General features: G+C 64.5%; 52 protein-coding genes and 5 pseudogenes (1 of these 57 only partly in view). 34 read left to right on the forward strand and 23 right to left on the reverse strand.

All coding sequences use genetic code 11. From position 1 onward, the window contains the following. Window positions 1-164: 164 nt before the first annotated feature. Both NF681_00290 and NF681_00295 read right to left on the reverse strand, forming a co-directional pair. A pseudogene (locus tag NF681_00290) lies at window positions 165-269 on the reverse strand (pirin family protein). A gap of 196 nt (window positions 270-465) precedes the next feature. Continuing rightward, on the reverse strand, window positions 466-1266 hold the full coding sequence (locus NF681_00295) for a GntR family transcriptional regulator (protein ID UST52457.1): 801 nt from the start codon (window positions 1264-1266) through the stop codon (window positions 466-468). A gap of 160 nt (window positions 1267-1426) precedes the next feature. Here NF681_00295 and NF681_00300 point away from each other — a divergent pair, with 160 nt between their 5' ends. From NF681_00300 to NF681_00365, 14 genes are all read left to right on the forward strand, one after another. Further along, window positions 1427-2383 carry a 3-hydroxyacyl-CoA dehydrogenase gene (locus NF681_00300; protein UST52458.1) on the forward strand — a complete coding sequence of 319 codons (957 nt, stop codon included), beginning with the start codon at window positions 1427-1429 and terminating at the stop codon, window positions 2381-2383. A gap of 58 nt (window positions 2384-2441) precedes the next feature. Next, window positions 2442-3368: a 3-keto-5-aminohexanoate cleavage protein gene (locus tag NF681_00305; GenBank protein UST52459.1), complete on the forward strand. Its 927-nt coding sequence runs from the start codon at window positions 2442-2444 to the stop codon at window positions 3366-3368. Between the two features lie 35 nt (window positions 3369-3403). Then, the gene (locus tag NF681_00310) at window positions 3404-4396 is read left to right on the forward strand and encodes a tripartite tricarboxylate transporter substrate binding protein (protein UST52460.1); all 993 of its coding nucleotides are present in this window, start codon (window positions 3404-3406) and stop codon (window positions 4394-4396) included. Window positions 4397-4662: 266 nt separating this feature from the next. Then, complete coding sequence (locus tag NF681_00315) at window positions 4663-5880, forward strand: ABC transporter substrate-binding protein (GenBank protein ID UST52461.1); 1218 nt, start codon at window positions 4663-4665, stop codon at window positions 5878-5880. 61 nt (window positions 5881-5941) lie between these two features. Then, window positions 5942-6814, forward strand: a complete 873-nt coding sequence (locus NF681_00320) for a branched-chain amino acid ABC transporter permease (GenBank protein UST52462.1) — start codon at window positions 5942-5944, stop codon at window positions 6812-6814. 34 nt (window positions 6815-6848) lie between these two features. Continuing rightward, window positions 6849-8633, forward strand: a complete 1785-nt coding sequence (locus NF681_00325; protein UST52463.1) for a branched-chain amino acid ABC transporter ATP-binding protein/permease — start codon at window positions 6849-6851, stop codon at window positions 8631-8633. Then, entirely contained in the window at window positions 8617-9321 is a 705-nt protein-coding gene (locus NF681_00330; protein ID UST52464.1) for an ABC transporter ATP-binding protein, read from the forward strand. The genes NF681_00325 and NF681_00330 overlap by 17 nt, the downstream gene beginning before the upstream one ends. A 1-nt stretch (window position 9322) precedes the next feature. Next, window positions 9323-10108 carry an SDR family oxidoreductase gene (locus NF681_00335; protein ID UST52465.1) on the forward strand — a complete coding sequence of 262 codons (786 nt, stop codon included), beginning with the start codon at window positions 9323-9325 and terminating at the stop codon, window positions 10106-10108. Between the two features lie 23 nt (window positions 10109-10131). Beyond that, complete coding sequence (locus NF681_00340; GenBank protein UST52466.1) at window positions 10132-11577, forward strand: aldehyde dehydrogenase family protein; 1446 nt, start codon at window positions 10132-10134, stop codon at window positions 11575-11577. 1 nt (window position 11578) lies between these two features. Then, window positions 11579-12394 carry a shikimate dehydrogenase gene (locus NF681_00345; protein UST52467.1) on the forward strand — a complete coding sequence of 272 codons (816 nt, stop codon included), beginning with the start codon at window positions 11579-11581 and terminating at the stop codon, window positions 12392-12394. Beyond that, entirely contained in the window at window positions 12391-13776 is a 1386-nt protein-coding gene (locus tag NF681_00350) for an FAD-binding oxidoreductase (protein UST52468.1), read from the forward strand. The genes NF681_00345 and NF681_00350 overlap by 4 nt, the downstream gene beginning before the upstream one ends. Continuing rightward, window positions 13773-15395, forward strand: a complete 1623-nt coding sequence (locus tag NF681_00355) for a GMC family oxidoreductase N-terminal domain-containing protein (GenBank protein UST52469.1) — start codon at window positions 13773-13775, stop codon at window positions 15393-15395. Before NF681_00350 ends, NF681_00355 begins: the two co-directional genes overlap by 4 nt. A gap of 59 nt (window positions 15396-15454) precedes the next feature. Beyond that, window positions 15455-16447, forward strand: a complete 993-nt coding sequence (locus NF681_00360; protein UST52470.1) for a substrate-binding domain-containing protein — start codon at window positions 15455-15457, stop codon at window positions 16445-16447. A 39-nt stretch (window positions 16448-16486) separates the two neighbouring features. Further along, window positions 16487-16966, forward strand: coding sequence for an acyl-CoA thioesterase (locus tag NF681_00365; protein UST52471.1), 480 nt, complete (start codon window positions 16487-16489; stop codon window positions 16964-16966). On the opposite strand, the gene NF681_00370 is transcribed toward NF681_00365, so the two are convergent. From NF681_00370 to NF681_00380, 3 genes are all read right to left on the reverse strand, one after another. Further along, window positions 16967-17365 (reverse strand): nuclear transport factor 2 family protein, encoded by a 399-nt coding sequence (locus NF681_00370; protein ID UST52472.1) that lies wholly within the window; start codon window positions 17363-17365, stop codon window positions 16967-16969. It lies immediately after the preceding gene. 3 nt (window positions 17366-17368) lie between these two features. Next, window positions 17369-18268 (reverse strand): MBL fold metallo-hydrolase, encoded by a 900-nt coding sequence (locus NF681_00375; GenBank protein ID UST52473.1) that lies wholly within the window; start codon window positions 18266-18268, stop codon window positions 17369-17371. A gap of 79 nt (window positions 18269-18347) precedes the next feature. Then, on the reverse strand, window positions 18348-18986 hold the full coding sequence (locus tag NF681_00380; protein ID UST52474.1) for a DsbA family protein: 639 nt from the start codon (window positions 18984-18986) through the stop codon (window positions 18348-18350). A gap of 157 nt (window positions 18987-19143) precedes the next feature. Here NF681_00380 and NF681_00385 point away from each other — a divergent pair, with 157 nt between their 5' ends. Continuing rightward, window positions 19144-20013: a LysR family transcriptional regulator gene (locus tag NF681_00385; GenBank protein ID UST52475.1), complete on the forward strand. Its 870-nt coding sequence runs from the start codon at window positions 19144-19146 to the stop codon at window positions 20011-20013. 81 nt (window positions 20014-20094) lie between these two features. Here the strand turns inward: NF681_00385 and NF681_00390 are convergent. Further along, window positions 20095-20364: pseudogene (locus NF681_00390) on the reverse strand (hypothetical protein). 307 nt (window positions 20365-20671) lie between these two features. Here NF681_00390 and NF681_00395 point away from each other — a divergent pair. The 6 genes from NF681_00395 to arsH all read left to right on the forward strand — a co-directional run bounded on the left by NF681_00395 (window position 20672) and on the right by arsH (window position 24334). Further along, window positions 20672-20902, forward strand: a complete 231-nt coding sequence (locus tag NF681_00395; GenBank protein ID UST52476.1) for a hypothetical protein — start codon at window positions 20672-20674, stop codon at window positions 20900-20902. Next, on the forward strand, window positions 20899-21426 hold the full coding sequence (locus NF681_00400; GenBank protein ID UST52477.1) for a hypothetical protein: 528 nt from the start codon (window positions 20899-20901) through the stop codon (window positions 21424-21426). The genes NF681_00395 and NF681_00400 overlap by 4 nt, the downstream gene beginning before the upstream one ends. A gap of 82 nt (window positions 21427-21508) precedes the next feature. Further along, window positions 21509-21835, forward strand: a complete 327-nt coding sequence (locus tag NF681_00405; GenBank protein UST52478.1) for a helix-turn-helix domain-containing protein — start codon at window positions 21509-21511, stop codon at window positions 21833-21835. A 45-nt stretch (window positions 21836-21880) separates the two neighbouring features. Next, window positions 21881-23167 (forward strand): arsenic transporter, encoded by a 1287-nt coding sequence (locus tag NF681_00410; GenBank protein ID UST52479.1) that lies wholly within the window; start codon window positions 21881-21883, stop codon window positions 23165-23167. 32 nt (window positions 23168-23199) lie between these two features. Further along, complete coding sequence (gene arsC / locus NF681_00415; protein ID UST52480.1) at window positions 23200-23631, forward strand: arsenate reductase (glutaredoxin); 432 nt, start codon at window positions 23200-23202, stop codon at window positions 23629-23631. Continuing rightward, entirely contained in the window at window positions 23600-24334 is a 735-nt protein-coding gene (arsH, locus tag NF681_00420) for an arsenical resistance protein ArsH (protein ID UST52481.1), read from the forward strand. Before arsC ends, arsH begins: the two co-directional genes overlap by 32 nt. A 69-nt stretch (window positions 24335-24403) precedes the next feature. Here arsH and cueR read toward each other — a convergent pair whose 3' ends face one another. Then, window positions 24404-24859 carry a Cu(I)-responsive transcriptional regulator gene (gene cueR, locus NF681_00425; GenBank protein ID UST52612.1) on the reverse strand — a complete coding sequence of 152 codons (456 nt, stop codon included), beginning with the start codon at window positions 24857-24859 and terminating at the stop codon, window positions 24404-24406. A gap of 20 nt (window positions 24860-24879) precedes the next feature. Beyond that, window positions 24880-27300 carry a heavy metal translocating P-type ATPase gene (locus NF681_00430; protein ID UST52613.1) on the reverse strand — a complete coding sequence of 807 codons (2421 nt, stop codon included), beginning with the start codon at window positions 27298-27300 and terminating at the stop codon, window positions 24880-24882. A gap of 281 nt (window positions 27301-27581) precedes the next feature. Here NF681_00430 and NF681_00435 point away from each other — a divergent pair, with 281 nt between their 5' ends. Beyond that, the gene (locus NF681_00435) at window positions 27582-27806 is read left to right on the forward strand and encodes a heavy-metal-associated domain-containing protein (protein ID UST52614.1); all 225 of its coding nucleotides are present in this window, start codon (window positions 27582-27584) and stop codon (window positions 27804-27806) included. A 49-nt stretch (window positions 27807-27855) separates the two neighbouring features. Then, window positions 27856-28074, forward strand: a complete 219-nt coding sequence (locus tag NF681_00440; GenBank protein ID UST52482.1) for a hypothetical protein — start codon at window positions 27856-27858, stop codon at window positions 28072-28074. Window positions 28075-28113: 39 nt separating this feature from the next. Here NF681_00440 and NF681_00445 read toward each other — a convergent pair whose 3' ends face one another. The 6 genes from NF681_00445 to NF681_00470 all read right to left on the reverse strand — a co-directional run bounded on the left by NF681_00445 (window position 28114) and on the right by NF681_00470 (window position 32930). Continuing rightward, the gene (locus NF681_00445) at window positions 28114-28485 is read right to left on the reverse strand and encodes a copper-binding protein (protein ID UST52483.1); all 372 of its coding nucleotides are present in this window, start codon (window positions 28483-28485) and stop codon (window positions 28114-28116) included. An 84-nt stretch (window positions 28486-28569) separates the two neighbouring features. After that, a complete protein-coding gene (locus NF681_00450; GenBank protein UST52484.1) occupies window positions 28570-29058 on the reverse strand; it encodes a cupredoxin family protein in 489 nt (162 codons plus the stop codon). Between the two features lie 62 nt (window positions 29059-29120). After that, complete coding sequence (locus NF681_00455) at window positions 29121-30536, reverse strand: copper oxidase (protein UST52485.1); 1416 nt, start codon at window positions 30534-30536, stop codon at window positions 29121-29123. Window positions 30537-30583: 47 nt separating this feature from the next. Beyond that, on the reverse strand, window positions 30584-32017 hold the full coding sequence (locus tag NF681_00460) for a TolC family protein (GenBank protein UST52486.1): 1434 nt from the start codon (window positions 32015-32017) through the stop codon (window positions 30584-30586). Then, on the reverse strand, window positions 32014-32409 hold the full coding sequence (locus NF681_00465) for a hypothetical protein (protein ID UST52487.1): 396 nt from the start codon (window positions 32407-32409) through the stop codon (window positions 32014-32016). The genes NF681_00460 and NF681_00465 overlap by 4 nt, the downstream gene beginning before the upstream one ends. A 122-nt stretch (window positions 32410-32531) precedes the next feature. After that, window positions 32532-32930: a hypothetical protein gene (locus NF681_00470; GenBank protein UST52488.1), complete on the reverse strand. Its 399-nt coding sequence runs from the start codon at window positions 32928-32930 to the stop codon at window positions 32532-32534. A gap of 211 nt (window positions 32931-33141) precedes the next feature. On the opposite strand from NF681_00470, the gene NF681_00475 reads away from it, so the two are divergent. Beyond that, window positions 33142-33582: a DUF305 domain-containing protein gene (locus NF681_00475; GenBank protein UST52489.1), complete on the forward strand. Its 441-nt coding sequence runs from the start codon at window positions 33142-33144 to the stop codon at window positions 33580-33582. A gap of 279 nt (window positions 33583-33861) precedes the next feature. On the opposite strand, the gene NF681_00480 is transcribed toward NF681_00475, so the two are convergent. Further along, window positions 33862-34851 (reverse strand): helix-turn-helix domain-containing protein, encoded by a 990-nt coding sequence (locus NF681_00480; protein UST52490.1) that lies wholly within the window; start codon window positions 34849-34851, stop codon window positions 33862-33864. A gap of 161 nt (window positions 34852-35012) precedes the next feature. Between NF681_00480 and NF681_00485 the strand changes: the two genes are divergently transcribed. From NF681_00485 to NF681_00500, 4 genes are all read left to right on the forward strand, one after another. Continuing rightward, the gene (locus NF681_00485; GenBank protein UST52491.1) at window positions 35013-35924 is read left to right on the forward strand and encodes an MBL fold metallo-hydrolase; all 912 of its coding nucleotides are present in this window, start codon (window positions 35013-35015) and stop codon (window positions 35922-35924) included. A 59-nt stretch (window positions 35925-35983) separates the two neighbouring features. Next, a complete protein-coding gene (locus NF681_00490) occupies window positions 35984-36472 on the forward strand; it encodes an isochorismatase family protein (GenBank protein UST52492.1) in 489 nt (162 codons plus the stop codon). Window positions 36473-37006: 534 nt separating this feature from the next. After that, window positions 37007-37507 carry a DUF305 domain-containing protein gene (locus NF681_00495; GenBank protein UST52493.1) on the forward strand — a complete coding sequence of 167 codons (501 nt, stop codon included), beginning with the start codon at window positions 37007-37009 and terminating at the stop codon, window positions 37505-37507. A 54-nt stretch (window positions 37508-37561) separates the two neighbouring features. Beyond that, complete coding sequence (locus NF681_00500) at window positions 37562-38956, forward strand: hypothetical protein (GenBank protein ID UST52494.1); 1395 nt, start codon at window positions 37562-37564, stop codon at window positions 38954-38956. Window positions 38957-39238: 282 nt separating this feature from the next. Here NF681_00500 and NF681_00505 read toward each other — a convergent pair whose 3' ends face one another. The 3 genes from NF681_00505 to NF681_00515 are packed head-to-tail and all read right to left on the reverse strand — an operon-like array spanning window position 39239 to window position 41014. Beyond that, entirely contained in the window at window positions 39239-40075 is an 837-nt protein-coding gene (locus NF681_00505; protein ID UST52495.1) for an anti-sigma factor, read from the reverse strand. Window position 40076: 1 nt separating this feature from the next. Further along, entirely contained in the window at window positions 40077-40601 is a 525-nt protein-coding gene (locus tag NF681_00510) for a sigma-70 family RNA polymerase sigma factor (protein UST52496.1), read from the reverse strand. Window positions 40602-40636: 35 nt separating this feature from the next. Continuing rightward, window positions 40637-41014: a hypothetical protein gene (locus NF681_00515; GenBank protein ID UST52497.1), complete on the reverse strand. Its 378-nt coding sequence runs from the start codon at window positions 41012-41014 to the stop codon at window positions 40637-40639. A gap of 429 nt (window positions 41015-41443) precedes the next feature. On the opposite strand from NF681_00515, the gene NF681_00520 reads away from it, so the two are divergent. Together NF681_00520 and NF681_00525 are read left to right on the forward strand one after the other, a co-directional pair. Then, a complete protein-coding gene (locus tag NF681_00520; GenBank protein ID UST52498.1) occupies window positions 41444-42400 on the forward strand; it encodes a mechanosensitive ion channel family protein in 957 nt (318 codons plus the stop codon). Then, on the forward strand, window positions 42393-43712 hold the full coding sequence (locus NF681_00525) for a DUF2254 domain-containing protein (GenBank protein ID UST52499.1): 1320 nt from the start codon (window positions 42393-42395) through the stop codon (window positions 43710-43712). The genes NF681_00520 and NF681_00525 overlap by 8 nt, the downstream gene beginning before the upstream one ends. A gap of 42 nt (window positions 43713-43754) precedes the next feature. On the opposite strand, the pseudogene NF681_00530 reads toward NF681_00525, so the two are convergent. The 3 genes and pseudogenes from NF681_00530 to NF681_00540 form a co-directional block, all read right to left on the reverse strand. Further along, window positions 43755-44120: pseudogene (locus NF681_00530) on the reverse strand (GAF domain-containing protein). 258 nt (window positions 44121-44378) lie between these two features. Beyond that, a pseudogene (locus NF681_00535) lies at window positions 44379-46766 on the reverse strand (PAS domain-containing protein). A gap of 121 nt (window positions 46767-46887) precedes the next feature. Then, complete coding sequence (locus NF681_00540) at window positions 46888-48531, reverse strand: histidine kinase famiy protein (protein ID UST52500.1); 1644 nt, start codon at window positions 48529-48531, stop codon at window positions 46888-46890. A 470-nt stretch (window positions 48532-49001) separates the two neighbouring features. Here NF681_00540 and NF681_00545 point away from each other — a divergent pair, with 470 nt between their 5' ends. Then, entirely contained in the window at window positions 49002-50279 is a 1278-nt protein-coding gene (locus NF681_00545) for a sensor histidine kinase (protein ID UST52501.1), read from the forward strand. A 45-nt stretch (window positions 50280-50324) separates the two neighbouring features. Then, window positions 50325-51578: pseudogene (locus NF681_00550) on the forward strand (aldehyde dehydrogenase family protein). 219 nt (window positions 51579-51797) lie between these two features. Here the strand turns inward: NF681_00550 and NF681_00555 are convergent. Beyond that, window positions 51798-52694 carry a GntR family transcriptional regulator gene (locus NF681_00555; protein ID UST52502.1) on the reverse strand — a complete coding sequence of 299 codons (897 nt, stop codon included), beginning with the start codon at window positions 52692-52694 and terminating at the stop codon, window positions 51798-51800. A gap of 70 nt (window positions 52695-52764) precedes the next feature. Then, entirely contained in the window at window positions 52765-55407 is a 2643-nt protein-coding gene (locus NF681_00560) for an aconitate hydratase AcnA (protein ID UST52503.1), read from the reverse strand. Between the two features lie 114 nt (window positions 55408-55521). Here NF681_00560 and NF681_00565 point away from each other — a divergent pair, with 114 nt between their 5' ends. Together NF681_00565 and NF681_00570 are read left to right on the forward strand one after the other, a co-directional pair. Continuing rightward, window positions 55522-56574 (forward strand): lactonase family protein, encoded by a 1053-nt coding sequence (locus NF681_00565; GenBank protein UST52504.1) that lies wholly within the window; start codon window positions 55522-55524, stop codon window positions 56572-56574. Window positions 56575-56674: 100 nt separating this feature from the next. Further along, window positions 56675-57065, forward strand: the 5' portion of a protein-coding gene (locus tag NF681_00570; protein UST52505.1) for a tripartite tricarboxylate transporter substrate binding protein. It continues 605 nt past the right edge of the window; only the first 391 of its 996 coding nucleotides appear in the window; it begins with the start codon at window positions 56675-56677; its stop codon lies off the right edge, out of view.

The raw sequence follows: 57065 nt of genomic DNA on the forward strand, positions 1-57065 counted from the left end.
CGTATGTCGGATATGTGATCACAACTGAGAAAAATAGGGATTACCCTTAGAAATCCACACGTTCCGCGCGCTTTCGGTTGGTATTCCTATGCCGCTTTTCTGGCGTCCGGCAAGCGTCCGGCTTTCCTCGGCGCGTCGCCGATGTGTCAGATTTCCGCTTCGCCCTACGCAAGCGCGGCTGCACTGGTATTGACCGAGTAGTTGCCCATGACCAGATCGTGGGAATGCTTTACCGCCGAACCCAGCACGAACGACGTGTCCCCGTGCGCACCGATGCCGATGTACTGCGACGATGCCTCGAACCAGGCTGGTGCAAGTGCAACCCGATCACCGCAGCACCGAGTCCGGTCTCAGCGTGCTCTGGCCGAGCCGGCGTCATCTGCCATTCGCGGTGGCGGCCTTCATCGATCTAGTGATCGAAAAACTGGCCTCGCTCAAAACACAAGCGCCGCTACCGTCATCGTGTCAGGCCGCGAGATTGCGACGTTTCGGTGCCGGTTTGCCGAGAGCGGCGATGGTGGAGGGTGAGTGCTTCTTCACGCTGCGCACCGTCGCGGCCGGCGTTGCCGCCGGACCGTCCGCCAGAAGCACGCCGGCCGACACGATGAAATCCGCTGCGCCTTGCAGATCGCCCGCCAGCGCCTGACCCGCGCCCTGCGCATCGCCTTTTTCGAGTGCGCTGACGATGCGCTCATGATGTGCGACCGAAACGTGCTCCGTGACGCGCGACGAGTTTGAGCGAAAGTCGTAGTTGAGGATCGGCCCGATGCGCAGCCAGAGCGATTCGATCATCTCCAGCAGCATCGGCATCTGCGCCTGCTCGTAGATGGCGAAGTGCAGTTCCTTGTTGAGCGAGATCAGGTTGGATTCGTTCGGCTTTTTCGCGATGATTTCTTTGGCGAAACGCTCGTGCACCGACCGGATGTTCGCCAGCGCCGGCTTGTCGATCCGCAGGGCGGCTTGGCCTGCCGCCAGACTTTCGAGGTGGATGCGGATGCTGGTGATTTCCGCGAACTGGCTGACTGTCATGGTCGGCACCTTCAGCACGCGGTTCGGCAGCAGGACCAGCGCTTTCTCGGACAGCAGACGGTGTACCGCCTCGCGCACGGGCATCACGCTGACGCCCAGACCCTCCGCGATGGTGCGAAGCGAAAGCTGTTCGCCCGGCATCACGCGACCGCTCATGAGCAGTTCGCTCAGCTGCTTGTAGACATCGCCGCTCAGCGTCTGGCGCGTCAGCGGCGTAACGAGTTGGGATAGATCCATGGTGGCTTCCTGTACTTGCGTAGGTGTGATCTTGTAGCACAACGAATTTGATCCGGTGGTGCTGCTCGCGATCCGGCGACGTTCACATAGGGCAATCCCTAGCGATAAGCTGTGATCACAGTAGATAAGATCACGTATTCAAATAAACCAGGAGCGTGACGTGAATCCAGCATCCCATCCACAGCGACCACCGGTGGCGGTCGTCGGCGCCGGCCTCATCGGCCGGGCCTGGGCCATCGTCTTCGCCCGGGGCGGCCATCCCGTGCGGCTTCACGACGCCGACGCGCGCACCATGGAAGACAGCCTGGCCTACATCGCAGAACGCCTGGAGGAACTCGCCGGGTTCGGGCTGCTGGACGATGCGCCGGCCGATGTGCTGGCCCGCATCCGTTGCGAGTCCGATCTCGCCGCCGCCCTTCAGGACGTGGTGATGGTGCAGGAGAACATCCGCGAGACCGTTGAGGCGAAGACCGCGATCTTCAGGCAGCTCGACGCGCTCGCGCCGCCCGACGCGGTGCTGGCCAGTTCGACGTCATGGCTGCCCGCATCCACCTTCACCGAAGGCCTGCCGGGCCGGTCGCGCTGTCTGGTTGGCCATCCGACCAACCCGCCGTACCTGGTGCCGCTGGTCGAGCTTTGCCCCGCGCCCTGGACCGACCCGGACGTCATGGCGCGAGCCCACGCCATCTACGAGGCGGCGGGGCAGACGCCGGTATCGCTGACCCGCGAGATCAATGGTTTCTTACTCAACCGCGTGCAGGCAGCCGTGCTCAACGAATGCTTCTCGCTGTTCGAGCAGGGCTTGGCCAGCGCCGCCGACATCGACAAGGTCCTCAAGGACGGGCTTGCGCTGCGCTGGTCGTTCATGGGCCCGTTCGAGACCATCGACCTCAATGCGCCGGCCGGCGTGAAGGACTATGCCAATCGCTACGGCCAGTCGAACCGCGAGACCATGACCGGCGTCAAGGCCTTCGCATGGTCCGGCGAGTCGATCGACCGCGTCGACCAGGAGCGCCGCGCGCAGCTGGCCGTCGAGGACATCGGCGCTCGCTCGGCTTGGCGCGACCGCCGGCTGATGGCGCTCGCCGCGCACAAGCGCCAGGCACCCGCGTCCTGAACTGGCGCTCTCCGAACCTTCCACGCACCTTAGTCAACCGACACCCCTGGAGTCGAACATGTCCCGCAAAGTCATCATCACCTGCGCCGTCACCGGCGCTATCCACACGCCGTCGATGTCGCCCTACCTGCCGGTGACGCCGCAGCAGATCATCGATGCCGCCCTTGGCGCGGCCGAAGCCGGCGCCGCGATGGTCCACCTGCACGCACGCGATCCGGTGGACGGCAGTCCGTCGCAGGACCCGGCCCTGTTCAAGCAGTTCCTGCCGCAGATCAAGGCCGCCAGCGACGTCGTGATCAACCTCACCACCGGCGGTGCGCCGACGATGTCCATCGAGGATCGGCTGCGGCCGGCGCACGAGTTCGCGCCGGAAGTCGCTTCGCTGAACATGGGGTCGATGAACATGGGCCTGTATCCCATGCTCGGCCGCTTCAAGGAGTTCAAGCACGACTGGGAGCGCCCGTACCTCGAAGGCAGCCACGACCGGATCTTCAAGAACACCTTCACCGACATCGCGCACATCCTGCAGTCGTGCAGCGACAAGGGCACCCGCTTCGAGATCGAGTGCTACGACATCGGCCACCTCTACACCGCGGCGCACTTCATCGATCGCGGTCTGATCAAGCCGCCGTTTCTGATCCAGTCGGTGTTTGGCATCCTGGGCGGCATCGGTGCCCACCCGGAGGACGTGCTGCACATGCGCCGCACGGCCGATCGCCTGTTCGGCGATGCCTACCAGTGGTCGGTGCTGCCGGCCGGCAAGAACCAGATGCCGATCGGCGCGCAGTCGGCGGCGATGGGCGGCCACGTCCGCGTGGGCCTGGAGGACTCCCTGTGGGACGGTCCGGGTGAACTGGCGAAGACCAATGCCGATCAGGTGCGACGCATGCGCGGAATCATCGAAGGCCTGTCCCTCGCGGTCGCAACGCCCGAAGACGCACGCGAAATCCTGCAGCTCAAGGGCGGCGACAACGTCGCCTTCTGAGCTTTCCACGCACAACAACCACGGAGACGAGAACCATGAAATCCACGTCGAGGCGCGAGCTTCTCAAGATGACCGCAGCCGGCTCCCTCATGTCGGCCTTCGCGTCGAACGCCGTGTTCGCACAGGGTCCGCAATGGCCCGACAAGCCGGTCTCGCTCCTGGTCGGCTACCCGCCGGGCGGCCTTACCGACGCCGGTGCGCGCTTCGTCAGCCGAGGCATGGCGACGGCGCTGGGCCAGCCGGTCCTGGTGGAGAACAAGCCGGGCGCGTCGGGCAACATCGCCGCCGGTGAGGTGCAGCGCTCGGGCAGCCCCTACCGTCTGCTGGTGGCGAACACCAGCTTCACGATCAATCCGCACACCTATTCGACGCCGTCGCCCGTTCCGACCGAGTTCACGCCGATCGGCCTGATCCTGGAGTCGCAACTGGTCCTGTGCGTCAATCCGCAGGCGCCGGCCAGGAACTTCCAGGAGTTCGTGACCTGGGTCAAGGCCGAGAGCGGCAAGGGTTTCAGCTACGCGTCGTCGGGCAGCGGCGGCAACACCCACTTGGCGATGGAGTATTTCCGCGAGCGCACCGGCCTGCCGAAGATGAGCCAAGTGCCCTACAAGGGCAGCGCACCGGCGATCCAGGACGTGGTCGGCAACCAGCTGCCCTGCATGATGGACGCCGCGTCGCTGCTGATTCCCTTCATCGCCAGCGGCCGTCTGCGACCGATCCTGGTCACCGGCAGCGCACGCCTGCCTGCGCTGCCAGACGTGCCGACGGCCACCGAACTGGGCATCAAGGACTTCGTCGTGACAGTCTTCGTTGGCTTGTGGGGCCCGCCGAAGATGCCGGCAGACGTCGTAGCCAAGGCCAACGCTGCCATGAACGCCGCGCTGGCCGACCCGGCCGTCGGTTCGCAGATCGTCAAGAACGGCGACATGGCGGGCGGTGGCGGCGCCGAGCGACTGGCCACCCTGACCAACGACAACTACAAGCTCTGGGGCGAGGTGGCGCGCAGGAACGGCGTGAAGGCGGAATAGCTATTCCTTTGCCATCAAAACGGGTTGATGCTTGACAAATGTCAGACATGGCGCCCGCTCGCTGCTTGTCTGGCATGCCTGACCTGCAGGAACGAATCGACCCATTGCACTTCATGCGTTGGGGCAAACCCCAAGCAATCAAAATTTGCTTTTTGCTAAAATATGAAGCGCTTCAAATGATGAGCTAGGGAAGATGGTAAGCATCATAGCAATCGACTCTCTCAAGAAATGAAGCGCTTTCAATCAATGAACTCATCGGAGACACCATGCGGCCATTCAAGAAACTTGTCGCCTCGCTGGCATGCCTGGCCGCCGTGGCGGCCTTAACCGCGCCAGCCGCTCACGCGGCGGACCTTAAGCTGGGCGCGCTGTATCCGTTCAGCGGTGGCTTGGCGCTATTGGGCGACGAGAGTTTTCGCGGCGTGCAGTTGGCGGTCGACGAGCGCAACGCCGCCGGCGGTGTTAACGGCAACAAGATCGTGCTGGTCAAGGCCGATGCGGTCGATGCCAACCAGGCCGTGGGCGAGGCGCGTCGCCTGACCTCAGTCGAGAACGTGACCGCCGTCTTCGGCAGCTACGCATCGGGCGTCTCGGCCGCGGCAACCCAGGTAACCGAACTGGCCGGTGTGCCGTACTTCGAACTCGGCGCGGTGGCAGACACGATCACCGGGCGCGGTATGAAGTACGTCTTCCGCAGCAACTCGACAGCCAAGAACTTCGCCGAACGCAGCATCGAGGCGGTCGTGAAAGTGGTCGCTGCGCAATTGAAGGTGGACCCGAAGTCGCTCAAGATCGCGATCATCTTCGAAGACGGTTCCTACGGCACGCTGGTGAGCACCTTCCAGAAGGACGAAGCCAAGCGGCTGGGCCTGAACGTGGTCGAGAGTCAGTCGTACTCGGCCAAGAGCGTCGATCTCTCCTCGCTCATCCTCCGTTTGAAGGGCGCCGGCGCCGACGTGGTGCTGCAGACCTCCTACCAGAACGACACCGCCTTGTTTTTCAAGCAGGCGGCTAACGCCGGCTACAAGCCCAAGGCGATGATCGGCGCGGGGGGCGGCTATTCGCTCACAGACACGGCCAAGCAGCTCGGCACCGCCATCGACGGCGCCTACGACGTCGACTTCCCGCAGGACACCATGGCCGAGAACGGCGCACCGGGTCTGCGTGCCTTCTCGGCGGCCTACCTGAAGCAGTTCGGCACGGCGCCGCGCTCGGGCCACAGCTTGGTGAATTACGTCGGCGCCAAGGCCTTCCTCGAAGTGCTGGCCAATGCCAAGTCGACCGACAAGGACAAGATCCGCGAAGCCGTCCTGGCCTACAAGAAGGCGCCCGGCAGCAGTGCCGCAGGCTGGGGATTCGACTTCGGCGACAACGGCCAGAACAAGTTGGCCACCACGAACCTGATGCAGTGGCAGAAGGGCAAGTTGGAAACCGTCTACCCCGAAGGCGTCGCCACGGCCAAGCCGATCGTCCGCGCCGACTGAGCGTCGCTCACCCGTCCAACGCTTCAGCCGTGCGCCGACCGCGCGCGGCAGGGGAGACCTCATGTCCATTTTTCTCCAGCTGCTCGCGAACGGCCTGCTGCTCGGTGGCGCATACGCCATCATCAGCATCAGCCTGACGCTCATCTTTGGTGTCGTGCGCGTCGTCAACTTCGCCCACGGCGAGCTCCTGATGGTCGGCCTGTACGCCACCTGGTTCATCGCCTCACACACCGGCATGCATCCGTATGCGACGGTTGTTCCGGTCGCGTTGCTGCTGCTGGTGATCGGCGCGGCGATGCAGCGCTTCATCATCCAGCCGCTGCTGTCGGCCGAACCCCACATCCAGATCTTCGCGACGGTCGGCGTGTCGACCGCGCTGTTAAACCTGGCGCTGATGATTTTCGGTGCCGACGTCCGCAGCGTCCAGCCCAGCTTCGGCGCCGACGCCTTCCAGCTCGGGCCGATCAGCATCGTCACCGGCCAGCTGATCACCTTCGTCGTCGCGCTGCTCGTGGCGCTGGGCGTGTACCTCTTCCTTCAGCACACCTTCACAGGTCGCGGTTTCCGTGCGCTGGCGCAGAACCGCGCGGCTGCCGCACTGATGGGCGTGAACGTCAACAAGGCCTACATCCTGGTCTTCGCGCTCGGCACGTCGCTGCTCGGACTGGCGTCGGGACTGCTGGCGGTTCAGTACCCGGTGTTCCCGACCGTGGGCCAGTACTTCGTGCTAACGGCCTTCGTCGTCGTCGTGCTCGGCGGGCTGGGCAGCTTGCCCGGCGCGGTGGTCGGCTCGCTGTTCATCGGGCTCATCGACAGCTTCGCGGGCTTCTACGTCGGCTCGGATCTGAAGGAGGTCGTGTACTTCGTGATCTTCCTGGTGATCCTGACCGTGCGCCCGACCGGGCTCTTCGGTCTCGGCCGCGGTTCCGAATAGCCGAAACAGGGCTCAAGCCATGATCTTTCCAAGAATGACCCATCCGCGCGCCTATGTCGGCGCCGCGGCGCTGCTGACGCTCCTGGTCGCACCGCTCCTCATCAACTCGCCCTTCGTCTATCACCTCGCCGTCCAGGTCTGCATCTTCGGTGCGCTGGCGACGGCATGGAACATCGTCGGCGGCTATGCCGGGCAGCTCTCGCTCGGTCATGCGGTTTTCTACGCCATCGGCGGCTACGTCACGACCATGCTGGTGATCCACTTCGGCCTCTCGCCGTGGATCGGCATGTTCGGCGGGGCGGCCGTCGCGGTCGTCGCGGCGCTGGTCATCGCCTACCCGACGCTGCGGCTGCGGGGACCGTTCTTCGCGCTGGCGACCATCGCCTTCCTCGAAGTCTGCAAGCTTCTCGTCATCCACTTCGAGGGCTTCACCGGCGGCTCCGCCGGCCTGAACGTGCCGCTCAACATCGGTCTGAAGTGGATGATCTTCCGGGAAAAGTGGGCCTACCTGGCGATCGCCTTCGGCTTCCTCGCGGTCACGCTGTGGATCAGCTGGGTCATCCGCTACTCGCGTTTCGGCTTCTACCTGATCGCCGTGCGCGAGCGCGAGGACGCAGCTCGCGCCGTGGGGGTGAATGCCGTCCGCGTGAAGATCGCCGCGGCGGTCATTTCCGCCGCGCTCACCAGCTTTCTCGGCGCCTTCCATGCGATGTACCTGACCTTCCTGGAGCCGTCCGCCGCGTTCTCGCTCGAACTCTCGATCCAGATCGCGATGTTCGCGCTGATCGGCGGCCTGGGCACCGTGGCCGGCCCGCTGCTCGGCACGGTGCTGGTGCTGCCGGCCGCGGAGCTGTCGCGCGGCTGGCTCAGCGCGCTGGGCAACGGCACGCACGGCTTCGTGTACGGCGTGGTGCTGGTGCTGGTGGTGCTGTTCTTCCCTCGCGGTCTCGTCGGCCACCTGGGCGGACGGGCGCTGGCGCTGATCGACCGGCTGCCGGGCGCACGCAAGGTCGCGGCCGCATCGGCGCCGGTGTCCACCGCGGTGCGGTCCGAGCCGACTGCCGCTCGACTGGGTCAGCCGCTTCTCATCGCCGAAGGTCTGCAGAAGCGTTTCGGTGGATTGCAGGCGACGGACAACGTCTCGCTGACGCTGCACGAAGGCGAGATCCTCGGCGTGATCGGGCCGAACGGCGCCGGCAAGACGACCGTCTTCAACCAGCTGTCGGGTTTCATCGCGCCGGATGCCGGTACGGTCAAGGTGCGGCTGGCCAGTGGCGAATGGGCGCAACCCACGTCGCCGGAAGCGTTCGCGCAGAACGGCGTCGGGCGCACCTTCCAGATCGTGCAGCCGTTCTCCGGTCTGTCGGTGCGCGAGAACATCATGCTGGGCGCCTTCATGCGCACGCAGAACACCGCCGAAGCCGAAGCCATCGCCCGCCGGGTCGCCGAATTGACGGACCTGACAAGCCTGCTCGACCATGAAGCGCGTGGCCTCACGGTCGGCGGCATGAAGCGGCTCGAAGTGGCGCGCGCGCTGGCCACCGGACCGAAGGTGCTGCTGCTCGACGAAGTGCTCGCCGGGCTGAACCCGACCGACGTGACGCGGGCCATCCAGATGATCCGCAACATCCGCGATTCGGGCGTGTCGGTGCTCATGATCGAGCACCTGATGCAGGCCACCATGGCGCTGTCCGATCGCATCATCGTCATCAACGCCGGCAAGCTGTTGCGCGAAGGCAAACCCGCCGACGTGGTCAACGATCCGGCCGTCATTGAAGCCTATCTGGGCAAGGGGTACCTCGATGCTCAAACTGCGTGATATCAGCGCCGGCTACGGCAAGAGCGAAGTGCTGCGAGGCGTTTCGCTGGACGTGCAGCAGGGCGAGGTCGTGACGCTCGTCGGCGCCAACGGTGCCGGCAAGACGACCACGCTCAAGACCCTGTGCGGCCTGCTCCATTCCACCGGGGGAAGCATCGAGTTCGAGGGCCGGACGCTTTCGGGTAAGGCGCCGCACGAGATCGTCGAACTCGGCATCAGCATGGTGCCCGAGGGGCGCCAGCTGTTCCCATTCCTGACGGTGCAGGAAAACCTGCTGATGGGCGCCTACAAGCGCTCGGCCCGCAGCGTGCGCGACCAGAGCTTGGCGGAGGTGCTGAAGATATTTCCCCGCGTCCGGGAGCGGCTGCCGCAGCTGGCTGGATCGCTTTCTGGCGGCGAGCAGCAGATGGTGGCAATAGCGCGCGGCATGATGGCTGGACCGAAGCTGCTGATCATGGACGAGCCATCGCTGGGCCTGTCGCCGCTGCTCGTGGAACAGATGTTCGACGTGGTCCGTCTGGTCGCCTCGCGCGGCACGACGGTGCTGCTGGTCGAACAGAACGTGTTCCACACCCTGAAGCTGGCCGACCGCGGCTACGTGCTTGAGAACGGCACCATCACGCTGACCGGCACGGGCAGCGAACTGCTGGCCAACCCACATGTGCGGCGCGCCTACCTAGGGCACTGAAATGACGTCGACAAATTCAACGGATCGCCTGCACGCCGGTCGCGTGGTGCTGGTCACCGGCGCGGCGGGCGGCATCGGCTCGGCGCTCGCCGAAGCTTACGTATGCGATGACGCCGCGGTCGGCCTGGTCGACTTCGACGCGGCGGCTGGACAGGCGCTGGCCGACCGGCTCTCCGACGCCGGCCACCGTGTGCATTTCGCGCAGGCCGACGTGGCCGACTACGACGCTTGCGCCGCGGCCTGCGCTGGCATCGAAGCCGCGCTCGGCGCGATCGACACGGTCGTCAACAACGCGGGCATCTCGCCCAAGCACGCGGGCAAACCGGCGCCAATCTGGCAAATGGATCCCTCGGAGTGGCACCGTGTGATCGACGTCAACGTCCACAGCGTCTTCAACTTCGTGCGAATCCTCTCGCCCGGCATGGTGGAGCGCCGGTTCGGCCGCATCGTGTCGATGTCGTCGGTCGCCGGCAAGGCCTACCTCGACATCGTGGCCGCGCACTACGGCACGACCAAGGCCGCGCTGATCGGCATGACGCGCCACCTGGCCGGCGAGCTCGGGCCGTACGGCATCACCGTGAATGCGCTCGCCCCGGGCCGCATCGACACGCCCATGGTCGCCGGCGCGCCGCGCGCGGCCAACGACGCGGTCATCGACGTCACGCCGCTGCGGCGGCTCGGCAAGCCGGCCGAAGTGGCCAATGCCTGCGTGTTCCTCACGTCGCCGAAGGCCGACTTTGTCACTGGTCAGGTGATCGACATCGCTGGCGGCTGGTTGATGACCTGACATTCACATCATTTGGACGACCGATGACTGCACAACTGAACATGAATTTCATTGCCGGCGACTGGCTCGCCGGCACCGACGTGAACCGCAACATCAACCCTTCGGACACCAGCGACGTAGTCGGTGAATACGCGCGGGCTGACGAGAAGCAGACGCTTCAGGCCATCGACGCGGCTTTCGATGCCCGAACGACATGGCAGCGGAAAACGGCCGAGGAGCGCTCCGACGCGCTGGACCGCATCGGCACCGAAATCCTCGCGCGTCGCGACGAACTGGGCCGGTTGCTGTCGCGCGAAGAGGGCAAGACCCTGGTCGAAGGCATCGGCGAGGCGACGCGGGCCGGCAGGGTGTTCAAGTTCTTTGCCGGCGAGGCGTTGCGCCTGGGTGGCGAGAAGCTGGCCTCGATCCGCGTCGGCGTCGAGGTTGATGTGGTGCGCGAAGCCGAAGGCGTGATCGGCATCATCACGCCTTGGAATTTTCCGATCGCGATTCCGGCCTGGAAGATCGCCCCGGCGCTGGCTTATGGGAATACGGTCGTCTTCAAGCCGGCCGATCTCGTGCCCGGCAGCGCTTGGGCACTGGCCGAGATCATCGTGCGGGCCGGCGCTTTGCCGGCCGGCGTGTTCAACCTGGTGATGGGCGCCGGCTCCAAGGTCGGCGATGCCATGGTGACTTCGCCCAAGGTGCGCGCGATGACCTTCACCGGCTCGACCAGCACCGGGCGCCAGATCGGTCTGCGCTGCATGGAGCGTGGCGCCAAGGTGCAGCTGGAGATGGGCGGCAAGAACCCGCTGGTCATCCTCGACGACGCCAATCTCGACCAGGCTGTGTCGGTCGCGGTCAACGGATCCTTCTTTTCGACCGGCCAACGCTGCACCGGCTCCAGCCGCCTCGTGGTGCAAGCGGGTGTCCACGACCGCTTCGTCGCCGCCATGGTCGAGCGCATGGCCGCACTGCGAATCGACTACGCCTTGAAGGACGGCACCGACATCGGTCCCGTGGCGTCGCAGGACCAGCTGGACCAGGACCTGTTCTACATCGCGAACGCGAAGGAAGAGGGCGGCCGCATCGTGGCCGGCGGGGAGTTGCTTCAGCGCGAGCACCAGGGCTTCTACCTCTCTCCTGCGCTGATCACTGAAACGCACAACGCGATGCGGGTCAATCGCGAAGAGGTGTTCGGCCCGGTGGCCAGCGTGATCCGTGTGAAGGACTACGAGGAAGCGCTCGCGGTAGCCAACGACACCGACTTCGGTCTCTCGTCCGGCATCTGCACGACTTCGCTCAAGTACGCCTCGGACTTCAAGCGCAACTCGACGGCAGGCATGGTGATGGTCAACGTGCCGACTGCCGGCGTGGACTACCACGCCCCGTTCGGCGGCCGCAAGGGATCGAGCTACGGCTCGCGCGAGCAGGGTTCGTATGCACGCGAGTTCTACACGTCGGTCAAGACCACCTACACGCAGGCCTGACATGACGCACATCACCGGCAATACGCAGGTCTTCGGCATCTTGGCCGATCCGATCCATCACGTCAAAACGCCACAAGGCATCAACCGGCTGTTTGACGACAACGGTTTCGAGGGCGTCATGGTGCCGATCCACGTCGGCGCCGATGATCTGGCGAGCGTGGTGCAGGGGCTGCGCCGCATGAAGAACTTCGGCGGCTTCGTCGTTACCGTGCCACACAAGACGGCCATGCCGGCGCTGTGCGACGAACTCACGTCGGCGGCGGCGCGGATCGGCGCGGTCAATGTCGTGCGACGTAACGCGGACGGAAAGCTCGTCGGCGCGATCCTCGACGGCGAAGGCTTTGTCGCAGGATTGCGCAGCGTCGACATCGAGCCGTCCGGACGCAGCGCCTACCTGGCCGGCGCCGGCGGTGCAGCAAGCGCCATTGCCTATGCACTGGCGCAGTCCGGCGTGGCGCGTCTGACCATCGCCAACCGCACCACGGCCAAGGCTGTCGAACTGGTCACGCGGATGCGAGAGGATTTCCCCGGCCTGGCGCTGACGGTTGGCTCCGGCGATCCGTCGGATCACGAACTGGTTGTCAATGCTACGTCCCTCGGTCTGCGCGAAGGCGATGCGCTTCCGCTGGATATCGACCGACTGACGCCCGACCAAACGGTGGCTGAGATCATCATGCAGCCGGTTGAGACACCGCTGCTGCGCATCGCCGCCGCAAAGGGATGCCGGGTGCACTACGGCGCGCCGATGCTGGCGACCCAGATTGCGCTGATGGCCGCCTTCATGCGCGGCGCACAAACCGAGGAGAAGCCTGAATGAACGATGCGGAGTTGATCGACTCGCTGCGGGCCATTGTCGGCGAACGCGGCGTCATCACCGGCGCCGACGACCTCGAAACCTATAACGTGGACTGGCGTCACGTCTTTCGCGGCCAAGCCCGCTGTGCCGTGCTGCCGCGCTCGACGCAGGAAGTGGCGGAGGTGGTCCGGCTATGCGCCGGGCTGGGCATCGCCATCGTGCCGTTCGGCGGCAACACGGGACTCTCGGGCGGCGCGACGCCCGACGGAAGCGGCCGACAGGTCGTGATCTCCTTGGCGCGGATGAGCGTCATCCGGGACATCGACACGCTGGGCGAGACGATGGAGGTCGAGGCCGGATGCATCCTGCAGACCGCGCAGGAAGCCGCGACCGAGGCTGGCCTGATGCTGCCGATCAGCTTGGCGGCCGAGGGATCGGCACGCATCGGCGGCATCCTGTCGACCAATGCCGGCGGCACCAACGTGCTGCGCCATGGCATGTCGAGGACGCGCGTGCTGGGCCTCGAGGTCGTGACCGCGCAGGGCGAGATCGTCAGTGGCCTGCGCCGGCTGCGCAAGGACAACGCCGGCTACGACTGGAAGCAGTGGTTCATCGGCGCCGAGGGCACGCTCGGCATCGTCACCGCCGCCGTGCTGCAACTGGCACCGCTGTGGAGCCACCGCGTGACCGCGCTGCTGGCCGTGCCGACGCCCGACGCGGCGCTGAAGGTGCTACGCGCGGCGCGCCGGCAGATTGGCGAGACGCTGAACGCCTTCGAACTGATGTCGGGTGCGGCGCTCGAACTGGTGGCGAAGCATCAGGGCGTGCAGACGCCGCTGGCGGCGTCCGACTGGTTCGTCTTGGTCGAGGCGAGTTCGTGTCTGCCGGGCCTGCGCGATGCGGTCGAGACGCTGTTCGGCGCGGTGCTCGAAGACGGCGACGCAACGGACGGCGTCATCGCCGAATCGGAGCGCCAGGAAGGCGAGCTCTGGCTATTGCGCGAATCCATCACCGAAGCCGAGTCGCGCGAAGGGCGCTCGCTCAAGCACGACGTGTCCGTGCCCATCGCACGCATTTCCGCGTTCCTGCAGGAAGCCGATGCTGCGGTGGCGGACGCTTTTCCGGGCTCGCGCGTCAACGCGTTCGGCCATGCGGGCGACGGCAACATCCACTACAACGTGATCGTCTCGCCCGAGGTCGACGGTCACGCGCTGAACATGCGGGTCCACGATCTCGTGGTGCGACACGGCGGCAGCATCTCGGCCGAACACGGCATCGGTCAGTACCGGGTGAGCGAGCTCGAAAGATGCCGGGCCGCACCCGAGCTCGATCTGGCCCGCCGCATCAAGCGGGCCCTTGACCCGGCTGGAACGATGAACCCTGGAAAGGTCATGGCCTCATGAACTCGAACCCACCTATCGGCGAGCAATACGACTATGTCATCGTCGGCGGCGGTACCGCCGGCTGCATCCTCGCCAACCGGCTCACTGCCTCCGGCTCCCATCGCGTGCTCATGCTCGAAGCCGGCGGCGAGCCGGAGAGCATGTGGATCAACATCCCCGCCGGCTTCAGCAAGTTGCTGACCAACAAGCAGTACAACTGGCGCTTCCAGACCGAAGCCGAAGAGAACACCGACAACCGCGTGATCTCCGTGCCGCGCGGCAAGGGGCTGGGTGGATCGACGCTGATCAACGGCATGGTGTACGTGCGCGGGCAGGCCGGCGACTACGAAGCCTGGCGCGAGGCCGGCGCGCTTGGCTGGGGATGGAATGACGTGGAACCGTACTTCCGCAAGCTGGAGAACTACGACAAAGGCGGCCCGACGCGCGGCCACGACGGCCCCATGAAGCTGGCGCAGGTCGCCGAGCGCTTTCCTATTTCCGATGCCTTCATCGCAGCCGCAAAGGAAGACGGGCTGCCGTTCAACGACGACTACAACGCTGGGCGCCAGGAAGGCGTTGGTTACTACCAGGTCACCCAGAATCGCGGCCGGCGCTGGAGCGCCTATGACGGCTATCTGCGGCCGGCGTTGGCGCGCAAGAACCTGACGGTCGTCACGCACGCTCACGTGCTTCGCCTGACGCTCGAGGGCAAGCGATGCATCGGGGTGACCTATCGCCGGGACGGCAAGGAGATCACGGTGACGGCGCGTGGCGAAGTGATTCTTTCCGCAGGCGCGATCCAGTCGCCGCAACTGCTCGAACTCTCGGGCATCGGTCAGCCGGCGTTGCTGCAGGCGCATGGCATACCGGTGCGCCATGAACTCAAGGGCGTCGGCGAGAACTACATCGACCACTTCTGCACCCGCATGAACTGGCGTGTGAAGAACGCGGTCACGCTCAACGAGATGTCCCGCAACTGGCGCCTCGGCGTAGCGGTGTCGCAGTACTACGCGCGCAAGACCGGTATCCTCACGCTGGGCACCGGGCTGGTGAATGCGTTCGTGAAAACGCGGCCTGAAATGGAAACGGCCGACGTGCAGTTCTTCTTCGTCCACGCCAGCTATGCAAACGCAGCGGAGCGCATTCTCGACCGGCTGCCGGGCATGACCATCGGCGTCACGCAGCTGCGGCCGCACTCCGTCGGAACCATTCACATCAAGTCTCCCGACGCATCCGCCGGGCCGTCGATCCGACCGAACTTCCTGTCGAACCCGGTCGACGAGGAATGCATGGTGCGCGGCATGCAGGTCGCGCGACGCATCGTCGCGCAGCCAGCGCTGCGCAATCACGTGGTCGAGGAGATGAGCCCGGGTACAGAGGTAGCGACCGATGCCGAATGGTTGTCGTTCGCTCGCCGCAACGGGCAGACGATCTACCACCCGATCGGCACTTGCAGGATGGGAGAGGACGACGGCGCTGTGGTCGACCTGCGCCTTCGATTGCATGGGCTGGAAGGACTGCGCGTCGTGGATGCGTCCGTGATGCCGAAAATGGTTTCGGGCAACATACAGGCTGCGGTGATGATGGTCGCCGAGAAAGCTGCCGACCTGATCCTGGAGGATGCCGCCCGCCGCCCCTGAATGACTCCCATGAATGTTTCTCCACGATGAGTTCTGAACGACGCTCGACCCTCGAAGACGTGGCACGACTCGCAGGCGTATCGCTGGGCAGCGCTTCACGTGCGCTCTCCATTCCTGATCAGGTGAAGCCCGCCACCCTGGCTAAGGTTCGGCACGCGGTGTCGCAACTGGGCTATGTGCGCAATGGCGCGGCACAGGCGCTGGCATCCCGACGCACCCGGACGGTGGCGACGATCTATCCGACGCTGAGCAATCCGATCTTCTCCGTGTCCATTCACAAGCTTCAGCAAACGCTCTGGAAATTCGGCTACCAGCTGCTGGTGGCCAGTCACGAGTACGAGCCTGAACGCGAAATCGAATTGCTGAGGACCATCGTGGAACGTGGCGTCGATGGGCTCGTCCTGGTGGGCACCGATCACACGAGCGAGGTATTCGAACTCGCGCGACAGTACGCCCTGCCTTATGTGATGACCTGGTCAATCGATGGATCGCACCATCCTCATTGCATCGGCTTTTCCTATCACGACGCCGCTTTCGAACTCGCTTCGCTGGTGGTGGGAAAAGGGCACCGGCGCATCGCGCTGTGCAACGGCTTCGAAGGATCGAACGAACGCGCGCGTTCCCGCGCAGCGGGTACCCGCGCGGCGCTGAAGGCCGCTGGGCTTTCGCTCGACCCGTCGCTCGTCACCGAGCAACCGTTCAATTTCGAGGGTGGACGCGAGGCGGTCCGTCGATTCATGGCGCATGCGATCCCACCGACAGCGCTAATCTGCGGGACCGACCTCCAAGCCATCGGTGCGATCGACGAATGCCGTCGCCGCGGCATCCGGATTCCCGAGGATTTGTCGATCACCGGCTTCGACGACATCGAGCATGCGGCCATCGTGGTCCCGCCCCTCACGACCGTGAAGGTGCCGACGGAAGACATCGGCGTCCTGGCAGCCCGCTGCTTGGTGGCGCTCCTGGAAGGACATGTCGTGCCCCCAGCCGAGCCACTGGAGACGACGGTCGTCATGCGCGAGAGCCTCGGCGCCGCGCCGACGAGGACGTGAAGCAGCAGCTTTCGAAAGAATCGATCTTGCAGGAACGCGATGAATGAACTGACGCCCTCTTTGATCTCCCAGCACCGGATCGAGCCCGGATGGCGTTTTGGATTGACGGCCCGGGCGCGCTGGAGCGATCTAGACGGTTTCTCCCATGTGAGCCACAGGGCGCACTTCGTCTGGTTCGAGGAGGCACGCAACGCCTACCTTGCCGAACTTGGTTTCGCGTTGGTCTCGGCCTACGTCCCGGGCCCCGTGGTGAAGGAAGTGGTCTGCAGCTATGAGCGCGGTCTGGCCTTCGACGATGCTGTCGCGATCACCGCGCGGACCGAGTGGTTTGGCCGGACTAGCTTCGGGATGGACTATGCGATCTGGTGTCAGGGACTGGTCGCGCGTGGCAGTGCGGTCTGCGTTTGGTTTCATAACCGCTCTGCATCGAAGGTTGTGCTCCCACTTTCACTGTGCGAGGGAATGAAACGTGATGGAGCGACTTGTCGCGCGTCGATCGTGCCGGTTTCGCGCGTCTGATCAGGCCGCCGGCGCGACGGCCTCACAGACCATCGCGCTGTCGACGTACTGCTCCATGCTCGCGATCGTGCCGTTCAGCATGCGGTACAGGTGCGCGAAGGTCGCCCGCATGGCCTTGCCAGTCTTCGCATAGGTGCCCGAGTACACCCCGAACGCCGCGACACGGTCCCCGTCGGCCAGATGGGTGTGGACCTCGGCCTTGTAGCCCACCCATTCGGTGGCCAGCCGACGGAAGACCCGGTCGAAAATCTCGTCGGGTCCGGTGTAGGTCCCGGCGTAGGGGAAGCCCGCCGCCTCGGTCCAGGTCGTCGTGGGGATCAGGGCGGCGCGCAGGTGCCGGCCGTTCTCTTCCGGCGAGCCCTCGTAGGTGGCGCGAATGACGTCCAGGTGGGAGGTCATGCATCAGCCCCACTTCATCTCGCCCTTGGCGACCTTCGCTCCGATCTGCAGCGCGACGCCCATGCCGGCTGCCGGATAGCGCTGGGTCATGGCCACTATGAGGGCGGCGCTGTCGGATGCCTTGGCCAGTTCCTCCTCGAACGCCACGAGGTAGTCGCGGGTGTAGGTGAGCGCCGAGGCGTCGGTGGCGGCCGCGGGCGACATGTGGCCCGGGATCACCACGGCCGGCTTGCGGGCCGCCATGGCGTCGAGCGTCCTGATCCAGGCCTTGCGACCTTCGACGCCCGGGGTGTCGGCCGTCCACACGTGCACGCCGGAGAACACCAGCACGCCACCGAAGATGGCGTCGAGCGACTTGACCGCGAGGTAGCGGCGGTTGGCGAGGCCGTCCGCGTCGACGATCTCGATGGACTGGCCTTCCAGCGCGATCGAGGCGCCGTCGAAGGCCTCGGGCATCACGATGTCCGACAGCGTCTGCGGGCCGTTGTTCTTGAGCTGGGGACCCCAGGTCGCCAGCTTCTTCTCGACGCTCCCCTTGATGGCTGCGATGGTGGCCGATGCCGCGACGACGCGCGCCGCTGGAAACGCGGCCTTGATCGGCCCCAGGCTGAAGTAATAGTCGGGATCGCTCTGGCTGATGTAGATGGTGGTCAGCTGCTTGCCGCTGGCCTTGACGGCCTCGGCGAGGGCCTTGCCATCGGGCAATGTGAAGCCGCCGTCGACCAGCACGGCCTCGCGCGCGCCGGCGATCAGCACCGGGGCGCGGAAGAAGCCGTTCTCGCCGGCGGGGAAATGGCGGAGGGTCAGGGGGGTCGATGCGGCCATGGCGTGGTGTGCTCCAGTAAAAGCCGTCGCGAAGCCCGCGACGGCGAAGGTTTGAATCAAGTTTCTGCGTGTCGTCATGATGTTTTCCTTGGCGAGATTGGGAAGAAGCGAGTAGGTAGTTGGACGAGCAGGTGGTCGTGGGCCGGGTCCGAGCCGCTCAGGCACGTTCCAGTTCGCTGGCGAGCATGGAGGGATCGGCATAGAGGGCGCCGGCATCCACATGCCAGCGCTTCGCGCCGGCTTCCGCGATCAGGGTCGGCACGCCACGGGCGCCGAACTCCTGCATCAGCGTCCGGGCCTGGTGGGTGCGGGCGGTGTTGGCGTCGAGGAGTCCGGCATCGGCACGCGCGAGCCTTGACGCCGCCTCCGCCAGGCCCAGCGTCTCCAGCAACGTCACCAGCGTGGCCGACGAGGTGACATCCCTCGCGTCCACATACCGGGCGTGCTGGATCGCCTCGAGCGCTTCGAACTCATGCGCCGGCGCGGTCACGTGCACCGCCGTCAGCGCCAGCGTGGCGGGTCCGCTGTCAAACAGGCGCTCGCGGTGACCCAGCACCTTGGCGCGGTACACGGGCGTGAAGCGCTGTCCGGTCAGGTGTTCGATGCGCTGGTCGTTGGACCAGGCATGGGTCGCGAAATCGTCGGTCATGAGCCTCGCGCCGGCACCGGAGAACAAACCGGTCGGCAGCAGGTCGAGCGTGATGCCGGACATCCGAGACAGGCCGCGCAGCGTGGGCGCGGCGCCGTAGCACCAGCCGCACAGTGGATCGAAGAGGTAGTGCAGTTTCTTGTCCATGCGGTTGTTCCTTGCTCGTGAGCCTGGATGGTAGGAACGCTCGATTGATTCGTGAATCCATACGTGATAAACATGCCGTGTGCTTAAAACAAACAATCAGGGTGAGGATGGCCCGAACAGTCTCGGCAGCCTGCGACGCCTGGCCTACTTCGTCGCCGTGGTGGAGACCGGCTCGTTCACTGCTGCCGCCGAGCGCCTAGGCATCACCAAGGCGGTGGTGAGCCAGCAGGTGGCCCGCCTCGAGCGCGAGTTCCAGACCTCCCTGCTGGTGCGCACCACGCGCAAGGTGCAGGCCACCGAAGTGGGTCTGGCGTTCTATGAGCGCTGCGCCGTGATCCTGCGCGAAGCGGAGCACGCGTTCGACGGTTTGGCGGAACGGTCGGCCGCGCCCTCGGGCACGCTGCGGCTCACCGCGCCGTTCGACTACGGCGTCGGCGTGGTGGTGCCCGCCATCGCCGAGTTCACCCGGCGTCATCCCGCGTGCAAGGTCGACGCCGTGCTCAGCGACCAGACGTTGGACCTGATGTCCGGCCGTTTCGAGATGGCGATCCGCGTCGGATGGCTCGATGAGACGAGCGAGCAGGCGCGCAGGATTGGTACCTTCCGTCAGTTGCTCGTGGCGCCGGCAGCCATGGCACGACGGATCGCGGCGCTGGCCAGCCCGGCAGAGATCGCAGGACTGCCTTTCGTCGCCAACACCGCCCTGCGCGAACACCTGCGGTGGACCTTCTCCTCGGGCGAGACCGCGTCCCAGGTGGTGCACGTGCAGGCCGCCATCTTCCTGGACGCCACGCTGGCCGTGCGCGAGGCCGTGTGCCAGGGCGCCGGGCTGTCGGTGCTGCCGGACTATGCGGTCACGGCGGACCTCGCCGCGGGGCGGATCGTCGAGGTGCTGCCACGCTGGCACCTGCCTTCCGGCGGCATCCATGTCGTCTTTCCCGCCGCGCGTTACCGGCCCGCGAAAGTCCGCGCTTTCGTCGACCTGCTGGCGCATCGGGAAGCGTCGCGAGGACCCGCGCCCCGCTGAACGCGCGTGGCGTCGCGCAAGGCCCCGAGGTAAACGACGAACCGGCCGATGCCCGGCCGGAGCCCGCGCATTCGCGGCCGCTCAAGCCCGTGGCGCGACGCCGGGTGCGGCCTGCGGGAGGCGATCCTCTTCACCCGGCAAGGTCCTCACGGCGTGCGCCACCTCGGTGCCCAGCAGTTCGATCGAGCGCTGCATCGCCCCGGTCTCAAGCATGGCCGAACTCATCTGGAAGGTGATGCGCGAGAGGCCGCCGAGCGCCGCGTCCGCCGCGAGGATCTTCTCGCGCACCGTGCCCGGATCGCCGATCAGGAAGGCGCCCCCGGGACCGCACATGGCATCGAACTGGGTGCGTTTATCTTCAAGGCGTCGCCGGCTGTTTCGCCTCTTCGGAGGGGTGGTCCTAAAAGGAAACGCGCAATCTACGCTAGAGCGACTTAAAGTTTCAAACGACCAGTGTCCGCTGTTGGCCGATAGCAGTCATGATCTGTGATTTATCAACAAGAAATAGAGCTAACGATGCGCACAGCTTCCAGCGAGTTCCGACGGGTTTTGAAAGAAAACAGGGGAAATCGGGCCCTGGATGACTGCCGACCCTTGAGGCAATCTGCCTCTGCTCCTGCAAATTGCGCTCGACCCTGTTTCTCTGGACAATGACGCTATGGACCACAGGCCTCTGGTTACCGCTTCTGCCTCTGCGCCGGACATCGATGATGCCCAGGGCAATGCTGCGAAGCGCCCTGAGCCGGCGCGACGCATCCGTCGTCAAGGTCCGCCGTCCGAACGCCACCTGTCCTTGGCCCGCAACCTCCAGCGAGATGTTTGGAAAGTGGCCGATGCCGACGACCGGGCACGCCGCATCGAGGACACCTACGGTCTCCAGAAGAAGTGAGTCCGCCACGACCCGCTGCGGCGGCGGCGGCGCTGAGCGTGCATTTCGATCCTGATCTTGCGAAAAAGATTGGGTCGCTAGAAGTTCTTCAGGAAATCGCTTCGCTGATCCGGGAGTGGAAGGTCATCGATGATCGCGGCCAGATCGCAACGCAAGACCACTGGTTTTTTGGCAGGGACAAGCCCAACAATCCCGTGCGGGGTAACGCGGTCAGCTTTGCCTTCCACGTCCACTTGCGACCGTTCAACCCTGCGGCTTGCGCCGCGTGGGACCAGCAAGCCGATGATGAGCGTCTGACCCCATACGAACGCACGAGCGACCGACTGGCGGTCTATTCGCTCAAGCACGCCGAGCCCTCCGCAGGACTGCTGTTGCTGGACATCGTGGGCGATCCGGGCGGTCATGCGATCTTCAACCGGGAAGATCCCGTCTATGCGCGGCTGCTCAGAGCCTGGGACCGGATCGCCGACCGCCATCAGGGGGTCGGGTTGAGCGCGCTGCCCATCGACGTCCTCACCCTGTAGCGAAAATTTCGCGCCCGCGAAAATCCGAACCTTGCTTGCCCATTCACTTGCTTTTATTCAATCGTTCAACAACAATTGAATAATGAATGAAGAAGTCGTTGTGAAGTCGCTTGCTGCGCTGGCCCAGACCAGCCGCTTGCGCGTGTTCCGCGCCCTGGTGGTGGCCGGCCAAGAAGGACTGACGCCCGGCGCGCTTGGTGAAGCCCTGGACCTGCCCGCGACCAGCTTGTCGTTCCACTTGAAGGAACTGACCAATGCCGGGTTGACGTCGCAGGAGCGCCAAGGCCGGCACTTGGTCTACCGGGCGTCGTTCGACCAGATGAATGCACTGCTCGGTTACCTCACCGAGAACTGCTGCCAAGGCGAGGCCTGCGCGGTGAGCGGCACGACCCTGGCCTGTGACTGCTGACGCTGCTTTGCGTTGCCCGTCCATTCCTCCCACCACGACAACTCCATGCTGCTGGCACTCCTGATCTTCGTCTTCACGCTCGTTCTGGTCATTTGGCAGCCGCGCGGCTTGGGCATCGGCTGGAGCGCATCGCTGGGTGCCGTGCTGGCGCTGCTGACGGGGGTCGTGCAGGTCGCCGACATCCCGGTGGTGTGGCACATCGTCTGGAACGCCACGGCGGCCTTCATCGCCGTCATCGTCATCAGCCTGCTGCTGGACGAGGCGGGCTTCTTCGAGTGGGCCGCGCTGCACGTCGCACGCTGGGGAGGCGGTGCCGGTCGAGGCCTCTTCGCATGCATCGTGCTGCTGGGCGCGGCAGTTTCGGCCCTGTTCGCCAATGACGGCGCAGCGCTCATCCTCACGCCGATCGTGCTGGCGATGCTCGTGGCGCTCGGGTTCTCACCGGCCGCGACGCTTGCCTTCGTCATGGCGGCGGGCTTCATCGCCGACACCGCCAGCCTGCCGCTGATCGTCTCCAACCTCGTGAACATCGTCTCGGCCGATTTCTTCAAGATCGGCTTCGCCGGCTATGCCTCGGTCATGGTGCCGGTGAACATCGCCTCGGTGGTGGCCAGCCTGGCGGTCCTCTTGCTGTACTTCCGCCGCGACATCCCGGCGCGCTACGACATGGCGCAGTTGAGGGCTCCCCGGGATGCGATCCGTGATCCGGCCACGTTCAAGGCCGGTTGGGTGGTGCTCGCGTTGCTGCTGGTGGGCTTCTTCGGCGTGGAGCCGCTGGGCGTGCCGGTGAGCGCCGTCGCCGCGGTGGGTGCGGTGGTGTTGCTGGCGGTCGCGGCGCGCAGCCCGGCCATCGACACCCGCAAGGTGCTCGAGGGCGCGCCCTGGCAGATCGTCATTTTTTCGCTGGGCATGTACCTGGTGGTCTACGGCCTGCGCAACGCCGGCCTGACCGATCAGCTCGCGTCCCTGCTCGACGTCTTCGCCCGAAGCGGTGTCTGGGGAGCCGCCCTGGGCACGGGTTTCCTGACGGCCCTCCTCTCGTCGGTCATGAACAACATGCCCACCGTGTTGATCGGCGCGCTGTCCATCGATGCGTCCGGCGCCACCGGTGCCGTCAAGGAAGCCATGATCTACGCCAACGTGATCGGCTGCGACCTCGGCCCGAAGATCACGCCCATCGGCAGCCTCGCCACGCTGCTGTGGCTGCATGTGCTCTCGAAGAAGGGCATCACCATCGCCTGGGGTGCGTACGTCAAGGTGGGCATCGTGCTGACCGTGCCCGTCCTGGCCATCACCTTGGCCGCGCTGGCGATCCGACTGAGCGTGGGCTGAACGAGGTCCGACTTCACAACGCTGGAACCGACATGAGCGACATCACGATCTATCACAACCCCGACTGCGGGACCTCGCGCAACGTGCTCGCGCTGATCCGCAACACCGGCGAGGAACCTGCCGTCGTCGAATACCTGAAGACGCCACCCGACCGCGCAACGCTGAATCAACTCATCGCGGACATGGGCGTGCCCGTGCGGGAGGTGCTGCGTCAGAAGGGCACGCCCTATGACGAGCTCGGCCTGAGCGATCCAAGGTGGAGCGACGAGCAGCTGATCGACTTCATGCTGCAGCATCCCATCCTCATGAACCGGCCGATCGTGGTGACCCCCATCGGCACCCGACTGTGCCGGCCCTCCGAAGCGGTGCTCGACCTCTTGCCAACGCTGCAGCGAGGCCCGTTCGCCAAGGAAGACGGTGAGGCCGTGATCGATGAGAAAGGCCAGCGTGTTGCCAAGCCCTGACCTGCCAAACCTCGATGCGGACCAGTTCCACCTGCCCGATCCTCAACGCCTGTTTCCCCCGCGACGGGCAGACCACCCGCCGCGCATCCTGCTGCTCTACGGATCGTTGCGCGAGCGCAGCTACAGCCGGCTGCTGACGGAGGAAGCGGCCCGCTTGCTGCAGGCCCTGGGGTGCGAGACGCGCATCTACGATCCTCGAGACCTGCCGCTGCCTGACGCGGCGCCTGAGAACCACCCGAAGGTGCAGGAGCTGCGCGACCTCGCGCAGTGGGCCGAGGGCATGGTGTGGACATCCCCGGAGCGCCACGGCGCGATGACGGGAGTCCTCAAGGCGCAGATCGACTGGATTCCCCTGGCGATCGGCTCGGTGCGACCCACGCAAGGCAAGACGCTGGCGGTGATGGAGGTCTCAGGCGGCTCGCAGTCCTTCAACGCCGTCAACCAGATGCGCGTGCTCGGGCGCTGGATGCGCATGATCACGATCCCCAACCAGTCGTCCGTGGCCAAGGCATTCCTGGAGTTCGAGGAGGACGGGCGCATGAAGCCATCGCCGTACTACGAGCGGGTGGTGGACGTGATGGAGGAGTTGGTGAAATTCACGCTGCTCACGCGCGACTGCGCGGATTACCTGGTGGACCGCTACAGCGAGCGGCGGGAAAGCGCAGAAGCCCTGTCAAAGCGCGTCAACCTGCGCTCCCTCTGAGAGCGGTAGAGCAGGTCCGCGTGCGGTGGCTGGCGCAGGTCACAACGGCGGCGCAGCGAGCCCGGCGAATCAGGCGCGGCCCGACTTCAACCCAGTGCCGCGCGCACGGCGCGGCGTGTGCTGATCTGCAATCCGGTCTTCGTCAGCCAAGGTCTCCACGATCGGACAATCGGGTCGATCGTCACCGTGGCAGTGGTTCACCAGATGCGCCAGTGTGGCCTTCATGGCGCTGAGTTCCTGCAGCTTGGCGTCGAGCTCCTGCAAGTGCGCCTGTGCCAGCGCCTTGACCTGCCGGCTCGGACGACGCTTGTCCTGCCACAGCCCGAGCAATTCGCGGATCTGATCGATCGAAAACCCGAGGTCGCGCGACTGGCGAATGAACCGCAGGGTGCTCACTTCCCGGTCCGTGTACTGGCGATAACCCGCCTCGGTGCGCAAGGCTTCGGGAAACAGCCCAACCTTCTCGTAGTGACGGATCATCTTGGCCGAGACTCCAGAGGCCTTGGCCGTCTCGCCGATATTCAACAGTGTCATGGGTCTGAGCCTCAAGCCTTGCGGGCGGGGTGGGTGGAAGACAGGATGGGCGACGCAAACAATGCTTCTTGCTGCTGCAGCGAACGCCAGCGCCGCAGCAGCAAGGCGTTGCCGACCACGCTCACGCTGCTGAAGGCCATGGCCGCGCCGGCGATCATTGGACTGAGCAGGCCTAGGGCTGCCAATGGAATGCCCAGCGCGTTGTAGCCGAACGCCCACCACAGGTTCTGCTTGATCTTGGCGTAGGTGCGGCGCGAGACGTCGATGGCGTCCGCGACGAGCCGTGGGTCCCCACGCATCAGGGTGATGCCAGCGGTCTCCATCGCCACGTCCGTGCCGGTCGCCATGGCGATGCCCACGTCGGCGGCGGCAAGAGCGGGTGCATCGTTGATGCCATCGCCCACCATCGCCACCACCTGGCCGGCCGCGCGCAACTCCTGCACGATGGCTGCCTTGTCGCCGGGCAGCACTTCGGCGCGTACTTCGGTGATGCCGAGGTCCTGAGCCACCGCGCGCGCACTGCCTTGGTTGTCCCCGGTGAGCATGACGGTGCGGATGCCCAACGCTTGCAGCCGGGCGACGGCTTGGCGGGCGGCGGGCTTGACCGTGTCGCCGAACGCCAAAAGGCCCAGCAGATCGACCTGCTGCCCGGTGGTGCGGGTGAGCCAAGAGATCGTCCGGCCTTCATCTTCCAGACGGGTCGCTTTCTGGGCCAGCGCACCAGTAGGCACACCCAACTCCTGCAGTAGACGGCTGCTGCCTAGCGACAGAACGCTGCCCTCCACGGTGGCCGTCAATCCACGACCCGGCAGGGCCTTGGCTTGAGAAGCCGCAGGCAAGGTCAGTTTCTCTTCGCGCGCCTGGTCCAGCACAGCACGTGCCAAGGGATGCTCGCTGACGCTTTGCAGGGCGCCTGCAAGTCGCAGGACGTCTGCGCGGTCCTCGCCCGGCGCCGGCACGACCGCGGCCAGCGACGGCCGTCCTTCGGTCAGCGTGCCCGTCTTGTCAAAAGCCACTGTGGTGACCGAGTGCGCCACTTCCAGCGCCTGGGCGTCCTTGATCAGGATGCCTTGGCGCGCGGCCACGCCGGTGCCGGCCATGATGGCCGTGGGGGTCGCCAGTCCCAGCGCGCATGGGCAAGCGATGACGAGCACCGCCACCGCGTTGATCAGCGCTTGCTCCCAGTTTCCCGTGACGGCGACCCACCCAACGAAGGTCAGTGCGGCGATCGCTAACACCACCGGCACGAACACCGCGCTCACCCGGTCCACGATGCGCTGGATCGGCGCCTTGGCCGCCTGCGCCGACTCGACCATGCGGATGATGCGCGCGAGCATCGTCTCCGTGCCCACCGCCAGCGTCCTGACGGTCATCACGCCTTCGACGTTGATGGCGCCGCCCGTCACCTTCGCACCCACGGCCTTGGCCACCGGCAGACTTTCTCCGGTGATGAGCGATTCATCAACATGGCTGTGACCCTCGCTCACCTCGCCGTCTACAGCGATCCGCTCGCCTGGGCGAACAACGACCAGATCACCCACGCGCACCTGATCGATGGCGACTTCCACTTCGATGCCGTCACGGCGCACCCGGGCGGTCGCCGGACGCAGTGCGTTAAGGGCATGAATGGCGGCAGCGGTCTGGCGCTTGGCGCGACCTTCTAGCCATTTGCCCAGCAGCACGAGCGTGATGACCGTTGCCGAGGCTTCGAAGTACAGATGGGCCATGCCGTGCGTGCCATGACGCCACAGCAGGTAGACCGACAGCCCATAGGCCGCCGAGGTGCCCAGGGCCACCAGCAGGTCCATGTTGCCCGCGCCGGCGCGCACGGCTTTGTAGCCGGCCCGGTAGAAGCGCCAGCCCAGCCAGAACTGCACCGGCGTGGCCAGGGCCCACTGGGCCCAGCCACCCAGCATCCAGTCGATCCCCAGCACCTGCAGCAGCATCGGTGCGATGAGCGGCGCGGTCAGCACCGCCGCCACCGCCACCGGCCACCAAGCGGGCCACTGCCAGCCGGGCGCCACCGAGACGGATGCCGACGAAGGTGCCATCTCCCGAGCCTTCACGGCGTAGCCACCTTTCTCAATGGCCGCTTCTAGGGCCTGCACCGGCACGGTCGAGAGCATTTCGACGGTGGCTTTCTCAGTCGCAAGGTTGACCGAGGCGCTCGTGACCCCAGGAACTTTCAGGAGCGCCTTTTCCACGCGGGACACGCATGAGGCGCATGTCATGCCTTCCACACCCAGTTCCACTTGCTGTGTGCCCACCTCGTAGCCAGCCTTGCGCACGGCCGCCACCAACGCCTGGGCACCCACGCCGGGCTCGACCGCCACGGCCGCCTGCTCGGTTGCCAGGTTCACTTCGGCTCGCTGAACCCCCGGCAGCGTTTTCAGGGCTTTTTCCACCCGCATGACGCAGGAGGCGCACGTCATCCCAGCGATGGGGAGCTGCAGGGCCTGCAGGCCTGGGGAAGCGGCAGCGGTGGCGCCTAGGGGGTGGACAGCGGTGGTCATGGGCATCAAGGAAATATCGAGACCTTGGAGTCTGAAGCTTCCCACAGTGGCAAGCTCAAGGGGGAAGTGGAGAGTGCGCAACGCCGAGATGGTTATCCGTCAAGGGCACTTGACCTTCCAACAGTGACAAGGATGACACTGACTGCGTCCAACCACTTTTGAGCCAGGAGAACCCCGTGATCGCCTTTGACATTCAAGACATGACCTGCGGCCATTGCGTTGCCACCATCACCCGGGCCGTGGCAGCGGTTGATGCGGGCGCTGCCGTGCGCTTCGATCTGCCGGCGCACCGCGTGGAAATCACGTCCGGCACCGCCAGTGCCGACGTCCTGAGCCAGAGCATTCGGGACGCCGGCTACACCCCGGTGGCGGCCAGTGCGACCCCGGCGGCAGCGCCCAAGAAGGGTGGCTGCTGCTGCGGCTGAGCGCCTGCGGGCTCCGCGCGGTACCGCACCGACAGGCCCTTGCAAAGCCTTGAAAAACAAAAAGGCCGGCATTCACCATGCCGGCCTTTTCTTTGGGTCAGCCCGCCTCAAAGGCGGGCCGCCTTGCGCGATTTACTCGCAGCAGGGCATCGTGACCTCGTCGCAGCAGTCTTCACCGCAGCAGGGTGCGGCAGCGAACGCAGCGGTCGAGGCGAGGGCAAAGGCAAAAATAGCCAGAAGTTTTTTCATGGAAGTCCTTGAGGGTTGAAGTAAAAAAAACGCACGCAATAAAGTGAGCCAGTGTGGCTCAGCGCAAAGACTCGATGGCGGTCACAACGAACTTGCCATCGATTTTCTCTGCCTGGAACTGCACTTTCTCACCTGGTTGCACCTTGTCGAGGACCGTGTCGTCCTTGACGCCGAACACCATCGTCATGCCCGGCATGTCCAAGCTCTTGAGCGGGCCGTGTTTGATGGTGATCTTTTTGTTGTCCCTGTCCACTTTGCGGACCTCGCCTTTGGTCATCTCGGCGCTGCCGGCGGCTTGAGCCTGAACAGCGCCGGCTGGCGCAGCGCTCTCTGCGGGCGCGGGCGACGGCTCGGGCGTCTGGGCATGGGCCGAGCCGATCAAGGCGAAACCCACTGCAAGGGTGGCGAGGGTGATACGGAGATTGAGCATGGGGACTCCTTGGGGAAAGTGGGGGGTGGTGTTTGTGAGGTGCCCTGCCAATCCGGATTGAAGAAGTTCAGCAAGGCAGAGGACTTACTTGCGCGCAGCCTTGGCCACCGTGACGGCGCCCTTCATGCCGGCGTCGTAGTGGCCGGGCTGCAGGCAGGCGAAATCGACTTTTCCGGCCTTGGTGAACTGCCAGATGATTTCGCCGGTCTTGCCAGAAGCCAGCGTCACCATGCTCGGCTCGTCGTGCTCCATCTCGGGGTTCTTTTTCATCACCTCGTAGTGCTCCTTGAGCTCTTTCTCGGTGCCCAGCATGAGTTCGTGCTTGATCTTTCCGGAGTTCTTGACGACGAAGCGCACGGTCTCGCCCTGCTTGACGTTGATCGAGGCCGGGGTGAAGCGCATGGCATCGGTCATGTCCACCACGATCGTGCGCGTGACCTTGGCAGCCACGCCGGGCTTGCCTACGGCCTGGTCGGTCTCATGACCGCCCGCGTGATTGCCCGAGGCAGAGGCGCCCACAGCGGCCAGAGCGAGGAACGTGGCAAAGGCGACTTGGCGAAGTGTGTGGTTCATGGCTTTGAAGTGAAATTTGAGAAAAACGGAGGAAGCGAAAAGGAAGGAAAACGACGGCGCCATTAGTGCCCGGCATGGCCCGCGCCGGGCTTGCGCACTTGCACTTCGATGTTCTTGGCCGGCATGTTCTGCACCGGCATGGCCGCCGCGCCCGCGCCTTGCTGGCGCGGGCCTTCGGGCACCGGGCCGTCGAGCTCGTAAGCGACGGTGCCCTTGGGATGCTTGAACCAGCCAGGATTGGAGTAATCACCGGCTTTTTGGTCCTTGCGCACCTTCACCACGCTGAACATGCCGCCCATCTCGACCGAGCCGAAAGGCCCTTCGCCGCTCATCATGCGAGCCGTGTTGTCGGGCAGCGGCATCTCCATCTCGCCCATGTCGGCCATCCCGCGCTCGCCCATCACCATGTAGTCAGGCACCAGGTCGGCGATCTGCTTGGTCACGTCCTTGTGGTCCACGCCGATCATGGTGGGCACGTCGTGGCCCATCGCGTTCATCGTGTGGTGGCTCTTGTGGCAGTGGAACGCCCAGTCGCCTTCCTCGTCGGCCAGGAACTCGATCTGGCGCATCTGGCCCACCGCCACGTCCGTGGTCACCTCGTACTGCCGCGTGGTCTTCGGGGTCGGCCCGCCATCGGTGCCGGTGACCAGGAACTCGTGGCCGTGCAGGTGCATCGGGTGGTTGGTCATCGTCAGGTTGCCCATGCGGATGCGCACCTTGTCGTTCAACCGCACGTTGAGCGAGTCGATGCCGGGGAAGATGCGGCTGTTCCAGGACCACAGGTTGAAGTCCAGCATCGTCATGATCTTGGGCGTGGCGCTGCCGGGCTCGACGTCATAGGCGTTGAGCAGGAAGACGAAGTCGCGGTTGACCTCCTCGATCAGCGGGTGCCTGGTCTTGGGGTGCGTGACCCAGAAGCCCATCATTCCCATGGCCATCTGCACCATCTCGTCGGCGTGGGGGTGGTACATGAAGGTGCCCGGGCGACGCGCGACAAACTCGTAGACGAAGGTCTTGCCCGGGCGGATCGCCGGCTGGGTCAGGCCGGTGACGCCATCCATGCCGTTGGGCAGGCGCTGGCCGTGCCAATGCACGCTGGTGTGCTCGGGCAGCTTGTTGGTGACGAAGATGCGCACGCGGTCGCCCTCGACCACCTCGATGGTGGGTCCGGGTGACTGGCCGTTGTACCCCCAGAGATTGGCCTTGAAGCCCGGCGCCATCTCACGCACCACCGGCTCGGCCACCAGATGGAATTCCTTGACGCCGTTGTTCATGCGCCAAGGCAGCGTCCAGCCGTTGAGGGTGACGACCGGGTTGTAGGGCCGGCCGCTCGATGGCATGAGTGGTGGCATGGTGTTGGGCGTGGTCTGCAGCACCGGCTCGGGCAGTGCCGCCATGGCGACCTTGCTGACCGAGGCGGCAGCCAGTGTGCCGGTGATGGCGCCCGCGCCGCTGAGGAAATTTCTTCGGTTGTTCATGGGAAGGTGTTCGAATTGTTCGAAGGGCTCGATTCGTAAGGCGCCGCTCAATGGGCGGCGCCAGCGGCAGCGGCAGCCGGTGCAGGCGCCGCGCCAGAGGCCATGGCAGGGACCGCGCCACCCGGGCGGCCGATGACGGCCGCAGCGAGCGAGGCGTCGGCGAGCCAAAACTGGTGCTGGGCGTCGATGGCACGGCGCACGCTCGTGACCTGGGCGCGCGCTTCGGCCAGCAACTCGAAGACGCCGATGAACATGCCGTTGTAGCGAAGCATGTTTTCGTCGGCGATGGCCTGGCGCAGCGGCACGATCTCGTCGCGGTAGTGGCGCGCCACGTCATAGGACGTGCGATAGGCCGAGTAGCCCTCGCGCAGTTGTGAGGACGCACCGCGCACTGTCGCGTCGTAGCGGTTGGCCGCGGCCAGCGTCTGAGCGCTGAAGAGGTCGCGCCGGGCACCCCCCCAGTCGAACAGCGGCAGCCGGATGTCGAGCTCGAAGCCACGACCCGTGCTCTGGGTGCCCTCGGCGTTGTCGAAGACGGTGTCGCGCCGCGCACCCACTTCCACATCGATGAAGGTGCCCAGCAGGTTGAAGCCCTGCGCGCGGCCCACGAGGTCCAACTGGCTGCGGGCGAGTTGCACATCGAGGCGCTGCTGCGCGGCGGTCTTCGACACCTCCTGCGGATCGCGCGGCGCCTTGGGCAGATCGGGCAGGCGCGCGGGCAGGGTCAGGCGCGTGGCCTGAGCCTCGTCCAGACCCAGGATGCGCACCAGGTCCTCGCGCGTGGCGGTCACAGCATGGAGTGCGAGGGCCAGATCGGTCGTGGCGTCCGCGTAGAACACCTGCTGGCGGGCGCGCTGGAGCTTGCTGAAGTTGCCCACCAGCTGCATCCGACGCGCCAGTTGCGCGCTGGCCTGTGCCGAGCGGTTGACCTGCTCGGCGTACGAGAGCGCCTGCTGGGCGGCCACCGCGCGCACCCAGGCCTGCTTGACCTGGGTGACCTGATCGATCACGACGCCCGTCAGCTGGATCTTGGCCTGCTCGGCTTGGCTGCGGGAGAGGCCCAGGCGCTGCGGCAACAAGAGGATGTCCACCAGCCCGAAGGACAGCAAGCGGCCCAGTTCGAGTTCGTCATTTAGGCGCACGCGCTCGAACGACAAGATCGGGTTGGGCAGGCGGCCGACTTGGTTGGCGAGGGCGAGGTTGACTGCGCTCTGCGCAATCAAGGCCTGGAGCGACGGACTGTTGGCCAGGGCCACCTGCACAGCGTCGCTTTGCGTCAAGGGTCGCGACAGCAACTCGTTCGTCAGGGCGGCGCGCTGGTCGCGCTGCGCTTTCGTGCGGCTGAGCTCGACCTTGCCCTGGGTGAACGGCTCGGAACGGGCGTTGGTTTCCTTCAGGGCGTCATCGATGCTGACGGAGGCGCAGCCGGTCAGGGTCAGGACGACCGCTGCCAGGGCGCTTAGGCGGAAGGCCGGCTTCATGGCTGGCCTTTCTTCGGCGCCATGGGCATCGACATCGAGGCCCCCGAGGGCATGGGGTGGCCACCCCCGCTCTGGGCGGCGTGTCCGGCATGTCCGGCCTGGGCGCCCGGACCTGCGTTGGCCTCAGACGCCTCCTTGGCGTAGGCCTTCCAACCGCCGCGTTGGTGGACGGTGTCGTTGGCTTGCTGCCAGGGGACGGCTTTCTCGTCGGTGAATCCCTGGAAACCCTCCAGGGCCGAGCGATAGGACAAGGCGGTCGGTGCCGCCTGTGCCGGGCGTTGCGCGTCTGACGAAGCGTCAGGATCAGGAGTTTGGGCGTGAGCAGCGGCAGCAAAAATGGCTGCGGCCACGGGAACGATGACCAGCCATCGGGCTGGCGAAAAATGATGCATGGAAGCCTCGCGAGGTCATGAACGGGGTCCGTCAACGCATGCGCACGAAGGCGCGCGGGTCAAGACGGGCGGAACATGGGCGTGCGCAGCGACCCGTGAGACTTCACGGGCGTGCGAACGCCTTAGGCGCGAGGCGGTTTGTCGAGGAGACGGGGTTCGACGTTGCGGGCAACGTCAACGGGCTCTTGCAAATCCGCTTGGGGAAGCGTGAAGAGCGCCGGGGGATGCAGAGCAGTGGTCAATGCCGACGAATGACACGCACCACAGGTGCCGCACTTGTGGCCGGCGTCGTCGTCGGCCACATGTGCATCGTGCTCGTGCGCGCTGAGCGTCGGGTCAATCTGACCATGGTCATGGACGGCCACCGCGTCAGGAACACCACGCGCTGTCTGCAGCACCTGGGTTTGTGACATTGTCGAACTGCTGGACACGCAGAATGCCATGGTCGCTGCCGCGTATCCCTGGAAGGGGACAGCGAGCATGACGGCCCACAGCAAAAACAGACGTATCCGGGAAAACATGCGCGCAGTGTAGCGAGATGCCGGCACCCTGTGGTCACGCGTGGGGATGGACCTCGTGCATGAACGCACGTGCGATCCCGTGTGCGTGCGCATCGACGGGCCAATCCATCTGCATGGCCTACAGCACATGACAGCCCAGGCTGCTGGACCCTCAGAGGCCGTGCGAGGTTACTCAACCTGTTGCCACGACTTTTAACCCAAGGAGATCCCTATGAAACTCACTTTCAACGCTCGCCTAACCCAGCGTTCTAGCAATTTTCTGCTGAAGGCGGTCTGTGCGTTCAGCTTGCTTGGCACGCTGGCGGCGCCGCTGGCCGTGCAGGCTCAGCCTGCGAAGGCAGAAGCTCCCATGGCCGGTCACGCCATGCCCGCGGGGGGCATGAACCACGGCGGTGACATGAAGGCGATGATGAAAGGCATGAACGACAAGATGGCTGGCATGACCATGACGGGCAATCACGATGTGGACTTTGCCCAGATGATGCGCATTCACCATCAAGGCGCCATCGACATGGCGGAGATGGAACTGAAAAATGGCGAGGACGCTTCGATGCGGAAAATGGCGCAAGAGGTCATCAAAACGCAGAAAAAGGAAATAGCTACCATCGATCGTTTTTTGACTAAAAATGGCTCGCCTGCCAAGGGTTCTTAAACCAGATTAAAAAAGCGAACATAGATCGCCGTGGATTTAAAAATAAATAAAGTGCTGAAATCAAATTCGATGCTGCATTGAAAATGCCAGCATGCAGATATTTGATCATGGTAAAATGCACGCTGAAGCCGACGCCTGACGTCGGCTTTTTACATTTGGCTTGATGATAAATCAGCCAATTGTGGTTAATCAACAGATCTGATGTCTGACTGATTGCTTGCTGGCGCTTGTAGAGCACTGGGTCACATCGTCCAACGCCCTAATGCGGGCTGTTGGCTTCTATGCTTCGTGTGCTACTTCTAGAGCGTTTTGCCGATCGATGCAAAAAAGCTTTCGATAGGCAGAGGGCGAAGTCTGGAGATGGCTGGCGAACAGCTGGCGCAGCGAGAGGGCGGTGCCGAACCCGACTTCGGTGGCCACGCGCTCGATCGGGAAGTCGGTGGTTTCCAGCAACTGCTGCGCCCGCGCGATGCGCTCCGCAGCCAGCCACTTGACCACGGTGGTGCCCGTCGCCTCGCGAAAACGTCGCGTGAAGGTGCGTCGGCTCATCCGCGCGACGTCAGCCAGGGTGTCCAGCGACAGCGGTTCAGACAAGTGGCTGCGTGCCCATTCCAGCACGCCGGGCAAGCGGTTTTCGCTCGGCAGCGCAGGCACCGGCTGCTCGATGTACTGGGCCTGGCCGCCCTGGCGATGAGGCGGTGTCACCAGCATCCGCGCGACGCGGTTGGCGACGTCGGCGCCGTGGCGCTGACGCACGAGGTTCAGGCAGCAATCGATCGCCGCAACCGTCCCGGCCGATGTGATGACGTTGCCATCGTCCACGTAGAGCACATCGCGAAGAAAGTCGGTCCGCGGAAAGCGCGTGGCGAAGAGTTCGCGACAAGCCCAGTGGGTGGTCGCTCGGCGCCCGTCGAGCAAGCCGGCATCGCCCAGCACGAAAGCGCCCAGGCACAGACCGACCACCTGCGCGCCGCGCGCATGGGCCTTTCGCAAGGCCTCGCTCAGCACTGCGGGCGCAGCGTTCTCAGGATGGTCCCAGGCCGGAACGATGACGACGTCGGCATCGACCATGGCATCCAGGCCGCTGGGCACCTCGATCTCCATGCCCTGGTCACAGCGCACACGACCGGGCGTCGGTGCGCAGTAGCGCACTTCGTACGGCGGGAAGCCCGCGGGTGCCGGCGTCACTCCGAACACCATGCTGGGCACCGAGAGGTGAAACAGGCTGACGCCCTCGAAGGCAAGCACGGCGACGCGGACGGGTGGCATGGCAGCTCCAGGGACAAGACTGAACGAATGGCCCAATCCTAGCGATCAAAGTCATCCGGGCCAATGGTGCAAAGCGTCTTCGATCCGCAAACTGGACCCACCGCACGAACACCAGTTCATCGTGCACAACCAGCAAACCAACGATCGGTAAGGAAATCCCCATGAAAGTCTTGAATGTTCTGCGTGTCACCGCCGCACTTGGCAGCATCGGCATGATCGTCGCCTGCGGCACGGCCTACTCCAGCAACAGCGCTTCAAGCGTTCCCGCTCCCACAGCGGCAACCGTCGTGCAGCTCCAGCAGATTCGCAATGCGACCGTCAAGATCGATTTCGCAGGCACCACGTTCCTGGTCGATCCGATGCTCTCAGCCAAGGGTGCATTCCCAGGTTTCCCCAACACCTACCGCAGCGAACTGCGCAATCCCCTGGTGGATCTGCCTTTCACGGCCGATCAAGTGCTCGAGAGCGTCGAAGCCGTCGTGGTGACCCACACCCACACTGACCACTGGGACGAAGCCGCACAGAAGCGCATTCCCAAAGACATGCCCATCTTTGTGCAGAACGACCTGGACGCCAAAACGATCCGTGGTCAGGGCTTCAAGGACGTGCGTGTGCTTCAAGACACCACCACGTTCAATGGCGTGAAGCTGAGCAAGACCGGTGGCCAGCATGGCACCGACCTGTGGTTTGCGGATCCCGTACGTTCAGAGGGCATGGGCCCGGTCATGGGCGTCGTGTTCTCGGCGCCCAAGGCCAAGACGGTCTATGTGGCCGGTGACACCGTCTGGCGTCCAGAGGTGGACCAGGCCCTGACGACTCACAAGCCGGACGTCATCGTCCTGAACACCGGCAGTGCCCTCATGAGCGGCTTCGAGGAGCACCCGATCATCATGGGCAAGCAGGACGCCCTCCAAGCTGCCAAGGCAGCGCCCAAGGCGGCCATCGTGGCGGTGCACATGGATTCGGTGAATCACATGTCGCTCAGCCGCAAAGAACTGCGCGCTTTTTTGCAGGAGCAAAAGATTCAGGATCGCGTGGCCATTCCTGCGGATGGCGAGACGATGCGGTTCTGAGCCCTGCTGTATCGACCGCGATGCCAAGCTGTTCCGTCCACCTACAGAAAGACCAAGCAATGAAACAAGCACTCGTCGTCATCGACATCCAGAATGAATACTTTCCTGGCGGAGGATTCGTGCTGGAAGGTGCCAAAGAAGCCTGTCGAGGCGCCATCGAAGCGATCGAGCATGCAAAACGCGAGGGATGGCTGGTCGTCAGCGTGCAGCACGTCAATGCGCCGGATGCGCCTGCTTTCAAGCCTGATACGAAAGGCGTGAAAACGCATGCCAGCGTTGCCGCCGCGCTTGGGGACGTTCCCGTCGTCGTGCAAAGGGAAGCCGACAGCTTCTTCGAGACCGATCTGGAAAAGATCGTGCGTGACGCCGGCATCACGGACCTCTACCTCACGGGCATGCTGACGCAGCACTGCGTCACCCATACCGCACTGTCCCCGCAAGCACGCGACATGAACGTTCACATCATTGCCAAAGGCTGCGCTGCGCCTGCCAAAGCATTGAGTGACTTGGCCTTGCAGGGTCTGAGCGCTCGGTGTCGAATAGCATAAAATAACTTCTGCTCTACATCTATTTGGTTTTGACAAAATCGATGTTGGATTTTCAGAATACTATTAAGCGTTGAAAATTTAAAGTAGGGAAAAAGGTTGATATTTTTATGCCGGCCTTTTTCGTTTTCTTTAATGCTAAATCGGCGAAATGTGATTTATCAACATCCCTTTCATCATTACGCGCCGTTCTAGAAAACCGCATGCAGCTTGAAACAATGAGCCTCGTGCCTGTGACCTCATCGAGCTCAAGGTTCTCCACTCGGTGTGGTCGTTGCACCTGCGATCAGCATTCAAACTGCGCCGCTGTCGATTGGCCATGGCCGACCTTGCCTGACCACGTACACCTCAGCCATCTTCAGAGAGCGCATCCAAGTCCTCGGCGTTTGCGGCCGTGCGGTGCACTTTTCATCTGGAGGTGAAGTGAGCAGCGCCTTTGCGGTCACTGAAACCACCACGCGCTCATGAGTTGAACGTGGACCTGGAATAAACGGACCACCTCATCCGTCCATCCATGCAGACAACCGAAAGTAACCCTTGAGCCTTTGTCCTCCTGCACTCACGCTGCCCACCGTTCGTTGGCAAGCAGGTTGCTGTCGCACGCTCGTGCAGCGCATGGTCGAACGAAGCTCCACAGGAGGCTGCTTCCTTCGCGCGGCCACCATTGGGTTGCTGGTTTCAGGAAGCGCATTGACGCAGGCCGCCGATATGCACGTCCATGGCATGCCTGCCAACGGCGCGGCACCTCCAAGCTTCGTGGCCAGCACAGCCAAGCCCTTCGATGCGTTAATGGGTGATGCCATGGCCGTCATGGATCACGGCATGCGCAACGCGCCCATGAACGGTCAGCCTGCGCACGACTTCATGACCATGATGATTCCCCATCACCGGGGTGCCATCGACATGGCCAAATCGATCCTGCTCAACACCCAGGATCCCGAAGTGCGCAATCTTGCGCAGGGAATCATCACCGAGCAGGCCAACGAAATCCGGGTGATGCAGGCTTGGCTCGCGCGTCAAACAACGCCTACCAAGTAACCGCACTGCGGTCTCTAACCCTGGTGTGTGAGCACGCCGAAAAAGGTTTCCTTCATGAATTTTCTCAAGCCTCTCGTCATCGCCGCAGTGCTTGCTGCCGCATCTTTTGCTGCATCGTCAGCCTCCAAGCCTGGCGATCGCGTGTACACCGCGGACCAGAACACCAACACGGTGTCGGTGGTTGACCCCAACACCAACACCTTGCTTGGCCAAATCAGGCTCGGTAACCAGCGTCCCGACGTGCTGTCGCCGCTGTACAAGGGTGAGATCAACGTGCATGGCCTCGGCTTTTCGCCTGATCACCGTACGCTGGTCGCCATTGCCAACGGCTCAAATTCGGTGACTTTCATCGACACGGCGACCAACCAGGTCAAGGGCGTGACCTATGTTGGTCGTTCGCCGCATGAGGCTTTTTTCACGCGCGACGGCAAGGAAGTCTGGGCAGTGGTGCGCGGAGAGAATTACATCTCTGTCATCGACGCCAAGACCTTCAGGGAGCAGCGCCGGATCGAAACTGCACCTGGTCCTGGCATGGTGCTGTTCACGCCCGACGGCAAGCGCGCGCTTGTGGTCTCGAGCTTCACACCCGAAGTGGCTGTGGTCGACACCCGCTCGTACAAAATCATCAAACGCATACCCGTCATCAGCCCGTTCTCACCGTTCCTGCAGTTCACCCCGGATGGCAAAGAGGTCTGGATGGGCCACAAGGACGTCGGCAAGGTCACGCGCATCGACGTGAAATCGATGGCGGTGACCAGTGTCGTCGACACCGGCTTCATCACCAACCATCTCGGATTCGCCAAAACGGCACGCGGCACGCTGGCGTACGTCGCGGTGGGTGGAGAAAATGTCGTGAAGGTCTACTCGACCGATGGCGAAGCAAGGCTGTTGAACACCATCATGACTGGCGCGCTGCCGCATGGCGTCTGGGCATCGGACGACAGTGAACGCATGTATGTCGGCCTGGAAAACGGCGATGCGGTCCAGGTGATCGACACCGCCAGCGATAAAGTCGTTGCGACTGTACCCGTCGGCCAGGCACCTCAAGCGCTGGTCTATGTGTCGAATGCCGTACCGTCCGGTGCCGGTATGGACAACTTGAAGCCGCTGGCGAATGCGGCCCCTGTCAACATCCCACTCCTGCCGACGTCCGGTGACGCCAAGGGCTTCGTGGTGGCACGTAACTTCGGCGTGGTCGATGCGCTGGAAGTGTTTCTCTACAAGCTAAAGCCTGAGACGGTCTACAGCATCTTTGCAGGCGATCAGAAAGTGCCCGTTGCCAGCTTCAAGACCAATTTGGCGGGGATGGCCAACGGCACGGCGATCGGGGAAATCCGCGAGGTCAAGCGTCTGCAGTCGGAAGCCAATTCGACTCCCCCAGCCCTCGTGGTCATCGAAGGCAACGGACCATTGGAAGCAGCCAAGGTCGTTCTACGTAACCCGATGTGATCCAGGGTCCGTGGATCTTTTGCTGTGTCGTGCGGCGACGTTGCTGCGCGAAGCGGATATAGATCAATCCGCTTGGTCCAGTCCTTGACGATGCAGGATCCTCCTTGGAAGCTGTACTGCCAGATCGCACTGGTATTAGGACGGCCCTCGAGGCGGCTAGCGAATACAGTTTTGCGGCCTGGCTGCAAAACGTCGCATGAATCGTGACGTCAGTTCGATGCTTTAATTGAGCTATTGTTTTGGTATTTCATAGGCCGCATCCTCGCCAGCAACACTTACAGGCTATCTACGCCCTTCGAGCTGGCTGTAGACCGCTTCGGCGACCCGCAGCATTTCAGATTTGCTGTCGCCCGACGAGATGGCGTAGCCGAAATCCTTGTCGACCCAGTAGAAGACATTGACTGGGCCGTCCTGGCCGAACTTGAAGGCCGTCTCGCGTCCGGCATCCTCGCGAGTGACGTACAGCGTCAGACGTTCACCCTTCGCGCCTTCGAACATGAACTGCGCCACCGGCCCCTTGTCGCCCGGCAGCAGCCGCCCGCCGATGAGCTCGTAGCCCAGGGCGCGCAGGTCGGGCGGCTTTACTTCGGTGCCCATGCGCTTGGTCAGCCAGGTGACGAGCGCCTGCTCCTGGTCGGCGCCGACCTCGACCGGACGACGCACGTCCGGGCTGTAGACCACGTGTGCCACGGCCGCGCGGTGGGCAAAACCATTGAGCGTGCCCGCCCGCGCCGCGGCCAGCGTGGCACTGCGCTGCAGTTGCCCGTCGTAGGCGCCACGGCCCCACCAGGCCGACCCGGTGCTGACGACCGCGATCGCCACGCCGGCTGCCAGGGAGCGCCACGGCCATTCCTGCCAGCCCGCCCCCGGCGCCGGCTTCAGCGGCAGGCGCAGTGGCAAGGGCTCGGACAGGACCGGATCGAGGAACTGCTTGAGCGCCAGGTTTTGGGCACGCCAATCGTCTACGCGCTCGCGTTCGGTCGGATGCGCATCCAGGAATGCATCGATTTCGACATGCCGGGTCGGGTCCAGAAGGTGGTCCGCGTAAGCATGCAGATCGGCTTCGGTCACCGGCTTGATGCCGTCGGTGGAAATGGGTTTGAGTGGGGGAGAGTCCATGTCACTTGATCCTGCGCAGGGGTGCGACCGCTTGGGCTGACGGCGCGCGGCCTTGCAGTTCCTGCCGCAGCTTGTCGCGGCCGCGCGCCAGCCGGGACATCACCGTGCCGATGGGCACGCCGAGCGCGGTGGCGGCTTCTGCGTAGCTCATTTCCTCGACCGCGATGAGCAGCAGCACCTCGCGTTGCTCCACGGGCAGCCGCTGCAGGACGCGGTCCAGGTCGCGGACTTCGATGCCGTCGGACTGGCTGGCGCGCTGCGGGATTTCGGGCAGGTCGTCACCCGCGCTGTCCTCGGGTCGGCTGCCCCTGGCGCGTACGCCGTCGATGAAATGGTTGTGCATGATGCCGAACATCCAGGCCCGGACGTCTCCGCGTTTCTGCCAGAGCGAGAACCGGCTCCACGCCCGCTCCAACGTGTCCTGCACCAGGTCGTCGGCGCGCGTGGCGTCCGACACCAGCCCGCGCGCGTAACGGCGCAGGCCGGGAATGCAAGCGACGATCGCGGCTTCGTCCTGTGCGCGCATGGGCTGGAAGTTCGTCCTCGTGCCGACCAGCCTGATCAGGGCTTGATGACGTGCCAGACGTTCTTGAAGTTGTCGCCGGTCATGTCGCCGGCCTTCATGTCGGACTTGTAGAGGTAGACCGGCTTGCCCTTGTAGGCCCACTGCTTGGTCCCGTCGTCTCGCGTGACAAGGGTCATGTCGCCTTCGGGCTTCGCGTCCGCTTCTGCCATCACCGGCGGCCACAGTCCGGCGCACGGGCCGTTGCAGGCGCTTTTGCCGCTGCCGGCGGTGTCGTTGTCGAAGGTGTAGAGCGTCATGCCGCTGGTGTTGACCAGCATGCCGCCGGCCGTCTTCACTGGGGCGGCAGCCTGGGCGAGGCCAGCCGACGCGGCGGCGATGGCGAGAACGAGAGTCGAGACGAGGTGCTTGTTCATGGAAGTCCCTTGAAGGAAAAGTGGAGAAGACACTGGATGGACGCGCGACGCTGGCTGTTTATTCCACTTGACTTCCCATTTTTTTGTTGAAATGAACAGCCTGAGAGGGTCGGTTCGCTCAAGACACTCGCCGTTGATAAATCGCCAAAATGTGGTTTATCAACAAAATGGTCTGTCATGGATGAGAACATGCATGTTGGTAAGACATGGCTGTGGTCATAGGCGCCATCGGTTGGGCGTAAGAGTGCTTCAGTCTCTGATCGACGATCCGCGCGAAAGTCTGCTGGTTTGAGGAGCAAGCCAGCCAGCAGTCGCCAAGCGATTGGCTGACGTCAGGTCGCGATGGTTCCACTGCTTCCTGGCGATGGAAGTTGCCCTGAGGCGGTTATTTCTCCAGTTTCAATCGCGTCTCACTTCTGAGACAACGACATGGAAATACTGGGAATCGACTGGGTCGGCATCAATCCCGAAAACGGGCGAAAGCTGCTGCTCTCGGTGATCTTCATCGCGACCGTCCTGCTCGTGAGCAAGGCGATCAAGGCCCTGTTCGGCAAGGTCACCACGGGCACCCACGATCCCGGAGTGCAGGGGCGGTTCTGGATGCGACAGGGCGTCAGTCTCCTGAGCGCCGTGGTCCTGATCCTGGGATTGCTGTCCATCTGGTTCAACGATCCCGCGCGGCTCGCCACCGCCTTTGGCCTCATGTCGGCCGGTCTCGCCTTCGCACTGCAGCAGGTCATCACGGCCCTGGCGGGCTACTTCGTCATCCTGAGGGGTTCGACCTTCACCGTCGGCGACCGCATCTCCATGGGCGGCGTGCGGGGGGACGTGATGCGCCTGGGCTTCATCCAGACCACCATCATGGAGATGGGCCAGCCGCCCAGCGTCCAGGCCGCCGACCCAGCCATGTGGGTCAAGAGCCGGCAGTTCACGGGTCGGATCGTCACGGTCAGCAACTCGCGGATCTTCAGCGAGCCGGTGTTCAACTACACGCGCGAGTTTCCCTACCTGTGGGAGGAGATGACCATCCCGATCACCTTCAAGGAAAAGCGAGACCTGGTCGAGCAGATCCTTCTGACTTCGGCGTCGCGCCACGGCATTGACGTCGCGCAGATCCCTTCAGAGGAGAGTGCGAGGATCCAGGCCGACTTCGGCCTGGGCCTCGAGGACATGCGTCCCCAGGTGTATTTCCGGATCACTGACAACTGGCTGGAACTGACCGTTCGCTTCCTGGTGGGCACACACAGCATCCGCAGCGCCAAGGATGCGATGAGCCGGGAGATCGTCGAGCGCTTCGAGACCGAAGGCATCGGCATCGCCTCCGCGACCTACGACATCGTCGGCTTCCCGCCCATCGAGATCCGGCGGGAACGCGCCCGTGCTTAAGAAGTCGATCGGCAAGGTCTGGGGATTCCTGAGCGGTCGCTTCTGGATCATTCCCGGGCTGATGGTGATCGCGGGGATCGTAGGCGCCATCGGCTCGATCGAGATCGATCGCAGCGGCCTCTTGCCGGATGCCTTGCTCCGCGGGCGCTGGCTCTACAACGGCGGTGGGACCGGAGCCCGTACCCTGCTCGGCGCTGTGGCGTCGTCCACCATCGGCGTGGCGGGCACGGTCTTCTCGATCACCATCGCCGCCCTGTCACTGGCGGCCGGCCAGATGGGTCCCAGGCTGCTGCGCAACTTCACGCACGACCGCGGCAACCAGGTGACCCTGGGCGCCTTTCTCGCCACCTTCTCCTATGCCCTGATGGTGCTGCGCAGTGTCAGGACCCAAGACGAGGGCACCTTCGTTCCGCACCTGTCGCTGTCCGTGAGCATCGTGCTGGCGTTCGGGTGCGTGGGCATGCTGGTGTATTTCGTCGGGCACATGGCCAGCCGGATCAACGTGGACACGGTCATCGATCTGGTCAGCCAGGACGTGCGCGCTGCCATCCTCCGGCTGACCACCATCGAGCGGCCCGCTGCCGCTTCCGATGACGTCGACTGGCACACGGCGAGGCCGGTCTTCGATGCGCGGCGTGGTTACCTCGAGCATCTAGATCAGGCAGCGTTGGCCCGCTGGGCTGCGGATCAAAAGACGCCGATCAAACTGCTGATCAGGCCCGGCGACCATGCGTTCCCGGGTGCGCCCATCGCCCTCGCCAAGCCGCCTGCCGGAGATGACGGAACGCTCGATGACGTCAGTGGTGCGATCCGTGCCGTGACGGGCATGAGCAGCGAACGCACCAGCACCGATGACCTCGAGTACACCATTCGCCAACTTGTCGAAGTTGCGGTGCGTGCGTTGTCGCCCGGGATCAACGATCCCCATACCGCCATCAGCGTGCTCGACCGGCTGGGCGTCGCGTTGTGCGACCTCGTGGGCCGTCACCTGCCCCATGGCCTCTGGACGGAAGCCGGCACAGTCTGTCTGGTCGTCCCGAGGGTGAGCTACGACGGTCTGACCGATGCGATGTTCCACATGATCCGCCAGAACGCGGCCGGCAGCACGGCCGTCTTGACCCGCCTGATCGATGTGCTGACCGCGGTGGCGTCCTGCGAGCCGCGCCAGGATCGCCACGCGGCGTTGTCCCGGCACGTTGCACTGGTGGCAGACGATGCCCGGCGCGACGTCAAGAACACGTCGGACCTAAAAGACGTCCTCGAGCGCGTCAATCGCTTCGAGAAAGTGCGTCGAGGCTGTTTTGACGCCTGATGACGTTGGGCCAGCAACTCATCGACTCGAGGTCGACGCTTTTCATGCCTCTCCTGAAGACCTTTTGTGCTCAAGCCGCTGGACCACCTGCCGTGCCAGAATTTTCAGGGCCGCCAGCTGGCGAGGCTGCGCCTCCCTGGCCACCGTATCAATGATGCAGACCGTGCCGATGGCATGACCCCAGGACGTGACGAGCGGCGCGCCCACGTAGAACCGAATGAAGGGCTCGCCCGTCACCAATGGGTTGTGCGCGAAGCGCGGATCCTGGGTGGCATCGGTCACCACCATGACCTCGTCCGGTCGCTGGATGGCATGCGCACAGAAGGACTGCTCGCGCGGTGTCTCCTGCATCGGAAAGCCGATGCGTGCCTTGAACCACTGGCGATCCGAATCGATCATCGAGATCAGCGCGATGGGCGCATCGAACAACGCTGCGGCAAGGGACGTCACGTCGTCGCATTCCAGTTCCTCTCCGGTGTCCAGGACGCCCAAGGACTCAAGGTCGGACAGCCGCGCATGTTCGGCGTTTTCGAGGTCTGACGCCGTGCCTGGTTCGTCGGTCCTGACAGCGTCTTGAATCGGCTTGGCCTTACGCATCACTTCGCGCAGCGATTTCACCAGCTGATCCATGCCATAGGGCTTGGGCAGGAGCGTGAAGCCATGGTCGTGATTGCTGGCCAGCACGCTGCTGTAGCCGCTGCACAGCAGGATCGGCAGTGCCGGATGGCGGGTTCGAACCTGCGTCGCCAGATCGATGCCGTCCATCGGCGCCATCATCACGTCCGAGACCATGGCACAGAATGAATGGGAGCCCTCTGCCAACACCGCCAAGGCCTCGGCGCCGCTGCTGGCGACGAAGACTTCGAAACCGAGCTCCTCCAAGCTGGCCGATGTGGTGTTGGCCACGTCCGGGTTGTCTTCGACGAGCAGCAACCAGCCTTTTTCGGACCCCTGCGCCCATGACTCGTCTTCCGCGATGTCCTCGCTCAGGGCAGCGTTCTGGCTCAACGGCAGGTAGACCGTAAATGTTGTGCCCTTGCCCACCACGCTCTTGACCTGAACATCGCCGTGCGACTGCTTGGCAAAGCCGAAGACCTGGGACAACCCCAGGCCCGTGCCTTGTCCCACCGCCTTGGTGGTGTAGAAGGGCTCGAAGACACGGTCCAGGCGGTCTGCGGCGATGCCGCTGCCGGTGTCGGAAACCGACACGGCCACATGCGGTCTGGCAACAGCGGGATGAGAACGGATCGCTGGCAGTGATGGCACGATGCGTGTCTCGATGGTGAGGTCGCCCACGTGATCCATCGCATCACGTGCATTCGCGCACATGTTGACGATGGCGGTGTCGAACTGGCCGGTGTCGGCATGAATCAGGCAGGCGTGTCCGGAGGGCTTCAGCGACAGTCGCACGCGCGAGCCGATGAGCGTCTGGATCATGTCGCCGATGGCCGCCACGTTGTCCTTGGCGTCGAAGACTTCGGGCTTGAGGCTTTGCCGGCGCGCAAACGCGAGCAGCTGTCCCGTGAGCTTGCCGGCGCGGACGACCGCATTGGAGATGGCGCCCATGAAGCGCTGGCGACGATCGTCGGCGATGCCGGGTCGCTGCAGCAACTGGATCGAGGTGCTGATGATGGTCAGCAGGTTGTTGAAGTCGTGCGCGATGCCGCCCGTCAACTGACCCACTGCCTCCATCTTCTGGCTCTGGCGAAGCTGATCCTCTGCTTCCTGCAGCGACTTGACCTGCTCGAGCAACACCGTCACGTCTCGACCCGAGGCAATGATGACGTTGTCCCCAGGACGAGCGCTCCAGGAGAGGTTTCGGTAGCTGCCGTCCTTGCAACGGTATCGGTTCTCGAAACCGGGAAACTCGGTTCCCATCCCGACTGCCGACGCACCCTTGATCGTGTGGTCCAGGTCATCGGGGTGAACGAGGTCGAAAATCGAGGTGCCCAGCAGTTCATGCTCTGACCATCCCAGCACCCGGTTCCACGCGGGGTTGGTTGCCAGGATTTCGCCGGTGAAGGCCGCCACCAGCAGCATGTCACGCGACAACTCCCAGAGCCGGTCGCGATCCTCGGTGCGCTCCTTGACCTGGTTTTTAAGCAGGGCGTGGGCGTCCGCCAGTTCGATGGCGGCCCAGGTCCGGTCGGCCACGCTGCGCACGAAGTCCACCTCTTCGGCCGTCCAGATGCGAGGCACGCTGTCGAGCGCGATGAAGATGCCCACCAGCCGGCCGTCGCGCATCAGCGGAACGTTCAGGAGCGCACGGATCTGCATGTGAGCGAACCTGGCCTGCTGCCTGGCTGTGCGCGCATCAAGAGCCACATCGGCGATGCTGACCACCTCGCCACGCCGAAGGTCGGCGATGTAGGTGCCGTAGGCTTCGAACTGGTAGACGCCCGAGAGACTGAGCCATGTGCCGTCGGCGCTCCAATTCCCCTGCACATCGACCACGTCCTCCACCGCAGAGACAACGCCGTACGCGGTGCGCGTGACCTCCAGGCACTCGCCGCAGATGCGCGAGGCCGTCGATGCGATGGTGCTCGCCGCGCCAAAGCCACGAAAATCGTCGCCCAGCCTGATCAAGGCTGCCGACTTGGCTTCGACCGCCTTGTGACGGTCGATGTCGATCAAGACGCCAGGAAAACTCAGTGGCAGTCCGGTGTCGTCGAGCAGCACCTTGCCATTGGCTTCGATCCAGCCGTAGGCACCGTTCGAGCGAAGCACACGGTATTGTGCTCGGTAGGGTCCACCCGCTGACAGCGCCTGGGCGATCAACGCCTTGACGCGCTTGACGTCGTCAGGGTGGATGGACTGGGTGACCTCGGCAAGCGGCATGCCTCGGCGAAGCTTGTGCTCATTCAGAGAAAAGCGGTCCGCGAAACGGGCATCCGCTGTGAACACATCAGCCTGGACGTCCCAGAACCACGTGCCGGCGATGGCGCCCGCATCCAAGGCAAGTTGCAGTCGTTGGTCGGGTCCGAAGGTTTGCAGGTGGGCGGAAGGCGCTGAAGTGGCTGCGGCTGCAGGACTTCGACCGGTCGAATCAAACATAAAGACGGCAAAATCCTACAGACAACGGAAGCCTTTGATTTTACTGATCAGGCCTAGCAAGGCGATGGCAGCGATCGATCAGAGACTTCAGGCGTCAAGCCAAACAGTGAATTTCAACCGTTTACAGTGCGAGCGCACGCCTGTCCAAGACGCCGCGCACGCGTCGCGCCAGATCAGCGAACCGGTAAGGTTTCTTCAGGATTTCAAACTCGGAGTTCTCATCTGCGTCGATGCCGTCCGAGGCACCCGCATAGCCCGTGGTCAGTAGGACCTGGACACTGGGCAACCGCCCACGCAGCTCACGCGCCAAGCCGAAGCCGTTCATGCCGCCGGGCATGATGAGGTCGGAAAAAAGCAGGTCCGGCGTCCATTGGTCTTGCTGATCGCGCTGAAGGGTCAGTGCTTCTTGGGCGCTGCCCGCCACATGCACCGTGTAGCCCAGGCTCTCGAGCATGTCCCGCGCCGTGCCCGCGACTTCCGGGCGATCGTCCACCACCAGGATCGTCTCCTTTCCCCCCTGATCCGCAGGTCGCTGAACCACCTGCTCGACCGGCTGCATGACACGACCCGAACGTGGAAAGTACATTCGCACGGTCGTGCCGATGCCCAATTCTGAATAGATGTCGGCCATGCCGCCGGATTGCTTGGCGAAGCCGTAGACCATCGACAGGCCCAACCCGGTGCCCTTGCCTTCTTCCTTGGTCGTGAAAAAGGGGTCCATGACCCGCTTGATGATGTCCGGGTGAATGCCTTCGCCGGTGTCGGCCACGACCAGCGCCACGTACTGGCCGGGCGGCAAGCCTGCAAAAGACTGCGCGTCCCGTGCATCCACCTCGATGTTGCGCGTCTTGAGGGTGATTTTCCCGCCCTCAGGCATCGCATCGCGGGCGTTGACCAGGATGTTAAGCAGGGCTGTTTCCAGTTGCGTGCTGTCCAGCTGGCAGTTGCCCAAGTCACCAACGAGTTCTTTGTGTAGCTCGATCCTGTCCCCCAGCGTCTCCTTGACGAGGTCGGTCAGATCGCCCACCAAGCTGTTGAGGTTGACCATCCGGCCTTCGAGGCGCTGCTTGCGGGAAAAGGCCAGCATCTGCTGGGTGAGGGTCGAGGTCTTCACGATCGAGCTGCGGATGCTGCTCAGGCCGCGCTCCAAGGCGGCATCGGTCATCGAACCCGCCTTTTTCCTGAATTCCAACAAGTCCAGGTGCCCGGACATCACCTGCAGCAGGTTGTTGAAGTCGTGCGCGATGCCGCCGGTCAACTGACCCAGGGCTTCCATCTTCTGCGCCTGACCCAAGGCATCCTCCATGTCTCGCCGGCGGCTCACGTCGAGCTGCGAGGCAAAGAAGTACACGAGCTCCTTGTTCTCATCGAAGATGGGCGAGATGTAGAGGGCATTCCAGAAGCTCGTGCCGTCTTTGCGGTAGTTCAGGATCTCAACATTGGTCTCGTGGCGGTCCTTGATAGCGGCACGCACCTCGGCCACAGTGGAAAGATCCGTGTCCGGTCCCTGAAGGAACCGGCAGTTGCGTCCCATCACGTCTTCCATCGCATACCCAGTGGTCGAGAGGAACGCACGATTGGCGAAGACGATTGGGTTATCGCTCTGATGGGGGTCCGTGACGATCATCGGCATGCGGGTCGTCTCGATTGCAGCGAAGAAAATGTCTTCTCGGTGTCCGGAGATGGCGTAAGCGCCAGAGTCGGCCACTGAGACACCGGCGACCTTGGAGTCCTTGATGGGCGGTTTTTCGAAGGAAGACGTCATGAGCGTAAGCAAAATAAGTTACGCGCGATTACATACCGGGAGTGCGCACAAGTTTTCGTAAATGTCAATGAACTGGGCTGCTTATAAAACAAAGGTTCTAAATTCTTGTCAGCCAGCGACATTTCCCCATGTGATGTGTGCCAAAAACGCGACACATTTTGCTGAATTCAACGTACCAAGTGACTTGAGCAAGCCAGCTTTGCTTGCTTCGGCAAGCAAGGGTCCAATCGCAGACGTCATGCACATGGATGAGTCATGTTCGCTCGATTCCTACACAAGCCGGACTTCAGCGAACAGCTCCCAGGTCCTGTGCGCAAGATCCCAAACTGACAGCGACGACTTCGCCTCCCGCACCAATAGCTGAATTTTCTTTGGTCGCTTGGCATGGTGGCAGGTGCTGCTTTTGGTCAGGCCCTGACTCCGGCAGACACGTCTGCCGATGCCCGAGCACCGGGCGGATACCATTGGGAATGCACCAAAGCGAACCAGAATTCTTCAGTCTAGCCAACCATCTGGCAAAACGGCGCAGCGCATTGCTGCAGCAGTGGCGTGCAGCCGTTATCGCTGACACCACGTTGACCTCAGGCAGTGCATTGCCCAGAGTTCAACTGGACGACCATGTGCCATTCGTGCTGGAAGCTTTCGAAAGACAACTGCTGCCCGAAGGCCAGGCTGCGATCGAGCAGTCCTCAGCGGCCACCGTCGAATCTGCCAATGCACATGGATTGCACCGATGGCAACAGGGCTACAAGCTGCAGGAAGTCGTTCGTGAGTTGGGGTACCTCAACCGTTTGATGATCGCTGAGCTGGATGCTTTCGGGCACATGAACAAGGCCGACAACCATGTCATGGCCGCTGCGCGGCAATCGTGGGCAGCGGCGTACACGACCGGCGTGGAACAAAGCACGAGCCAATTCTTCAAGCTTCAGCAGGCCGAGTCCCTGGGCCATGTGACCGACCTGGAAGCTGCCATGACAGCACTGACGGAAGTCGACAAGCAGCGGGCCGTGCTATGGGAGCAGATGGCCCACGACCTTCGCGGCAATGTTGGCGTGGTTGCGGTGGCGACAAGGGCGCTGAGCGTGCCGAACGCCACGGCCGACGCACGTGAGCGCTTCACCACGACGCTCGAGCGCAACGTGGACTCGTTGCGGCACTTGCTGGACGACGTGACCACGCTGTCGCGGCTCCAGGCGGGGGTCGATAAGCTGAAGGTGGAACAGTTCCAGCCGGGGGTGTTGATTCAGTCACTCTGTGATGGCTTGCAGGCGATGGCAGAGCAGCGTGGCCTGTACCTTCGAACGGTGGAGCCTGCTTATGGGATGACGATGGAAGGGGATGCGGTGAAGGTACGCCGGCTGGCCCAGAACCTCATCATCAACGCGCTCAAGTACACCCAGGAAGGTGGCGTCGTGGTGAGCTGGGCCAACTGCGAGGGCAAGGACACTGCACGTTGGCGACTCACGGTGAAAGACACAGGTCCTGGCATCCACGCCGGCCCTGCATCGCCATTGGCCGAAGCGCTCAAAGATGCCACCAATATCGCAAATGAAGCGACCGATCTGTCGCGAGCCGACGCAGCAGCGGTTTCTCTTGCCAAGCCCGCGGCTCAGACGGCAGGCGAGGGCATCGGACTTTCCATCGTCAAACGCCTGTGCGAGGTCCTGGACGCCACGATGGAGGTGAAATCCGATGCCAGGTCGGGCAGCGAATTCACCATTTTGTTGCCGAAGTCGTACCCGGCTTAGGCATTGGCAACCGCCGAGTAAACCCAGTCTGAGGCTCAGACGGCTCAGGCGCGCTCCGACGCGCTCGACAGGATCGGCACCGAGATCCTCGCGCGCAAGGAGGAACTGGGCACCCTGCTGGCCCGGGAAGAGGGCAAGACCCGGCCCGAGGGCATCGGCGAGGTGATGCGCGCCGGGCAGATCTTCAAGTTCTTCGCCGGGGAGTGCCTGCGCCTGTCGGGCGAGCTGCTGCCCTCGGTGCGCCCGAACATCGGCGTGGAGATCACGCGCGAGCCCGTGGGCGTCGTGGGCCTGATCACGCCGTGGAACTTCCCCATCGCGATTCCGGCCTGGAAGATCGCGCCGGCGCTCGCGTTCGGCAACTGCGTGGTGCTCAAGCCCGCCGACCTGGTGCCGGGCAGCGCCTGGGCGCTGGCCGAGATCATCAGCCGCTCGGGCATCCCCGCGGGCGTGTTCAACCTGGTGATGGGCCGCGGCAGCGTGATCGGCAACGCGCTGGTGGCCCACCCCGGCATCCACGCCATCAGCTTCACCGGCTCGGTGGGCGTCGGGCGCCAGATCGGCATCCAGTGCGTCACCTCGGGCAAGAAGGTGCAGCTGGAGATGGGGGGCAAGAACCCGCAGGTGGTCCTGGACGACGCCGACCTCGCCCAGGCGGTGGAGCTGAGCGCGCAGAGCGCGTTCTACGCCACCGGCCAGCGCTGCACGGCGTCGAGCCGGCTGATCGTGACCGAGGGGATCTATGCGAAGTTCATCGCCGCGATGACCGAGCGCATGGCGAAGATCAAGGTGGGCGACGCGCTGGCCGCGGGCACCGACGTCGGCCCGGTCTCCAGCCAGAGCCAGCTCGAGCAGGACCTGGACTACGTCGCCATCGGCAAGGGCGAGGGCGCGACCCTGGCGGCCGGCGGCGAGCGCCTGAAGCTCGCCACCGACGGCTTCTACATGGCGCCGGCGCTGTTCAGCGAGAGCGCCAAGGACATGCGCATCAACCGCGAGGAGATCTTCGGCCCGGTGGCCAGCGTGATCAGGGTGAAGGACTACGAGGAGGCGCTGGCCACGGCCAACGACACGGAGTTCGGCCTGTCCGCGGGCATCGCCACGACCAGCCTGAAGCACGCGACGCACTTCAAGCGCCACAGCCAGGCGGGCATGGTGATGGTGAACCTGCCCACCGCCGGGGTGGACTACCACGTGCCCTTCGGCGGGCGCAAGGGCTCGAGCTACGGCCCGCGCGAGCAGGGCAGGTACGCCCAGGAGTTCTTCACGACCGTGAAGACCGCGTATACGCTCGCCTGACGTGATGGGGCCACCAAGCCTGTGTGCTCGTCGGTGATCAATCAGTCGAACGTGATCTATCGATCATCCGGATGACCAGAAAGCAGGGCCGTCAAGCTGCAAGCCAATGCGTTCGGCAAGCCTTGGCGCTCGGCGAACGGCTTGGAATCGACGGCGACGGTCAAGCCATTCGACCGGCGATGGAACAGCAAGGCAGCGGTTCAAGGCACGCGACAGCGATCAGCGCCTCAGAAGCCCGCTGATCTTCTGCACGTTGCGCAGGGTGCTCGAGAGGTGTTCATGCATGGCCTCCGCGGCCTGGTCGTTGTGGCCGCGCTCGAGCAGGTCGAGCATCGCCAGATGCTGACGGCAGTGCTCGACATAGCGGCTGCGGTCCTGCATCGAGCGATACGACAGCAGGCGCCGCACGCGGTTGACGCGGCGGATGGTGTCGACGAAGAAGGCATTGCCGGAACCTTCGACCAGCGATTCGTGGAAGCGCACGCCCCGGTCGTGCAACTGGTCGGCCGTGTCGGTCTCGATGCCGCCATCGAGCAGATGCAGTTCGGCCGCCCGGCAGCGCGCGATGACGGACGGCGCGAGGCGGTAGCCCGGCTCGCGCAGGGCCGCCGGCTCCAGCGCCAGCCGCAGCCGGTAGGACTGCAGCAGGCTGTCGGCGGTGGTCAGCATCGACGAGAACATCCAGCCGTAGCCCGGCTTCTTCTCTGCCCAGCCCTCGCTGGCGATGCGGCCGAGCACCGCGTTGAGCTGGGCCTGTGTCAGTCCATAGCGTTGCTTGAGCAGGGCCTCCGTGAACTCGTCGGGGAGCAGACCGCGCAGGCGGTCGTCGGCGATGCGGAAGTAGACCTGCGTGGCGACGTCCGACTCGTCCAGCCCGAGCCGGTCGGCCAGACCGCGTTCGCCGTCGCCGATCGGCTTGACCAGGAAATACCCCCGGTTGGGCTGACGCTGCAGCACGCCCTTCTCGGCCAGCAGCGAGAGCGCCTCGTTGACCGGTGAGCGCGACACACGCAGGCGGTCGGCCAGCAGCTGCGCGGGCAGGTGGCTGCCGGCGGGGAGGGCATCGGCTCGGATCAGGTCGAGGATCTGGGAAGGAATGGATTGGTCGGTCCGCATGGGACCGGATTGTCCGACGTGGCCGGTGCCGCCATGGATCGTCACGTTTCGCAGGCTCGACGAGGGCGTCTCAGCTTGCGGCCGCAACGGCCGATGCGCCGTGACGCTGGATCATCTTCTGCAGCGTGGACGGAATGACGCCTCCGGCTCGCAGCAGACCCACTTCCAGCTGCGTCTCTACGGCGGCGGTCGCCTCGAAGTGTTCCATGCGTCCGTCGGCGCGATGCACCGTCAACGCCACACCGCCGCGCGGCGTGATCACTTCGGGGTGCGCTGCCACCTCGATGCGGTCGCCCGGTCGCAGATCGAGCGTGAAGGGCGTCACCCCCGCCGGCATCCGCAGTGGCAGCACCCCCATCCCGATCAGGTTGGAGCGATGGATGCGCTCGAAGCTGTTGGCCAGCACGGCGCGGATGCCCAGCAGACGCTGCCCCTTCGCCGCCCAGTCGCGCGACGAGCCGGTGCCGTAGCGCTCGCCGGCCACCAGCACCACGGGTTCGCCGGCCGCACGATAGCGCTGCGCGGCCTCCCACAGCGACACGAGCTCGCCGCTGGGCACGTGCAGGGTGTGCGCCACCGGAGCACCGGGGGCGAAGAGGTTCTTCAGCGTCTTGCTGTGGAAGGCGGCGCGCACCATCACCTCCCAGTTGCCCCGCCGCGAGGCGAAGACATTGAGGTCGTCGCGGTCGTCGCCGCGCGCCACCAGGAAGTCGGCCACCTCGCTGTCACGCGGGATCGCGCTGGCCGGCGAGATGTGGTCGGTGGTGACGTCGTCGCCCACCACCAGCAGCGGGTGGGCCGTGTAGTGGCCGAGCAGGCTGCCTTCGGTCAGGGCCGCGAAGGGTGGGCGGCGCAGGGCGGTGGAGGCCGGGTCCCAGGGATAGAGCGGGGCGTCGGGAGCGTCGAGTGCATGCCACAGCGGGTTGGCCGTGGCGATGGCGAAGGCGCGGCCATAGTCCGATGGCTCCTGCGACCGGCTCAACGCAGCGTCGATCTCCTCAGGGGTCGGCCACAAGTCGCTCAGATACACCGGCCGGGCGTCGGCCCTCAGCTGCACCGGGTCGACGCGCAGGTCGCGTTCGGCGTCACCGGCCAAGCCGAAGGCGACCACCAGCGGCGGCGACATCAAAAAACCCAGGTCCAGGTCGGGGTGCACGCGGCCGGCGAAATTGCGGTTGCCCGACAGCACCGCGACCGGGTGGATGGCCCCCTGGGCCATGGCCTGCTGCACCACCGGCAACAACGGGCCGGAATTGCCGATGCAGGTCGTGCAGCCGTGGCCGACGATGTCGAAGCCGACGGCCGACAGGTCGTCGATGAGGCCGGCGCGCGCCAGGTAGGCGGCGGCGGCGGGCGAGCCCGGGCCGAGCGACGTCTTGACCCAGGGCGGCGCCTTCAGTCCCAGCGCGCGGGCCTTGCGAGCGACCAGACCGGCGGCGATCAGCAGGCGCGGGTCGGATGTGTTGGTGCAGCTGGTGATCGCGGCGATGGCGACCGGGTGGCGCGGCATTGCTGAGTCGCTCGATCGCGGTGTGAAACCGAACGCCCCCAGCGTCGCCCGGGCCTCGCCGTAGCCCAGCAGGTCCTGCGGCCGGCGCGGGCCGGCGATGTGCATGTCGATGGCGTCCAGCGCGACGTGGATCGAGCGCGTGTAGACCGGCTCGGCGGCGGGGTCGAACCACAGGCCGGCGGCGCGCGCCAGGACTTCGACGCGCTCGACCTGCGCGGCATTGCGTCCGGTCTGCACCAGGTAGTCGAGCGTGTGCTGGTCTATGGGGAAAAAGCCGGTGGTCGCGCCGTACTCGGGTGCCATGTTGGCGACGACGCTGCGGTCGCCAGCGCTCAGGGTCGACATGCCAGGGCCGAAGAACTCGACGAACTCGCCCGAGACGCCGATCGCGCGCAGCCGCTGCGTGACGGACAGCGCCAGGTCGGTGGCCAGCACGCCGGGACGCAGGGCGCCGGTGAGCCTCACACCGACGACGTCCGGGATGCGCAGCATGGTCGGCATGCCGAACATCACGGTCTGCGCTTCCAGCCCTCCCACCCCCCAGCCCAGCACGCCGATGCCGTTGACCATGGGCGTGTGGCTGTCGGTGCCGATCATCATGTCCGGCACCAGCCAGGTCGCACCGGCGCGCTGCTCGACCGTGACCACCGTCGCGAGCTGTTCCAGGTTGATGGTGTGCATGATCCCCGTCCCCGGCGGGTTGATGCGCACGCCGCGCAACACCTTCGAGGCCCAGCGCAGGAAGCCGTAGCGCTCCGCGTTGCGGCGGATCTCGAAGGCCATGTTGAGCTCCGGCGCGTCCGGCCGGGCAAAGGCTTCTACGGCCAGCGAATGGTCGATCGACACGTCCACGGGCAGGCTGGAGTTGAGCACCGCCGGGTCCACGCCGGCCTCGGCCAAGGTGCTGCGCATGGCGGCCAGGTCGACCAGTGCCGGCGTGCTGGTGGTGTCGTGCATCAGCACGCGACCGGGCTGGAAGGCGATCTCCGCTTCGCTGGTGCCCGTGTCCGTCCAGGCGCGCAGCGCGGCAAGCGCGGCATCGCGCTCCGCGCCGCGCATGTTGCGCGCGACGTTCTCCATGAGCAGCCGCAGCACCACCGGCAGCCGGACCAGTCGATCGCCGCACAGCGCGACCACGTCGGTCGCCAGGTAGTCGGTGCCAGCCACATGCAGCCGCAGGGCGGTGGTCTCGGTGTTTTCCATGAGAGCAATTTTGCATTTGTGGAAACTAAAATGCAATTCAGTGCAAACCCGCAAGATGTCTCGTGAAACATCCGCACCCGGCTTTTCACTGATCCACCCGAGACAAGGACCCCCATGCACGCCTACGTTGGCAGCCGCACCACCCGCGAACGCAATGCGCGAGGCGAGGGCATCGGCATCTTCGAGGTCGACGCCGCGACCGGCACGCTGACGCCCGTGGACATGGTGCAAGGCCTGATCAACCCTTCCTACCTCGTCCTGAACGCCACGGGCGAGTTCCTCTACACCGTGCACGGCGACGCGCAAGAGGTCAGTGCGTTCGGCGTGGATCGTTCGAGCGGACGCTTGCGCTTCATCAACAAGCAGCACACCCAGGGCAAGAATCCGGTGCATCTGGCGCTGGACCCGACGGGGCGCTTCCTGATCGTGACCAACCACCTCGGCGCCAGCCTGGCGGTGCTGCCGGTGCATGGCGACGGCTCGCTGGGCGCGGTCGAGCAACGCGTGGCGTTCGAAGGCCCGATCGGTCCGCACCGCATCGAGCAAAAGCAGGCCAAGCCGCATTTCAGTCCGTTCGACCCGAGCGGACGCTTCGTCGTCGTGCCGGACAAGGGCCTGGACCGCGTGTTCACCTTCCGCTTCGAGAACGGTCGCCTGCGGCCGGCGGCGACGCCATTCGCAACGGCGCGCGAGGGTGCCGGGCCGCGCCACCTCGCGTTCCACCCGAGCGCGCCATTCGCCTATGTCGTCAACGAACTCGATTCGACCGTGAGCGCCTGCCGCTTCGACGCCGAGACCGGCGCTCTGGCGCCGTTCCAAATCCTGCCGAGCCTGCCCGACACCTTCACCGGCAACAGCCGCGCCGCCGGCATTCAGGTCGATGCGCTCGGGCGCTTCGTCTACGCCTCCAACCGGGGCTGCGACAGCATCGCCGTCTTTGCCATCGACCCGGTCACGGGCGCCCTGCGCTTCGTCGAGGCGGCGCCGACCCATGGCCGCACGCCGCGTTTCTTCACGCCGAGCCCGGATGGCCGCTTCGTGTTCGCCCTGAACGAAGACAGCGATTCGATCGCGACGCTGGCCGTCGACCTCGAGACCGGACGGCTGCAGCCCACCGGCGCGCGTGTCGCCTTCGGCAGTCCGGTGTGCATGGTGTTCTCCATCTGAGACGCCGGTCACGCAACCGTTGTCTTCCCAGGTTTGTTTCTCCATCGTCCCGCGTCGCCTCGAACGATCCGGGACCTCTCATCAGCACCAAGGATCGTTCATGACCCGGAATCCCCGTCGTCGCCTGATTGGCACTGCCGCCGCCGTCGCCGCGCTGCTGGCCCTGCCGCTCGCTTCATTCGCGCAGGACCATCCCGCTCGGCCCATCACCATCGTCGTGCCGTTCTCGGCCGCGGGTGGCGTGGATGCCATGGCGCGCCTGCTGGCGGAGCAGCTGCGGGTGTCGCTCAAGCAGTCGGTCGTCGTCGACAACAAGCCCGGTGCCAGCGGCATGCTGGGTGCGGCCTATGTCGCCAAGGCCGCGCCCGACGGCTACACGCTGCTGCTCGGCTCGGCCGGTGAGACCGCCATCAATCCGTTGGTCTACAAAAGCCGCATGCAGTACGCGCCGGAAAAGGACCTGGCGCCCATCACGCTGGTCACGCGCGTGC

Source organism: Comamonadaceae bacterium OTU4NAUVB1 (assembly GCA_024372625.1).
GTDB lineage: Bacteria > Pseudomonadota > Gammaproteobacteria > Burkholderiales > Burkholderiaceae_C > Variovorax.

Excerpts from the sequence above, each read along its gene's own strand:
- NF681_00540 (UST52500.1), bottom strand. The coding sequence starts at position 48,531 with ATGACGTCTTCCTTCGAAAAACCGCCCATCAAGGACTCCAAGGTCGCC.
- NF681_00340 (UST52466.1), top strand. The coding sequence starts at position 10,132 with ATGACTGCACAACTGAACATGAATTTCATTGCCGGCGACTGGCTCGCC.
- NF681_00470 (UST52488.1), bottom strand. The coding sequence starts at position 32,930 with ATGTTTTCCCGGATACGTCTGTTTTTGCTGTGGGCCGTCATGCTCGCT.
- NF681_00410 (UST52479.1), top strand. The coding sequence starts at position 21,881 with ATGCTGCTGGCACTCCTGATCTTCGTCTTCACGCTCGTTCTGGTCATT.
- NF681_00335 (UST52465.1), top strand. The coding sequence starts at position 9,323 with ATGACGTCGACAAATTCAACGGATCGCCTGCACGCCGGTCGCGTGGTG.
- NF681_00435 (UST52614.1), top strand. The coding sequence starts at position 27,582 with ATGACCTGCGGCCATTGCGTTGCCACCATCACCCGGGCCGTGGCAGCG.
- NF681_00450 (UST52484.1), bottom strand. The coding sequence starts at position 29,058 with ATGAACCACACACTTCGCCAAGTCGCCTTTGCCACGTTCCTCGCTCTG.
- NF681_00365 (UST52471.1), top strand. The coding sequence starts at position 16,487 with ATGAATGAACTGACGCCCTCTTTGATCTCCCAGCACCGGATCGAGCCC.
- NF681_00490 (UST52492.1), top strand. The coding sequence starts at position 35,984 with ATGAAACAAGCACTCGTCGTCATCGACATCCAGAATGAATACTTTCCT.
- NF681_00370 (UST52472.1), bottom strand. The coding sequence starts at position 17,365 with ATGACCTCCCACCTGGACGTCATTCGCGCCACCTACGAGGGCTCGCCG.
- NF681_00485 (UST52491.1), top strand. The coding sequence starts at position 35,013 with ATGAAAGTCTTGAATGTTCTGCGTGTCACCGCCGCACTTGGCAGCATC.
- NF681_00475 (UST52489.1), top strand. The coding sequence starts at position 33,142 with ATGAAACTCACTTTCAACGCTCGCCTAACCCAGCGTTCTAGCAATTTT.
- NF681_00345 (UST52467.1), top strand. The coding sequence starts at position 11,579 with ATGACGCACATCACCGGCAATACGCAGGTCTTCGGCATCTTGGCCGAT.
- NF681_00310 (UST52460.1), top strand. The coding sequence starts at position 3,404 with ATGAAATCCACGTCGAGGCGCGAGCTTCTCAAGATGACCGCAGCCGGC.
- NF681_00295 (UST52457.1), bottom strand. The coding sequence starts at position 1,266 with ATGGATCTATCCCAACTCGTTACGCCGCTGACGCGCCAGACGCTGAGC.
- NF681_00380 (UST52474.1), bottom strand. The coding sequence starts at position 18,986 with ATGGACAAGAAACTGCACTACCTCTTCGATCCACTGTGCGGCTGGTGC.
- NF681_00460 (UST52486.1), bottom strand. The coding sequence starts at position 32,017 with ATGAAGCCGGCCTTCCGCCTAAGCGCCCTGGCAGCGGTCGTCCTGACC.
- NF681_00350 (UST52468.1), top strand. The coding sequence starts at position 12,391 with ATGAACGATGCGGAGTTGATCGACTCGCTGCGGGCCATTGTCGGCGAA.
- NF681_00325 (UST52463.1), top strand. The coding sequence starts at position 6,849 with ATGACCCATCCGCGCGCCTATGTCGGCGCCGCGGCGCTGCTGACGCTC.
- NF681_00520 (UST52498.1), top strand. The coding sequence starts at position 41,444 with ATGGAAATACTGGGAATCGACTGGGTCGGCATCAATCCCGAAAACGGG.
- NF681_00565 (UST52504.1), top strand. The coding sequence starts at position 55,522 with ATGCACGCCTACGTTGGCAGCCGCACCACCCGCGAACGCAATGCGCGA.
- arsC (UST52480.1), top strand. The coding sequence starts at position 23,200 with ATGAGCGACATCACGATCTATCACAACCCCGACTGCGGGACCTCGCGC.
- NF681_00505 (UST52495.1), bottom strand. The coding sequence starts at position 40,075 with ATGGACTCTCCCCCACTCAAACCCATTTCCACCGACGGCATCAAGCCG.
- NF681_00555 (UST52502.1), bottom strand. The coding sequence starts at position 52,694 with ATGCGGACCGACCAATCCATTCCTTCCCAGATCCTCGACCTGATCCGA.
- NF681_00305 (UST52459.1), top strand. The coding sequence starts at position 2,442 with ATGTCCCGCAAAGTCATCATCACCTGCGCCGTCACCGGCGCTATCCAC.
- NF681_00405 (UST52478.1), top strand. The coding sequence starts at position 21,509 with ATGAATGAAGAAGTCGTTGTGAAGTCGCTTGCTGCGCTGGCCCAGACC.
- NF681_00500 (UST52494.1), top strand. The coding sequence starts at position 37,562 with ATGAATTTTCTCAAGCCTCTCGTCATCGCCGCAGTGCTTGCTGCCGCA.
- NF681_00395 (UST52476.1), top strand. The coding sequence starts at position 20,672 with ATGGACCACAGGCCTCTGGTTACCGCTTCTGCCTCTGCGCCGGACATC.
- arsH (UST52481.1), top strand. The coding sequence starts at position 23,600 with ATGAGAAAGGCCAGCGTGTTGCCAAGCCCTGACCTGCCAAACCTCGAT.
- NF681_00315 (UST52461.1), top strand. The coding sequence starts at position 4,663 with ATGCGGCCATTCAAGAAACTTGTCGCCTCGCTGGCATGCCTGGCCGCC.
- NF681_00560 (UST52503.1), bottom strand. The coding sequence starts at position 55,407 with ATGGAAAACACCGAGACCACCGCCCTGCGGCTGCATGTGGCTGGCACC.
- NF681_00455 (UST52485.1), bottom strand. The coding sequence starts at position 30,536 with ATGAACAACCGAAGAAATTTCCTCAGCGGCGCGGGCGCCATCACCGGC.
- NF681_00430 (UST52613.1), bottom strand. The coding sequence starts at position 27,300 with ATGACGTGCGCCTCCTGCGTCATGCGGGTGGAAAAAGCCCTGAAAACG.
- NF681_00465 (UST52487.1), bottom strand. The coding sequence starts at position 32,409 with ATGCATCATTTTTCGCCAGCCCGATGGCTGGTCATCGTTCCCGTGGCC.
- NF681_00320 (UST52462.1), top strand. The coding sequence starts at position 5,942 with ATGTCCATTTTTCTCCAGCTGCTCGCGAACGGCCTGCTGCTCGGTGGC.
- NF681_00445 (UST52483.1), bottom strand. The coding sequence starts at position 28,485 with ATGCTCAATCTCCGTATCACCCTCGCCACCCTTGCAGTGGGTTTCGCC.
- NF681_00510 (UST52496.1), bottom strand. The coding sequence starts at position 40,601 with ATGCGCGCACAGGACGAAGCCGCGATCGTCGCTTGCATTCCCGGCCTG.
- NF681_00515 (UST52497.1), bottom strand. The coding sequence starts at position 41,014 with ATGAACAAGCACCTCGTCTCGACTCTCGTTCTCGCCATCGCCGCCGCG.
- NF681_00375 (UST52473.1), bottom strand. The coding sequence starts at position 18,268 with ATGACGACACGCAGAAACTTGATTCAAACCTTCGCCGTCGCGGGCTTC.
- NF681_00545 (UST52501.1), top strand. The coding sequence starts at position 49,002 with ATGCACCAAAGCGAACCAGAATTCTTCAGTCTAGCCAACCATCTGGCA.
- NF681_00480 (UST52490.1), bottom strand. The coding sequence starts at position 34,851 with ATGCCACCCGTCCGCGTCGCCGTGCTTGCCTTCGAGGGCGTCAGCCTG.
- NF681_00330 (UST52464.1), top strand. The coding sequence starts at position 8,617 with ATGCTCAAACTGCGTGATATCAGCGCCGGCTACGGCAAGAGCGAAGTG.
- NF681_00355 (UST52469.1), top strand. The coding sequence starts at position 13,773 with ATGAACTCGAACCCACCTATCGGCGAGCAATACGACTATGTCATCGTC.